The organism is Streptomyces sp. NPDC001513 (genome assembly GCF_042894695.1).
In the GTDB taxonomy this organism is placed as follows: domain Bacteria; phylum Actinomycetota; class Actinomycetes; order Streptomycetales; family Streptomycetaceae; genus Streptomyces.
In genome coordinates, this window is sequence record NZ_JBIAVU010000006.1 from 165,164 (window position 1) to 221,750 (window position 56,587).

Genomic DNA, 56,587 nt, shown 5'->3' on the forward strand with positions numbered 1-56,587 from the left:
GCCGTTGCCGCCCTCCCGAGGACGCGGGCGGTCGGGATCTCGGCCGCGGGACCCCACTGGTTGTTGACGGGGTTGTAGAAGTCCACCGAGAGCGGGTTGTCGTTGGTCCCGCTGATGGCGTACACGCAGAGGTGCCGCGGGTTCGGGTCCCCGGGGCAGGGTGCGGACGCGCCGGCGTGATTGCTGCGCGGGGTCGGCAGGTTCGCCACGGTGGCCCAGCGGTTGGTGGCCGGGTTGTACGCCTCGGCGGTGCCGGTCGTGCCGGTGTTGCCGCCGTAGACGTACACGCACGTACCGCGCAGGCCTTCGGGGCAGGGGGCCGTGGCCGCCGCCGCGTTGACGTGGTCCTCCAGCAGGGGCGTCAGGGACAGCCAGGCGTTGGTCTCCGTGCTGTACGCCTCGGCGACCCTGGCGGCCCCGGCGGCCGTGCCGGCACCCCCGAGGACGTAGACGCAGTCGCCTCGTACCCCGTTGGGGCAGGGAGCCGTCGTCGCCGCGGCGTCGTAGCGGGGGGTCTTCAGCACCGGCAGCGTGGCCCACGTGCCGCTGGAGGGGCTGTACGCCTGGAACTTCTCCGGAGCCTGGTTGCCTCCGGCGGCGTAGACGCAGGTGCCGCGCAGCCCCTCCGGGCAGTCCGCCGCCGCGCTCGCCAGCCCGTAAGTCGGGGTCGGCAGCGGCGGGACGGTCACCCACACGCCCTGGGCCGTCGCGGTCGTCGCCGACAGGGCCAGCAGGGGGGCCGCGGCCGCGACGGCGAGCCGTCGCCAGCCTCGAAGCGGGGCGCGGCCGGGCGGGGAATCGTCGTGGTCACTTCGTGCAGTGCGCCTCATGGGCACCTCTCGGGGCATGCCTCGGCACGGTCTGCCGCGGCGGGAAGCGGGTCATCTGCGAAGTTACATAGGGTCATATGACGTCGCGCGCCGTGACGGCCATATGCCTCAACGCCTGCCTCAATGCCCGCCGCGGGCCCCCGCCCGCCCGGCCTAACCCCGGGTCACCGGCCGGTAGGTGCACACGTGGACGCCCGCCGGGCTGATGGTGGTGGAGGCCAGTTCGAGGGTGCGCAGCCCGCCGTCGGCCGGGAAGATCGACTTACCGCCGCCGAGGAGCACCGGCATGATCATGAGCCGGAGCTCGTCGACCAGGCCCTCGCCCAGCAGGGTGCGTACGAGGGTGGGGCTGCCCATGACCACCAGGTCGCCGCCGTCGGCCGCCCGCAGCTCGCGGATGCGGGCCACGGCCTCGTCGCCGGCGATGCGCGTGGTGTTGTTCCAGGTCAGCTCGTCCTCGCCCAGGCTCGCGGACACCACGTACTTCGGGATGGCGTTCATCTGGTCGGCGAACGGGTCGCCGGCGCGGTCGGGCCACGCCGCGGCCATCGTCTGCCAGGTGCGACGGCCGAAGAGCAGGGCCTCGGCCTTCGCCATCGCCTCGGCGAAGGCCCCGCCCACCACCTCCGCGTCGAAGAACGGGTGCGACCAGCCGCCGTGGGCGAAGCCGCCGTCGTCGTCCTCGCCCTGGCCGCCGGGGGCCTGCACGACGCCGTCGAGGCTCATGAATTCGGTGATGACGATGCGCATGGGGTCTTCCTCTTCCTTGAGCCTGTCGAGGCGTACGCGGTGGGTGCGTACGGAAGGGAGACTGCCGCGCTCCCCGGAATTCATCGCGCCCCACGCGCTCGTGGCTGAAAACAGATGACAGTGGCTGGTTCTTCGGCGGTGGCCGCCGAGGCCGCCGACACCCGCACCGCGGACGGCGCGCTGGGCGGCGGCCAGACCCGGACCGTCAGGATTGAGGCGGGCCCCGATCGGAAATCACTTCCGATCGGGGCAATACGGTCAGGGAGTTGGGGTATCCGGCCGTTCGGCCACGAGACCCCGGTGAAGCCGAGACGAATGGTGCGTCACATCTGTCGGTGGCACGGCGAGTCGGGTTCGAATACCTGATAGACAGTGGATATTCACGGCTGGACCAGCCGTATACCTTTGACGGCTCCTGGGGGGATCGCCGCACTGTGAAGCCGCTTCACCGTCACCTCGTCAACACCTCGCGCAAGGTCCTGTGCACGGCCGCGCTCGCGGCCAGCCTGACCACCGCCGCGGTCGTGACCAATCCGTCGACCGCCGACGCGGGCGAGTCCGAGCCGACTCCGGACAGCCCGCAGGCCACCGACCGCGGTGACGCCCGGCTGGACCTGCCCGACATCGTCGCAGACCCGCCGCCCGCCGGTGCGGGCGTGCAGGAGGGGGCCAGCGGGATACCCGCGACCGCCCTCGACGCCTATCACCGCGCCGAACTCTCGGTCGCGGCCGCACTTCCCGGCTGCAAGCTGCCCTGGCAGCTGCTCGCCGGCATCGGACGGGTCGAGTCCGTCCACGCGTCCGGCTACGGACTCAAGGCCGACGGCTACACCGAGAAGCCGATCCGCGGACCCCGTCTCGACGGCAACGGCTTCGCCGAGATCCGGGACACCGACAAGGGCGAGTGGGACGCGGACGCGGTGTACGACCGCGCCGTCGGCCCGATGCAGTTCATCCCGTCCACCTGGGCCACGTGGGGCGCCGACGGCAACGGCGACGCCAAGCGCGACCCGAACAACATCTACGACGCCGCGCTGGGCGCCGGGCTCTACCTGTGCGCGGGCGACCGGGACCTGTCGAACCAGGCCAAGCTCGACGCGGCGATCCTCAGCTACAACAACTCCCGCGAGTACGTGAACACCGTGCTCGGCTACATGCGGCAGTACCAGGACGGCGGCGCCGCCGAGGTCCCGAACCCGCCGGCCGGGAACTACCCGCCCGTGCAGCCGGGCACCCTGCCGACCCCGCAGACCCCGATCACGCCGACCCCGACGCCCAAGCCGACGCCGACCCCGACGCCGACTCCCACCCCGACGCCCACGCCGACCCCGACTCCGACCCCGGAGAAGCCGGCCGCGCACCTGCAGGACCTGACGGTGCTCGACGGGCCCGGGATGACGGCCGAAGCCGGCGCGGCCTTCACGGTGACCCCGAAGATCAAGCTCCTCCTGAGCGACGGCAAGCCCGCCGCCGACCGCGAGGTCATCTTCGCGGTCGAGGAGGACACCACCGGCGGCACGCTCTTCGGGGCGAAGGAGTCCCTGGTGGTCAAGACGGGCGCCGACGGCATCGCCGCCGCGCCCGGCCTGAAGGCGGGCACCAAGGCGGGCACCTTCAAGCTGCGCGCCTCCGCCTACGACACGACGACCAGGCTCACGCAGAGCTTCGAGGGCCGCGTCACGGTGACGGTGACGGTCGCCGACAAGCTGTCGCGCCCGGAGGGCTCGAAGCCGCTGGAGGCGGTCGCCGGTACGAGCCTCAAGGGCGTGGAGGTCCTCGCCACGGCCGCGGGCAAGGCCGTCGCCGGTACGGAGACGGTCGCCGACCTCGTTGTGAAGGACGCGGACGGCAAGTGGGTCCCGGTGGACCCGGCGACCGCGAAGGCCCCGTACTTCAAGGACGAGGACGGCAAGAAGGTCTTCGGCCGCGTGCTCCCCAAGACGGGCGCCGACGGCAAGATCGTCCTGCCGGAGCTCTTCACCACGGACGTGGCCCCGGGCCCGTACTCCCTGCGCCTGACCACCAAGGACAACGTGACCCTGATCCTGGACATCATGATCACCGCCCCCACCCCGCCCGCGTAACTCCAGGGCCCGTACGGCAAGTGGCCCCCGGCACCGTCAAGGTGCCGGGGGCCACTGCCGTATCCGCCCCCCACCCCGGGAGGGAAAAGGCAGGAGCCCTGCCGCTCTGCTCGCGCAGAGGTGACAGGGCTCCTTGGGTACTGCATTTCCAACCCGCGACAGGTTGGCCCAGGCGACTAGGCCGGGGTGACGTTCTCCGCCTGCGGGCCCTTCGGACCCTGCGTGACGTCGAAGTTCACCATCTGGTTCTCCTCGAGGGAGCGGAAGCCAGAGGCATTGATCGCGGAGTAGTGGACGAAGACATCCGGGCCGCCGCCGTCCTGGGCGATGAAGCCGAAGCCCTTTTCAGCGTTGAACCACTTCACGGTTCCGGTAGCCATGAGCCCTCCTATGGGCCAAAGGGTCGCCCTGCTCCAGAACCTGCTAAGAAGTCTGAAAACTACAAAAGCCTGCGGGTCACATTCTCCGCAGGCCTCGTACTGCAAGGGAAACCAAACTGCAACTTGCGTCGAGCCTAGCACGCACCCTGCGGCGGAGACCAGAGGGAAAGATCACGTCACCCGGACGTTTGAGACCCGCCCGAAGGCTGACGCCGATGCGGGGGCTAGTCTCGCGATGTGGACGTCTACCGCAGCCGGCCCCGCGTCGGCCACATTCAGTTCCTGAACTGCCTTCCCCTCTACTGGGGCCTGGCCAGAACCGGCACGCTGCTGGACCTGGAGCTGACCAAGGACTCCCCCGAGAAACTCAGTGAGCGCCTCGTCCAGGGCGACCTGGACATGGGTCCGATCACCCTCGTGGAGTTCCTCCGCAACGCCGATCAGCTCGTCGCCTTCCCCGACATCGCGGTCGGCTGCGACGGCCCCGTGATGTCCTGCGTGATCGTCTCGCAGGTGCCCCTGGAGCAGCTCGACGGAGCCCGCGTCGCCCTCGGCTCGACCTCTCGTACGTCCGTACGACTCGCTCAGCTGCTGCTTTCCGAGCAGTACGGGGTACGGCCCGACTACTACACCTGCCCGCCCGACCTGAGCGTGATGATGCAGGAAGCGGACGCGGCCGTACTGATCGGAGACGCCGCGCTGCGCGCCTCCCTCCACGACGCGCCCCGGCTCGGGCTGACCGTGCACGACCTGGGGCACATGTGGAAGGAGTGGACCGGACTGCCGTTCGTCTTCGCCGTCTGGGCCGCCCGCAAGGACTACCTCGCCCGCGAGCCCGGCGTCGTGCGCGAGGTCCACGAGGCCTTTCTCGCCTCCCGGGACGTCTCCCTGGAAGAGGTCGCCAAGGTCGCCGAGCAGGCGGCCCGCTGGGAGGCCTTCGACGCGGACCTGCTGGAGCGGTACTTCACGACGCTCGACTTCCGTTTCGGCCCCGATCAGCTGGCCGGCGTAAGGGAATTCGCACGCCGTACGGGATCCACGACGGGGTATGCCGCGGATGTGGCCGTGGAGCTGCTGAGCTCGGTGGTCCAGGAGTGCTGAGCGGGTTTACCGAGCGGTAGCCCATCGGGCCGGGCGACCGAATGCGAAGTTTCTCGGGAATTCACGCCTTTTTGCATTTCCGCTCGCGTCAGGGAAATGCAAAAGGGTGACAGGGCACTTCCCCCGCGCCGGCAGCCCATAGGCTGCTGCTCGGCCGGGTGGCACAAGGCGCCCGCGATCACGGGGAATTGGGGGACGCGATGCAGCCGCTCGAAGCCGGTGAGCCGCGGACCATCGGCGCGTACCGGCTGCTCGGCCGGCTCGGCGCGGGTGGCATGGGCCGGGTCTACCTGGGGCGCAGTGCGGGCGGCCGGACCGTCGCCGTCAAGATCGTGCACCCGCACTTCGCCGCCGACGAGGAGTTCCGGGCCCGGTTCCGCCGCGAGGTGGAGGCGGCCCGGCGGGTGGGCGGCGAGTGGACCGCGCCGGTGCTGGACGCGGACCCGGAGGCACCGGTGCCGTGGGTGGCCACCGGATACGTGGCCGGTCCCTCCCTGGACCGGGCGCTGGCCGCGCACGGGCCGCTCCCCGAGTCCTCGGTACGGGCCATCGGCGCGGGCCTGGCCCGCGCCCTGGTGGCCGTGCACGGTCTGGGCCTCGTCCACCGGGACGTGAAGCCCTCGAACGTGATGCTCACCCTCGACGGGCCGCGGCTGATCGACTTCGGGATCGCGCGCGCCACGGACGGCACGGCCTCGCTCACCTCCACCGGCGTCTCCGTCGGCTCGCCCGGCTACATGTCGCCCGAGCAGATCCTCGGCAAGGGCATCACCGGGGCGGCCGACGTGTTCTCGCTCGGCGCGGTCCTGGCCTTCGCCGCGACCGGACGGCCGCCCTTCACCGGGGACAACTCCGCCACCCTCCTCTACAAGGTGGTGCACGAGCCGCCCGAGCTCGGCGCGGTGCCGGCCGGGGAGCTGCGCGAGCTGATCGCGGCCTGCCTGGCCAAGGCGGCGGCCGAGCGGCCGTCCCCGGACGCGGTCGCGGCGGCCCTCGGCGGTGCGCTCGGCGCCCCCGGCTGGCTCCCCGCGCTGCTGGTGGAGGAGGCCAGCCGGGCCGCGGTGGCCCTGCTGGACCTCGACGCCGATCCCTCCGCGGGCGGGCCCGGGCCGGTGGCCGGTTTCGGGGCGCCCGACCCGTCGTACGGGAGCGGCGTCACGGCGGACGCCCCCTCGGGGCCGGTGCCGTTCACGGCCGCCTCGTACGGGGGCCCGGCGGGCGCCGGCTTCGGCGCGCCCGGCCCGTACCAGTCCTACGGGAGCCAGGGTTCGGCGCCCGGGGTGTTCGGGGCCCCGCCCGAGACCGGGACCGCGGGCTCGGGCGCCGGCGGCGCCGGCCCGTACGGCGCGTCCGGTCCCACCGCCGGCGGGGGGCTGCCCGGGCAGCGGACCGCCGCGGAGGGGGCGGGGGGCCGGCAGGTCAGCGTCAGGGCGGCCGGCCGCCGCTTCAGCTGCACCCTCGTCCTGTCGGCCGCGGCCGTCCTGGCCCTGCTCACCGGCGGGCTCTACGGCATGGACCTGCTGCCCGGGCAGGGGGAGAAGACCCGGGACGTGGCCAGTGAACCGCGGCCCTCCACCTCGGCTCCGGCCGCGTCCGGCGCCACCCCGGACGCCACGCCCAGCGGGAGCGCGTCGGCGCCCAAGGGGACCCGCACCGACGTCCCGAAGGAGCTGATCGGCACCTGGAAGGGCACCGTCACCACCGCCCGGCTCGGGGCCTCCACCGAGTTCGAGATCACCATCAAGGGCGGGAAGACCGGCGAGGTCGTCGCCCGGGACAAGTCGGTCCTGGCGGTCCTCGGCACCGACTGCAGCGGTGACTGGAAGCTGTCCTCCGCCACCGACCGCTCGCTCGTCCTGGACACCTCGGGCAACCGCAACCCGGCTCCGGGGATCTGCTCCAACGGCTCCGCCGACGAGCGCTTCACCCTCAACTCCAACGGGACGCTGCACTACAAGTCCGGCGACAGCCCCGCGGGGAACCCCGAGGGAGACCTGACCCGAAGCCCGTGACGGGGCGCGGGAACCCCTGGCGTAGGCTGGATCGGTCCGGACCTTGACACAGACACACCGCCGAAAGGTGACTCACCGGTGACCGACCAGGCCGTTCTCCAGTCTGTCCTCGACCGCGCCGCCGCAGGGGGCCGGATCACCAAGGAAGAGGCGCTCGACCTCTACCGCCACGCGCCGCTGCACGCGCTCGGCCAGGCGGCCGACGCGGTGCGCCGCCGCCGCTACGCCGGTACCGAGCACATCGCGACGTACATCATCGAGCGGAACATCAACTACACGAACGTGTGTGTCACGGCGTGCAAGTTCTGTGCCTTCTACGCGGCCCCCAAGGACGCCAAGAAGGGCTGGTCCCGCGACCTCGACGACATCCTGCGCCGCTGCGCGGAGACCGTGGAGCTCGGCGGCACGCAGATCATGTTCCAGGGCGGGCACCACCCGGACTACGGCGTCGAGTACTACGAGCACCACTTTGCAGCCATTAAGCAGGCGTTCCCGCAGCTGGTCATCCACTCCCTCGGCGCGTCCGAGGTCGAGCACATGGCCCGCATCTCGGGCGTCTCGGCGGAGGAGGCCATCCGGCGCATCCACGCGGCCGGCCTCGACTCCTTCGCGGGCGCCGGCGCCGAACTGCTGCCGGAGCGGCCGCGCACGGCGATCGCCCCGCTCAAGGAGTCCGGCGAGCGCTGGCTGGAGATCATGGAGATCGCCCACAAGCTGGGCGTGGAGTCCACCTCCACCATGCTGATGGGCACCGGCGAGACCAACGCCGAGCGCATCGAGCACATCGCGATGATCCGGGACACCCAGGACCGTACGGGCGGCTTCCGCGCCTTCATCCCGTACACCTACCAGCCCGAGAACAACCGCCTCAAGGGCCGCACCCAGGCGACGATCTTCGAGTACCTGCGCATGATCGCGATCGCGCGCCTCTTCCTCGACAACATCGCCCACATCCAGGGCTCCTGGCTGACCGTCGGCAAGGAGGCGGGCCAGCTCTCGCTGCACTACGGCGCCGACGACCTCGGCTCGATCATGCTGGAGGAGAACGTCGTCTCCTCGGCCGGTGCCAAGCACCGCTCCAACCGCCAGGAGATCATCGACCTGATCCGCAAGGCGGGCCGCACCCCGGCGCAGCGCGCGACGACCTACGAGCACCTGCTGGTGCACGACGACCCGGCGAACGACCCGGTCGACGACCGCGTCGTCTCGCACATCTCCTCCACCGCCATCGAGGGCGGCACGGCGCACCCCGAACTGAAGCTCATCTCCACGAACTGACGCGTCCGACACGATGCTGACGCTCCACACCGCCGAACTCCTCGTATCCGGGCCGGGCCGCGCACCGCTGCTCGCCGGTGCGGTCGTCGTCGACGGCGACCGGATCGCCCGCGTGGGACCGTACGAGGACCTCGCCGCGGCCTTTCCGCACGCCCGCACCCGCCGCTGGCCCGGGGTGCTCACCCCGGGGCTGCGGGTGCTCGGGGCGGACGAGCTGCTGGAGCGGACGTACTACCCGGACGACCCGTACGAGGTCCCCGAGCTCGGCGCCGACCCGATCAGCGGTGAGGCCGCGGTGGAGGCCCTGAAGATGACCGAGGCGCGCTGGGGCAACAGTGCCCGGCGCGGCACGCAGAAGCTCCTCGCGCGCGGGGTGGTCGCGGTGTGCGGCCGCTTCACGATCGCGTCGGTGCGCACGGCGGTGAGCCGCTCGGGGCTCATGATCCTGCCGCCGGCCGCCTACGAGGAGCCGCCCGGCCTGGATCCCCTCGCCGGCCGGGACACGGCCGGGGAGGCCTTCCACGGACAGCTGGAGCCGGGCGTCGTGGCCCGCTTCGCGGTCTTCGCCGTGGCGGACGAGGCCGAGCTGCTCGCGCAGGGCGCGACCACCTGCGTGGCCACCGTCATCGGCGGGCGACTGCTGCACCGCCGCCGCTGAGGCGTTCGTCCTCGGTGCGCCGGGTGTCCTCGCGGGCGAGGGCCGCGAGCAGGCAGGCCTGGAGGCGGCTGATGCCGCCGAGCTTGGCTCTTATGTTGACCACGTGGAACTTGACCGTGCTGACGGACAGTTGCAGCTCGACGGCGAGTTCCTTGTTGGAGGCGCCGGTGGCCAGGCACAGGAACACGGCCGACTCCTGCTCGGTCAACAGGGCCTCGGCAGACTGCGCGTCGGCGGGCAGGACCTCGTCCGGCGTCTGCGGCCCGGCCGGTTCCCCGTACGCCTCGTAGGAGGGGAACCACGTGGGGACGCTGAAGCTGACGACGCGCACATGATCTCCTAGCCCCGGCCGACCCGCCCTGTGATCGGCTCTCTCCCCCTATAGGACGGAGGGACCGGACAGGTAGGTTCCATTCGAGTCGTACGGCCAGGCGTTGGACTTACAGCCGAGGAGTCCCTTGATCTGCTGCATCATCGCCGGAGCGGGCTGGCCGGGGCCCGGGCACGACTCGTGCCCGCGGCCGAGGTCGTGCCCGACCTCGTGATTGATGATCAGCGCCCGGTACTCCTCGGGTGAGCCGTTGAACTGCGGCGAACCCTCCTGCCAGCGCTTGAGGTTGACCACGACGGTGTGACCCGTGCTGCAGTTGGTCTCGCCTATGAGCTCGGGCGTTTCCACTTGGCACAGGCTGTCGGTGGTCTTGGGCGTCGCGATCTTGACGGTGAAGTCGACGGGCTGGCCCGCCGCGACGAGCTGGAAGCCGTACCGCGGGTCCTTCGTCCAGCCGCGCGGGTCCCCGAGGATCGCCTCGACCGAGCGGGCGGCCGCCTCCGGGTCGACCCCGCTGCCCTCCTCGACCTCGATCCGCCAGCGGCGCGCGGGCCCCTTGCCCTGCGCCTTGCCGGCGGCGGAGGAGGACTTGAAGACCCCCGGCCGGGCGGCCGACGGGGAGGGCTGCGGCGAGGGCGAGTCCTGGGGCTTCACCGTCGGCGACGCGGAGGGCTGGGGGGAGGGGGACTTCTGGCCGCCCTGCGGGACCGCGTTCCCGGAGCCGTCGGCGGACTCCGCGTCCGTCGGGTCCGGCGAGGCCGAGGTCCGGCCCGCGGCGGTGTTCGCGCCGTCGTCCCCGGGAAGCAGCGTGTACGCGGTCGCCGAGACCACGACCAGTGCCGCCGAGCCGAGGAGGAGCGTGCGCCGCAGCCGCTTGCGCCGCTCGGCCCGGCGCTTGGCGCGCGGGCCGCTGCGGCTGGAGCGACCGGTGGAATGGCCTGCCGGCATCGTGAAGCTTTCTGTTCGCGGCGGCCACTGCCGGGCCGGCCACGATTCGGGTGCCGGTCCGGTGGGTGACCCTCACCGGGCCGCACCCTGTCAGTCAACGTGTGCGCGGGTGCGCGGCGTAACTGTCCTTCGGAACAGTTTCCGATATCCACCCGGCGGCGGTCACGGCGGGTAGCCGTGGAGCCCCCGCGTCCGGCGGGGGTCCGGCCTGAGAGGATGGGGCCGTACCCGCCGATCCGCATCGCACACCGAGGGGCGAACGCCAGTGACAAGGGCTTCCCTGGACAAGCAGCCGCACGAAGTCGCCTCCATGTTCGACAGGGTCGCGGCGAACTACGACCTGACCAACGACGTCCTCTCCCTCGGCCAGGACCGGGTGTGGCGCAAGGAGGTCGCCAAGGCGGTCGGCGCGCGCCCCGGACAGAAGGTCCTCGACCTGGCCGCCGGTACGGCGACCTCCTCGCTGCCCTTCGCGGCGACCGGCGCGTACGTCGTCCCGTGCGACTTCTCCCTGGGCATGCTCAGGGAGGGCAAGAAGCGGAACTCCTGGCTCCCGCTGACCGCCGGCGACGCGACGAAGCTGCCGTTCAAGGACGACGTCTTCGACACCGTGACGATCTCCTTCGGCCTGCGCAACGTCCAGGACACCGACGCGGCGCTGCGCGAGCTGTACCGGGTGACCAAGCCCGGCGGCCAGGTCGTCATCTGCGAGTTCTCGCAGCCCACCTGGGCGCCCTTCCGGACGGTCTACACCGAGTACCTGATGCGCGCGCTGCCGCCGGTGGCCCGCGCCGTGTCGTCCAACCCCGACGCGTACGTGTACCTCGCCGAGTCCATCCGCGAATGGCCCGACCAGCCGGCGCTCGCCGGGCTGCTGCAGAAGGCCGGCTGGTCCAAGGTCGCCTGGCGCAACCTGACGGGCGGCATCGTGGCCCTCCACCGGGGCACCAAGGCCTGAGGGTGGACACCGCACCCTTCGACTACGGTGCGCTGCTGGAGCGGATCGTGGCGGACATCGCCCCGCTGCTGGGCAGCGGCACCCCGGCCGAGTACATCCCGGCGCTCGCCTCCGTCGACCCGGGGCAGTTCGGGATGGCGGTCGCCGACCTCGACGGCAACGTCTTCGGGGTGGGCGACTGGCAGGTCCCCTTCTCCGCGCAGTCCATCACCAAGGTCTTCGCGCTCGCCCTCGCCCTGGCCGAGGGCGGCGACAGCCTGTGGGAGCGGGTCGGCCGGGAGCCCTCGGGCAACCCGTTCAACTCGCTCGTACAACTGGAGTACGAAAGCGGCATTCCGCGCAATCCATTCATCAACGCGGGCGCCCTCGTGGTCACCGACGTGCTCCAGACCCTGACGGGCGACGCGAGCAGCGAACTGCTGGAATTCCTCCGGCAGGAGAGCCAGAACCCGGACATAGGCTTCGACGCCGAGGTCGCGGCCTCCGAGCAGTCGCATGGCGACCGCAACGCCGCCGTCGCCCACTTCATGGCCTCGTACGGCAACATCGTCAACCCGGTGCCGGCGCTGCTGGAGCACTACTTCTGGCAGTGCTCCATCGAGATGAGCTGTGCCGACCTGGCCCGCGCCGGACGCTTCCTGGCCCGGCACGGGCTGCGCGCGGACGGCTCGCGGCTGCTGACGCGCAGCGAGGCGAAGCAGGTCAACGCGGTGATGCTGACCTGTGGGACGTACGACGCGGCAGGCGAGTTCGCGTACCGCGTCGGCCTGCCGGGGAAGAGCGGGGTCGGCGGGGGGATCGTGGCGGTGGTCCCGGGCCGGTGCGTCCTGGCCGTCTGGAGCCCCGGCCTCGACGCCCGCGGCAACTCGGTCGCCGGCGTAGCCGCGCTCGACCGCTTCACCACCCTGACGGGCCTCTCCGTCTTCTGACGCGGGCCCCCGCGGCGCCGCTGCCGGGGGCTCCGCCCCCGGACCCCCGCTCCTCAAAGATCCAGCCTCGCCGGCGTTTGAGGCGCGGGGTCTGGGGCGGAGCCCCAGGGCCGGGCGGAGCCCCAGGGCCGGGCGGAGCCCGGTTACTCGCCCCGCAGCGGGAGCTCGTAGCGGCGGGCCGGGTTGCCACCCGGAGTGGTGAACTCCTCGGCCAGCTCCATCCCGAGCCGCTCCGCCACCGCCACGGACCGCGCGTTGCGGGCGTCGATCATCGCCACCACGTGCGGAACCCCGGCCTCCCGGACCCGTTCCAGCGTGGCCAGCGCAGCGGCATACGCGTAGCCCTGCCCCCACGCGGAGCGCCCCAGCCGCCAGCCGATCTCGATCTCGCCGACCGGCCCCCACGACTTCTCCGCCGGCCACGGCTGCGCGCCGGTGAAGCCGATCACCGCGCCCTCCCCGTCCAGCAGGGTCCACAGGCAGTAGCCGAGCCGTGCGTCGTGCATGCGCTGGCGCGCGGTGATCTCCTCGTACGCCGACAGTTCCGCGGGACCGCCCAGGAACTCCATGACGTCGGGGTCGGCGAAGACCGCGTGCCAGGCGTGCGCGTCCTCGTCCGTGGGCACGCGGAGCTGTACGGCCGGAAGCGGCCGGGTCGGCGAGGTGGTCATCGGAGGCACCCTTCGGATCGCGATCTCTCTCGCTGCATAGACTGCACATGTCCGGTGCCGTTGGGCACCCTTTATCGAGCCTTCGGGAGACCCCGCAGTGACCGAGCTCCTCTCCGAACACTCCGCGGACGTGATCGTCGTCGGGGCCGGGCCCGCCGGTTCGACCACCGCCTACTACCTCGCCAAGGCCGGATTGGACGTCCTGCTGCTGGAGAAGACGGCGTTCCCGCGCGAGAAGGTCTGCGGTGACGGCCTCACCCCGCGCGCCACCAAGCAGCTGGTGGCGATGGGCATCGACGTCTCCGAAGAGGCCGGCTGGCTGCGGAACAAGGGTCTGCGCATCATCGGCGGCGGCCAGCGGCTGCAGCTGGACTGGCCGGAACTCGCCTCCTACCCGGACTACGGACTCGTCCGCAAGCGCGACGACTTCGACGAGACCCTGGCCCGCCAGGCGCAGAAGGCCGGCGCCCGGCTGTACGAGCGCTGCAACGTCGGCGAGCCCGTACGCGACCCGCGCACCGGCCACATCACCGGCGTGCAGGCGAAGCTGGGCGACGAGAAGACCCCGGTCACCTTCCGCGCCCCGCTCGTCGTCGCGGCCGACGGCAACTCCTCCCGGCTGTCCCTCGCGATGGGCCTGCACCGGCGCGAGGACCGCCCGATGGGCGTCGCCGTCCGCACGTACTTCACCTCGCCGCGGCACGACGACGACTACCTGGAGTCCTGGCTGGAGCTGTGGGACCGGCGCGGCGCGCAGGACCGGCTGCTGCCCGGCTACGGCTGGATCTTCGGCATGGGCGACGGCACCTCCAACGTCGGCCTCGGCATCCTCAACTCCTCCTCCGCCTTCAAGGAGCTGGACTGGCGCGAGGTCCTCAAGGCCTGGTGCGCGTCCATGCCCGAGGACTGGGGCTACACCCCCGAGAACATGACGCAGCCGATCCGCGGCGCGGCCCTGCCGATGGCCTTCAACCGGCAGCCGCACTACACCAAGGGCCTGCTGCTGGTCGGCGACGCGGGCGGGCTCGTCAACCCGTTCAACGGCGAGGGCATCGCGTACGCCATGGAGTCGGGCCAGATCGCGGCCGACGTCATCGTGCAGGCGCACGCCCGGGCCACCCCGGCCCAGCGCGAACTGGCGCTGCACAACTACCCGAAGGTGCTCAAGGAGACCTACGGCGGCTACTACACGCTGGGCCGCGCCTTCGTGAAGCTGATCGGCAACCCGAAGGTGATGAAGATCGCCGCGCAGCGCGGCCTGACCCACCCGGTCCTGATGCGGTTCACGCTGAAGATGCTGGCCAACCTGACCGACCCGACGGGCGGCGACGCGATGGACCGCATCATCAACGGCCTCTCGAAGGTGGCCCCGAAGGCCTGAACCGGGCGGCGGACGGCGGCGCCCGCGCGGGCGCCGCTCGTTCAGTCCTCCGTGTGCGTGCGCGGGTCCGTGGTCGGGGCTTCGGCGATCGTCGCGTCGGGGCCGGTGTCGGTGTCCGGGCGGCCGTGCACCGCGCGGACGCACCTCGCCAGCAGCACCAGCCCGCACACCAGCAGCGCGGCCGAGGCGGCCCAGCCGAGCCCCAGCGTGAGCGGGTGCCCCGGCTTCTGCCAGGGGCGGGCGGTCGTCAGCAGCCAGCCCCCCACGGCGAGCAGGCCGAGCCCGAGCGCGGCCGGGACTGCGGTGGGGTCACCGGTGGGGTCGCCGGCGCCGTGGGACTCGTACGGCTTCGGGTTCACGGGGACCACCACCTCCGGGGGCGGGTCGCTCTGACGGTCAGGGCGCCGCCGCTATCTTCGCAGGGCCTCGGCCGGTTCGACACGGGCCGCCCGCCAGGCGGGATAGAGGCCGGCCAGCAGCCCGGTGACCAGGCCGACGAGCGGGGCCGCGGCGACGGTGACCGGGTGGATCACCGGGGTCCAGTCCCGTACGAGGGAGACGGCGACGACGGTCAGCTCGCCCAGCGAGGTGCCGACCAGCCCGCCGAGGGCCCCGAGGGCCGCGGACTCGGTGAGGAACTGCGCCGAGACGTGCCGGCCGCGGGCGCCCAGCGCACGCCGCAGCCCGATCTCACCGGTCCGCTCCAGCACCGCGACGAGCGTGGTGTTGGCGATCCCGACGGCCCCGATGACCAGACAGATCCCGGCGAGCAGCAGGAAGAGCGCGCTCAGGTCGGAGGTGACGCCGGAGCGCAGGGTGCGCGGGTCCGGCGGCGGAACGGCCTTGAGGTACTCGGGGTGGTCGGGCCGCAGCGCGAGCGGGGCCAGGTCGGCGACCTGCCGGGCGGCCCCGAGCTCGGTGGAGATCAGCATGCTCGCGGAGCCGGGCGCCGGCGGACCCCACAGCTGCTCCGCGGTGGTGCGCGGGACGAGGACCGACATCAGGTGCTCGGGCCGGCGTTCCAGGTCGGCGACGATGCCGCCCACGGTGAAGGGCTCCTGGCCGATGTAGAGGGCGGGCCGGGTGGCCAGCGTGGTGATCCCGAGGCGGGTGGCGAGCCCGCTGCCGATGACGACGACGCGCTCGTGGCCGCGCTCGGCGAACTCGTCGTAGAGCCGCCCCTGCTGGAGGGTCGGAACGAGGGCGGCGACGGCCCCGGGGGAGGCGGCGACGACGGCGGCGCCGGTGGTGGCCTCGCCGGCGCCGGACGGCAGCGGGCCGACGGAGGTCCGCGAGTCCAGCCGTACCGTCCACATCACCCCGGCGTGCTCGATGCCCGCGACCGCGCGCAGCCGCCGTTCGGCGTCGGCGGGGAAGCCGGGCCCCGCGAACTCGTCCTGCTGCCCGGCGACGTCCTCGATGCTCACCTCGGTGGCGGTCAGGACGTTGAACCGGCCGTCGATCTGCGAGGAGATGGTGGCGGTGAGGCCGAGCACGGCCACGAAGCTGCCGACGCCGAGGACGGTGCCGAGGGCGGTGAGCGCGGCCCGGCCGGGGCGGCGCAGCATGCCGGCGACGGCCTCGGACAGGGCGTCGCGTACGGACAGCCGGGTCGGTGCGACGGTGCTCACAGGTGCAGCCGCCCGTCGCGGATCGTGACGGTCCGGCGGCCGCGCCGGGCCACTTCGAGGTCGTGCGTGATGACGAGGACGGTCATCCCGGAGCGGTGGAGGTCGTCCAGCAGCCCGAGGACGGAGGCGGCGTTGGCGGAGTCGAGGTTGCCGGTCGGCTCGTCGCACAGCAGCAGCGAGGGCCGTCCGACGAGGGCGCGGGCGATGGCCACGCGCTGCCGCTCGCCGCCCGACAGCCGCCCGGGCACGGCGCCGGCCCGGTGCCCGAGACCGACCTGGTCCAAGGCCTCGCGGGCCCGTACGAGGCGCTGGGCGCGCGGAATTCCGGTGTAGAGCATGGCGAGGGTGACGTTCTCCAGGGCGGACCGGTGGGGCAGCAGGTGGAAGGACTGGAAGACGAAGCCGATGCGGCGGCCGCGCAGGGCGGTGCGCTCCCGGTCGGGGAGGGCCGCGGTGTCGATCCCGTCGAGGAGGTACCGGCCGCCGGTGGGGGAGTCGAGCAGTCCGGCGACGTTGAGGAAGGTGGACTTCCCGGAGCCGGAGGGGCCGACGACGGTGATGAACTCGCCTCGTCCGACGACCAGCTCGCAGGGGTGGAGGGCTTCGACGGGCGGTGGCCCGGGGTAGGTGAGGCCGACCCCGCGGAACTCGATCACGGGGGCGGCCGGGCCGGCGGGCGTCTCGGCCTCGGGCGTCTTGGCGTCGACCCGGGCCTCGGGCGCCCCGGTTTCGGGGGAGGCGGCGCGGGAGCGTCGGGGGAGGAGCCTCACTTGGCCGTCCCGCGGTTCTCGCGGGTGCCGCGGGGCGCGACCCCGATCACCACGCGGGTGCCGGCCACGAGGGAACCCGCCCGGGCCGGGGTGACGGCCACGAAGCCGTCGCCGCTGGTGCCGGTGCGCACCTCGATGCGCCGCTGGGCTCCCTCGGCGGACACGGCGGTGACGACCGTACGCCCGTCCGCGCCGGCCGACACGGCGGTGACCGGGACCACGAGGGCCTCGCCGTCGGTGGAGGCGGACTCGATGGTCAGCCGGACGTCCTGACCGGCGAAGCCGGCGGGCAGCGGCTGGTCGGCGCGGACCACCATCCGGTAGCCGGGATCGGCTCCGCCGCCGCTGCTCCCGCCGGCGCCGTCCCCGCCGCCCTTGGCGTTCTGGCCCTGGTCCTGCTGCTGGGGCCGGCCGGCGGGCTGCGCGGCGGACCGCTCGGCGGCGACCAGCGCCACCTTCCCGCGGACGTCGGTGCCGGAGACCTCGGAGGAGACCACCACCGCCATGCCGGGGCGCAGCAGCTGCTTCCTGTCCTCCTTGAGGTAGGCCTCTACGACGAGTTCCCCGGCGGAGAGCGTGAGCACCGGGCCCGAGACGGGGGAGCCGACGCGGGCGCCGACGGAGCTGACGCGGGCGGGGAAGGAGCCCAGGAACACGGTCTCGGCGGCGGGCAGCATCGGCCCGTCGGCGGCCTCGGCGGCCGCGAGCGCGGCCTGCGCCTCCGTGAGGGCCTGCCGGGCCCGCACCAACTCCCGCCCGGAGCCCGAGCCGCCGGAGCCGCCGGAGCCGGAGCCGGAGGTGCCGGAGCCGCCCGAGCCGGAGCCGCCGTTCGCTCCCGTGCCCGCCGTCGTCCCGCCCTTGCCGGATCCGGCGTCCGGGGGAGCGCCCGAGGGGCCCGGCCGGGCGGTGGCTCCGCTGCCCGAACCCGCGGAACCGGCGGAGCCCACCGCGTCCTCGACGGCCCACGTCGCCGACCGGACCGCCTCCCGCGCCGACTTGAGCGCCGCGCCGCCGTCGGCGACCGCGGGCAGCGGCTCGTACCCGATGGCCCGGTAGCGGGCGGCGAGCGCGGCCTTCGTACCGGCCCCGAAGACGCCCTTCGGGTCGGCGCCGGTGCCGTGCGAGAGCTCGCGCAGCGCCTGCTGCACCTGCGCGACGTCGTCCCCGGTGGCCCCCGGCTTGAGGTCCCGGTACATCGGCTGCGTGCCGTGCAGGGTGAACACCGGCCGCCCGGAGACCTCGGCGATCAGCTGCCCCGCGGTGACCGGATCCCCGGCCTTCGGCGGCAGCTTGGTCACCATCGCCGCCCCCGGCCCCGCGCCGTCACCGGAGCGGATCCCCTGCGGGGACACCTCGACGCTCTGGTCGGCGACGACGGAGCCGCGCATCACCAGGGTCCGCGCGAGCACCCGCCGTTCGACCTCCGCCGTCAGGGCCCCCTGCGCGGGCGGGCCGGTCTCCGCGGCCACCTGCGCGGGGGACTTCACGAGCGTGGTGGCCAGCAGCCCCCCGACGGCCATCAGCGCGGCCCCGCCGACGACCCCGAGCACCACGCGCCGCCCCCGCGCGAGCCCGCTGCGGTCGTCCTCCGGGACCTCGCCGTGCTCGGTGTGCTCGGTCTGCTTGGTGCGCTCGGTGTGCTCCACGACGTGATCGAGCTCGCTCATCTCTCCGTCCGGCACTTCTTCAACGCGTCCACGTGGTCGCGCTTGAGCGCGGACCACTGCTCGGGAGTGCCCTTGGTCTGATCGATCTCACCGGTGACCGGATCGGGGTCCGGGTACCAGGACACGCCCTCGGCCCGCAGGCACGCGGACTCCTTCAGCGCGGCGGCGATCTGCTCCGGCGCGGCCGGCTGAGGCTTTGCCCGGGGCGGCAGCATCGGCTCGCAGGCCTTGTGCGCCTCCTCGTTCCAGGGCTTCGACTTGTCCTCGCGGGGCGCGCCGTAATCGGTGTGGACGATGGCCACGCCCTGCTTCTTCAAGCAGTCGTAGTAGGCGATTTCCTCGGCGGTGGGCGGCGGACTGTCGCTCGCCTCGGGTTCGTTGTCCCCGCCGCCGCACCCCGTGAGTGAAATGCATATCAGGAGCAGTGGAGCGAAATAGCGTGCGTGCACGACGGGAGTTCCCTTGCGGCGGTAGAAGTGGGATCTGCGCGCCCGTGCGAGAAGTGCGAGGAGTGCGCGCCGGGCGATAGTAGAGAGCGGAAAGTGCGCGCACAAGTTCCTGGACAGTAACCGGACATGACTGTCCATCAGGTGAGAAGGATCTGGTTTTCGGACGCCGTGACCTGTTGAATCCCGGCCGGACGGAGAGTCGCGATCATGGTCGTGGCTCCGCGTCGCCATTTCACTCGCAGAGGAGCAGATCATGAGCAAGGCATTCCGCGCGCTGACCACGGGCGGCGTCGCCGCCGTATCGGTGTGCGCGATTCTCCTTGGTGCGGCCGGACAGGCCGCGGCCTTGGGCAAGAACGGAAATCTGGAGGTCGACGAGTTCGGTCTTTTCTACTACCAGAATCAGACCGGTTGTGTCTTTGATCTGTTCGGCGAGGACCTGAACTTCAACGACAACTACTTCAAGACCGGGTGCACGGGCGCCGGGGCCCTCGTGAACGACAACACCGAGTCGTACAAGAACCGCGATGTCTACGCCTGGAAGGTCGCCACCGACGCGAACATCGACGGCAATGTCGGCGAGATCCCTTCGAACTACTCGGGCAACGCCTCGGCCAACTTCAAGAACAAGATCAGCTCGGCCACCTTCACCCTCCACCCCTGATCCGGACGAAGGAGTTCCACGCTATGCGCACCGCCCGGCGCCTCCGACTCCTCGCCCCGGCCGTCCTGCTGGCCACGGTGCTCGCCGGATGCTCCGGCGCCGGCGGTGCGGAGGGCGGCGAACCGCAGCTCGGCCCCGTCGAGTCCAATCCGGCGACGGCCGCGCTCTCCTTCCCGATGGACGCGTACACGGACACCGAGGCCGAGCGGATCCGCATGGGCCAGGTCCAGCAGATGCTGGTCTCCCGGTGCATGGCCCGGTACGGGTTCACGTACGAGGGGGTGAAGGCGGCCGCGCCGTCCGGCGGCGGGGCGGCCGAGGACCGGCACCGGTACCTCTTCGGTCTGGCCGATCCGGTGTACGCGGCGGCCCACGGGTACGACAAGTCCGCGGGGGAGGGGACGCAGGGCAAGCCCCCGGCGCCGCAGCTGAGCGACAGCGCCTACGTCGTGATGAACGGCGAACAGCCGGGAGCCCAGGGCGGCGGGATCCCCGACGCCAACACCGAGGAGGAGGCCGCGCAGCTCGACAGCGGCCTGACGGCGGGCGGCCAGAAGGTGCCGGCCGGCGGATGTGCGCGGGAGGGGTACCGGAAGCTGTACGCGCCGACGAAGGACAGCGTGGACCTGCTCTTCACGTTCGGGCTGGCCTCGGAGGCGCACGAGCGGTCCCGGCAGGACTCCCGGGTCGTCGGCATGCTGAAGAACTGGGCGGCATGCATGGACAAATCGGGATACGGCGGGGTTGCCACGCCGTACGAAGTCATCGAGAAGCTCGGCCTGCAGGACGACAAGGGCGGCGCGAAGGCCGTCACGGCCGCCCAGGCCGATGTCGCGTGCAAGCGCGAGGTGAACCTCGTCGGCATCTGGGCCGCGGTCGAGAAGGCCTACCAGGAGCGGCTCGTCGAGGAGCACGCCGAGACGCTGGCGCTCTACGAGAAGCAGCGCGACGCCCGCTTCAAGCTGGCGGCGAGCCTCGTCTGATGCGGGCCGAAGGGCCGGTACTCCACCCCCGAGCGGGGGAGTACCGGCCCTTTCGTGCCGTGGTGACGATCCGGAGGATCAGAGGACGCGGACGGCGCCCGTCGGCTTGTCGTAGCTCAGGTTGCGCTCGACGATGCCCGTGCTGGGGTTCTGCGCGCCGACGAACTTGCCGCCGCCGACGTAGATGGCGACGTGGTACGCGCTGCCCTTGGAGCCCCAGTACAGGATGTCGCCCGGCTGAAGGGCGTTCAGGGACACCGAGGTGCCGGCCGAGGACTGCGCCTGGGACATGCGCGGCAGGGAGATGCCGGCCTGGCGGTAGGCGGCCTGGACGAGGCCGGAGCAGTCGAACGAGGACGGGCCGGTGCCGCCCATGACGTACGCCTTGCCGACCTGCGCGCGGGCGAAGTTGACGATCGCGGCGGCGGAGCCGGTGGCCGGGGCGGTGACCGTACCGGTGCCCTGGGAGGCGCCGGAGCCGGAACCGGAGCCGGAGGCCGAGGTGGAGTTGAGGGAAGCGCGGGCGGAGGAGCGGGTGGCGCGCTCGGCCGCGGCCTTGCGGTCCGCCTCCTCCTTCTCCTTCTTCTCCTCGTCGGCCTTCTTCTGCGCCTCTTCCTTGGCCTGCTTCGCCTCGGCGGCGGCGCCGGTGCGGGCGTTCTCCTCCTGGGCGGTCAGTTCGCCCTCGACGGCGGCCAGACGGGTGTTCTCGGCTGCCGTGGTGACGGCGGAGGAGACCTCGGCGGCCAGATCCAGGTTGAGGACCGGCATTTCGAGCGTCGTCTCGGCCACGGGCTCGGACGGGGACGCGCTCGCGGTGCCGGCCATGGCCAGGGTGCTGAGGACGCCACCGGCAACTCCGGCGCGGACCGCGAGCTTCGAGGCGCTACGACGGGGCTTCCGGTGGCTGGGTATGTGAGCGGTGTGGGACATGAGGACAACCGCTATCAGGGCGTCCGGGGTCCGTTCAAGAAACGTGGGTTGCGCCACAGTTGCCCGCGAACGGCGCTAACCGGGCGCGTCTGACTTCTTATTGACGCCGTAACGGGCGAAACGGACAGGCCTTCCCGAGCCTGTGATCATGGGGTTTCTGAATTAAGTCCGAAATGATCCACGACCTACCATCCCGCCGCACAGATGGCCAAGCCCTCTTTCGGAAGCGCAGATTCAGAGTGGCGCAGGTCACAGGAGCGTCACGCGATGCGGACGCTGTGCCCCGTCCGTGACCTTCCTGTGAAGAGGCCGAGAGGTTCGTGAACGGATGCACGCACTCGGACGCCCCTCGCCCCCCTCGTCTGCCCCGCGTCCACCTCCGTACACACCCCCTCCCTCGACCGGGCGACGCCGATCCCTTTACCGCCACCACGCGTGTGGTGCAAATTTGCCTGCACGGGCCATGTTTGATAATGCCGCACGCCCTCTACCTGCGGTAACGGGGCTGGATGTCACCTTTGGTGATCATGTGGATGCTTCCTGTATGAAGATCACCACTCCGTGGACTTCATGATCGTTCGTCAGGTGGTGGAGATCACAAACTCGGTGTTGTAACCCGTGTCGCAGATCACAGACGAGCGGGCATAAGATGCGCACCAGTCCGGCTTGTGAACTGCCTCACATGCAAGCGCTCGATGGAAGCGTGATCTTCGCGAGGCGGGGCACGCGGTGCCGGCGGCGGTCCAACGGTCAAGGACGACTGGAAGGAGCGAGGAGCGTGAATGCGTACGCACCCATCCTCGTGCTCGGCGCCCTCGGCGCAGGGTTTGCGATCTTCTCCGTGGTCATGGCCACGCTGATCGGCCCAAAACGGTACAACCGGGCGAAGCTCGAAGCGTACGAGTGCGGCATCGAGCCGACACCGATGCCGGCCGGCGGCGGCCGCTTCCCCATCAAGTACTACCTGACGGCGATGCTCTTCATCGTCTTCGACATCGAGGTTGTCTTCCTCTACCCCTGGGCCGTCACCTTCGACTCCCTGGGGATCTTCGGGCTCGTCGAGATGCTGCTCTTCGTGCTCACCGTCTTCGTCGCCTACGCCTACGTGTGGCGCCGCGGCGGCCTGGAATGGGACTGAGGGGCTGAATTTCCCATGGGACTTGAAGAGAAGCTGCCGAGCGGCTTCCTGCTGACCACCGTCGAACAGGCCGCGGGCTGGGTGCGCAAGTCGTCCGTCTTCCCGGCGACCTTCGGCCTGGCCTGCTGCGCCATCGAGATGATGACCACCGGAGCGGGCCGGTACGACCTGGCCCGCTTCGGCATGGAGGTCTTCCGCGGCTCCCCGCGCCAGGCCGACCTGATGATCGTGGCCGGCCGGGTCAGCCAGAAGATGGCGCCGGTGCTGCGGCAGGTGTACGACCAGATGCCCGCTCCCAAATGGGTCATCTCCATGGGGGTCTGCGCCTCTTCGGGCGGCATGTTCAACAACTACGCGATCGTCCAGGGCGTCGACCACATCGTCCCGGTGGACATCTACCTGCCCGGCTGCCCGCCGCGCCCCGAGATGCTGATGGACGCGATCCTCAAGCTCCACCAGAAGATCCAGGGCGGAAAGCTCGGCGTGAACCGGGAAGAGGCGGCACGTGAGGCGGAGGAGGCGGCCCTCAAGGCCCTCCCCACCATCGAGATGAAGGGGCTGCTCCGGTGAGCGAGACCCAAGAGCCGGAGAACGGCACCACGGGCGACAACGGCGGCGACGGCGGCGACGGCAGCAACGTCCCTGCGCCGCGCGACCAGGGACCCGAGGTCATCGGCGTCCGCAAGGGCATGTTCGGCGCCAGGAACGGCGGCGACACCAGCGGCTACGGCGGCCTGGTGCGCACCGTCGCCCTGCCCGGCGCGAGCAGCCGCCCGTACGGCTCCTACTTCGACGAGGTGGCCGACGAACTCGAAGGCGCCCTGGAGGAGCAGGACCTGGTCCCCGAGAACGCCATCGAGAAGACGGTGGTCGACCGCGGCGAGCTCACCTTCCACATCGCCCGCGAGCACCTCGTACGGGTCGCGCGCACCCTGCGCGACGACCCGGCCCTGCGCTTCGAGCTCTGCACCGGCGTCTCCGGCGTGCACTTCCCCGATGACAAAGGCCGCGAGCTGCACGCCGTCTACCACCTGCGCTCGCTCACCCACGGCCGGATCGTGCGGCTGGAGGTGTCCGTCCCGGACAGCGACCCGCACGTCCCGTCGCTCGTCCCGGTCTACCCGACCAACGACTGGCACGAGCGCGAGACGTACGACTTCTTCGGCCTGATCTTCGACGGGCACCCGGCCCTCACCCGGATCATGATGCCGGACGACTGGCAGGGCTTCCCGCAGCGCAAGGACTACCCGCTCGGCGGCATCCCCGTCGAGTACAAGGGCGCCCAGATCCCGGCTCCCGACCAGCGGAGGTCGTACAGCTGATGTCCACGTCAAACCACGCCTCCGCTCGCGAGACGACCGAGGGCACCGTCTACACCGTCACTGGCGGCGACTGGGACGAGATCGTCCAGTCCGCGGCCCGGGCCGACGACGAGCGGATCGTCGTCAACATGGGCCCCCAGCACCCGTCCACCCACGGGGTGCTCCGCCTGATCCTGGAGATCGACGGCGAGACGGTCACCGAGGCCCGCTGCGGCATCGGCTACCTGCACACCGGCATCGAGAAGAACCTCGAATACCGGAACTGGACGCAGGGCACCACCTTCGTGACGCGCATGGACTATCTGACGCCGTTCTTCAACGAGACGGCGTACTGCCTCGGCGTCGAGAAGCTGCTCGGCATCACCGACCAGATCCCGGACCGCGCCACCGTCATCCGCGTCCTGCTGATGGAGCTCAACCGGATCTCCTCCCACCTGGTGTGCATCGCCACCGGCGGCATGGAGCTGGGCGCGACCACGATCATGATCTACGGCTTCCGCGACCGCGAGCTGATCCTCGACATCTTCGAGCTGATCACCGGACTGCGCATGAACCACGCGTTCGTCCGCCCCGGCGGCCTCGCGCAGGACCTGCCCCCGGGCGCCGTCGACCAGCTGCGCGAGTTCATCAAGACGATGAAGAAGAACCTGCCGGAATACGACAAGCTCGCCACCGGCAACCCCATCTTCAAGGCCCGCATGCAGGACGTCGGCTACCTCGACCTCACCGGCTGCATGGCGCTCGGCGCCACCGGCCCGATCCTGCGCTCCGCCGGCCTGCCGCACGACCTGCGCAAGTCCGAGCCGTACTGCGGGTACGAGAACTACGAGTTCGACGTGCCGACCACCGAGAGCTGCGACTCCTACGGGCGGTTCCTGATCCGCCTGGAGGAGATGCGCCAGTCGCTGCGGATCGTCGAGCAGTGCCTGGAGCGCCTGGAGCCGGGCCCGGTGATGGTCGCCGACAAGAAGATCGCCTGGCCGGCGCAGCTGGCCATGGGCCCTGACGGCCTCGGCAACTCGCTCGACCACATCAGGAACATCATGGGCACCTCCATGGAGGCCCTCATCCACCACTTCAAGCTGGTGACCGAAGGCTTCCGGGTACCGGCCGGGCAGGCGTACGCGGCCGTCGAATCGCCCAAGGGCGAGCTCGGCGTGCACCTCGTCTCCGACGGCGGCACCCGCCCCTACCGGGTCCACTTCCGCGACCCGTCCTTCACCAACCTGCAGGCCATGGCCGCGATGTGCGAGGGCGGCCAGGTCGCCGACGTCATCGTCGCCGTCGCCTCCATCGACCCCGTGATGGGAGGCGTCGACCGATGACCGCCAGTCCTCAGAACCAAGGGGTCTCGCTGGGCATGCCCCAGCTGCCGGCCCCCGACTTTCCGGCGGAGGTACGCGCGCGCCTCGAAGCGGACGCGAAGGAGGTCATCGCCCGCTACCCCGACAGCCGCTCGGCCCTGCTGCCGCTGCTGCACCTGTGCCAGGCGCAGGAGGGCCACGTCTCGCGCACCGGAGTCCGCTTCTGCGCCGAGGTGCTGGGCCTGACCACCGCCGAGGTCACGGCCGTCGCGACCTTCTACACGATGTACCGGCGCAAGCCCTCCGGCGACTACCAGGTCGGCGTGTGCACGAACACCCTGTGCGCGGTGATGGGCGGCGACGCCATCTTCGAGGAACTCAAGGAGCACCTCGGGGTCGGCAACAACGAGACCACCCCCGACGGCAAGGTCACCCTCGAACACATCGAGTGCAACGCGGCCTGCGACTTCGCCCCCGTGGTGATGGTCAACTGGGAGTTCTTCGACAACCAGACCCCCGCGTCCGCCAAGGCCCTGGTGGACGACCTGCTGGCCGGCCGCGAGGTCTCGCCGACCCGGGGCGCGCCGCTGTGCACGTACAAGGAGACCGCCCGGATCCTGGCCGGGTTCCCGGACGAGCGCCAGGGCGCGGTGGAGGCGACCGGCGGCGCCGGTCCCGCCTCCCTGATCGGACTGCGCATCGCCCGCGGCGAGTCCCCGCACGCCTCGATCGTGCACCCGCGGTCCGGGGCGCACGGCGAGACCCGTGGCGACACCACCACCGAGGGAGGGGAGGGATGACCGTGTCCTCCGAACTGAGCAATGGGGGCAGCACCTCCCGGCCGGAGGCCGGCGGAGGCACCAGCCCGGAGAAGCTCCTCGCGCCCGTGCTGTCGGCGTTCTGGGACGAGCCGCAGTCGTGGACGCTGGAGACCTACCGGCGCCACGAGGGCTACGAAGGCCTGCGCAAGGCGCTCGCGATGACCCCGGACGACCTCATCGCGTACGTCAAGGACTCGGGCCTGCGCGGACGCGGCGGCGCCGGCTTCCCCACCGGGATGAAGTGGCAGTTCATCCCGCAGGGCGACGGGAAGCCGCACTACCTCGTCGTGAACGCGGACGAGTCGGAGCCGGGAACCTGCAAGGACATCCCCCTCCTCTTCGCCAACCCGCACTCCCTCATCGAGGGAATGATCATCGCGTGCTACGCGATCCGCTCGCAGCACGCCTTCATCTACCTGCGCGGCGAGGTGGTGCCGGTCCTGCGGCGCCTGCACGAGGCGGTGCGCGAGGCGTACGAGGCCGGTTACCTCGGGAAGGACATTCTGGGGAGCGGGCTCGACCTCGACATCACGGTGCACGCGGGCGCGGGCGCGTACATCTGCGGCGAGGAGACGGCGCTGCTCGACTCCCTCGAAGGCCGGCGCGGTCAGCCCCGGCTGCGTCCCCCCTTCCCTGCCGTCGAGGGGCTCTACGCCTGCCCCACTGTGGTGAACAACGTCGAGTCCATCGCGTCGGTTCCCGCGATCCTGAACAAGGGCAAGGACTGGTTCAAGTCGATGGGGACCGAGAAGTCCCCCGGCTTCACGCTGTATTCGCTGTCCGGGCACGTCGTCGGCCCCGGCCAGTACGAGGCCCCGCTCGGCATCACCCTGCGCCAGCTGCTCGACATGAGCGGCGGCATGCGCCCCGGCCACCGGCTGAAGTTCTGGACCCCGGGCGGCTCCTCCACCCCGATGTTCACCGACGAGCACCTCGACGTCCCGCTCGACTACGAGGGCGTGGGCGCGGCCGGCTCGATGCTCGGCACCAAGGCGCTCCAGTGCTTCGACGAGACCACCTGCGTGGTGCGGGCCGTGACCCGGTGGACGGAGTTCTACGCCCACGAGTCCTGCGGCAAGTGCACCCCGTGCCGCGAGGGCACGTACTGGCTGGTCCAGCTGCTGCGCGACATCGAGGCCGGCAAGGGCGTCATGTCCGACCTCGACAAGCTGAACGACATCGCCGACAACATCAACGGCAAGTCCTTCTGCGCGCTCGGCGACGGCGCGGCCAGCCCGATCTTCTCCTCGCTCAAGTACTTCCGCGAGGAGTACGAGCAGCACATCACGGGCAAGGGCTGCCCCTTCGACCCCAGGAAGTCGACCCTCTGGGCCGACACGGAGGTGAACGCATGACCGTCACCACTACGGCCGCCTCCGGAGGAGACGCGGCCGTTCCGCCCGCGGACCTGGTGTCGCTGACCATCGACGGTGCCGAACTGTCCGTGCCCAAGGGCACCCTCGTCATCCGGGCCGCCGAACAGCTCGGCATCGAGATCCCCCGGTTCTGCGACCACCCCCTCCTCTCCCCGGCCGGCGCCTGCCGCCAGTGCATCGTCGAGGTCGAGGGCCAGCGCAAGCCGATGGCCTCCTGCACCATCACCTGCACCGACGGCATGGTCGTCAAGACGCAGCTGACCTCCGAGGTCGCCGACAAGGCCCAGCGCGGGGTGATGGAGCTGCTGCTCATCAACCACCCGCTGGACTGCCCGGTGTGCGACAAGGGCGGCGAGTGCCCGCTGCAGAACCAGGCGATGTCGCACGGCAACGCCGAATCGCGGTTCGAGGGCAGGAAGCGCACCTACGAGAAGCCCGTCCCGATCTCCACGCAGGTGCTGCTGGACCGCGAGCGGTGCGTGCTGTGCGCCCGCTGCACCCGCTTCTCCAACGAGATCGCCGGCGACCCGATGATCGAGCTGCTGGAACGCGGCGCGCTCCAGCAGGTCGGCACCGGCGAGGGCGACCCCTTCGAGTCGTACTTCTCCGGCAACACCATCCAGATCTGCCCGGTCGGCGCCCTCACCTCGGCCGCGTACCGGTTCCGCTCCCGCCCGTTCGACCTCGTCTCCTCCCCGAGCGTGTGCGAGCACTGCGCGGGCGGCTGCGCGACCCGTACCGACCACCGCCGCGGCAAGGTGCTGCGCCGCCTCGCCGCCGAGGACCCCGAGGTCAACGAGGAGTGGATCTGCGACAAGGGCCGCTTCGGGTTCCGCTACGCGCAGCGCCCGGACCGCCTCACCACCCCGCTGGTGCGCAGCGCCGCCGGGGTGCTGGAGCCGGCGAGCTGGCCCGAGGCCCTGGAGGCCGCGGCCAACGGGCTCGCCGCCGCGCGCGGCCGGGCCGGGGTGCTCACCGGCGGCCGGCTCACCGTCGAGGACGCCTACGCGTACGCCAAGTTCGCCCGGGTGGTGCTCGACACCAACGACATCGACTTCCGGGCCCGCGTGCACAGTGCGGAGGAGGCCGAGTTCCTGGCCGCCACCGTCGCCGGCACCGGCAAGGACCTCGACAGCAAGGGCGTCACGTACGCCTCGCTGGAGGCGGCGCCCGCGGTGCTGCTCGTCGGCATCGAGACGGAGGAGGAGGCCCCCGGCGTCTTCCTGCGGCTGCGCAAGGCCCACCGCAAGCACAAGCAGCGGACCTTCGCCCTCGCCCCGTTCGCCACCCGCGGCCTGGAGAAGGCCGGCGGCACCCTGCTGGCCGCCGCCCCCGGCACCGAGCCCGAGTGGCTGGACGCGCTCGCCGCCCGGACCGGCCTGGAGGCCGGCGGGTCCGTCGCCGCCGACGCGCTGCGCGAACCCGGCGCCGTCATCGTGGTCGGGGAGCGGCTCGCCGGGGTGCCCGGCGCGCTGACCGCCGCCGTACGGGCCGCCACCGCGACCGGTGCGAAGCTGGTGTGGATCCCGCGCCGGGCCGGAGAGCGGGCCGCCGTCGAGGCGGGCGCGCTGCCGTCCCTGCTGCCGGGCGGCCGCCCGGCCACCGACCCGCGGGCCCGCGACGAGGTCGCCACCGCCTGGGGCCTGGACGAACTCCCGCACCGCTACGGCCGCGACACCGGCCAGATCGTCGAGTCCGCGGCCTCCCGCGAGCTCTCGGCCCTGCTGGTCGCGGGCGTCGAGGTGACCGACCTGCCGGATCCGGTCCGCGCGCGGATCGCCCTCCAGGAGGCCTTCGTGGTCTCCCTGGAACTGCGGCCCAGCGAGGTCACCGCCCACGCGGACGTGGTCCTCCCGGTCGCCGCGGTGGCCGAGAAGGCCGGCGCGTTCATCAACTGGGAGGGCAGGGTCCGCCCGTTCGAGGCGGCGCTCAAGCCCGACCAGATGACCCGCCGGCTCGCCCCGGCCGACGCCCGCGTCCTCCACATGCTGGCCGACGCCGCCGACCGGCCGATCGCGCTGCCCGACGTACACGCCGTACGCCGGGAGCTCGACGCGCTCGGCCCGTGGGCCGGGGAGCGCGCCACAGAACAGGCCGCGGACACCGCGCCGCTGCCCCGCCCGGGCATCGGCGAGGCGGTCCTCGCGGGCCACCGGCTCCTCCTCGACCTGGGCCGGCTCCAGGAGGGCGACGAGGCCCTGGCCGGCACCCGGCACGAGGCGAGCGCCCGGCTGTCGGCCGCCACGGCCGCCGAGACGGGCGTCAAGGACGGCGACGTCCTCGCGGTCACCGGCCCGGCCGGCTCCGTGGAACTCCCGCTCCGGATCACCGAGATGCCCGACCGCGTGGTCTGGCTCCCGCTGAACTCCACCGGCTCCGGCGTCCTCGCCGACGCCGGCGCCCGCCCGGGCAGCCTCGTGCGCATCGGCCCGGCGACCCCGGCCGGCGCCGGCGACACCACTGCGGAGGTGGACGCGTGAACGCGGTACACGGTGACTTCGTACAACTGGCCGCCGAGGACCTGTCCCTGTTCGGCCGGGACGTCTGGTGGCTCGTCGTCCTCAAGGCGGTGTTCTGCTTCGCCTTCCTGATGGTGACCGTGCTCTTCTCCATCGTGTGGGAGCGCAAGGTCGTCGCCTGGATGCAGCTGCGCATCGGCCCCAACCGGCACGGCCCCTGGGGCATGCTCCAGTCGCTCGCCGACGGCGTGAAGCTCATGCTCAAGGAAGACCTCATCGTCAAGCGCGCCGACAAGGTGGTCTACGTCCTGGCCCCGATCATCGCGGCGATCCCGGCCTTCATGGCCATCGCGGTGATCCCCTTCGGGCCCGCGGACGACCAGATCTCCATCTTCGGCCAGCGCACCAGCATGCAGCTGACCGACCTGCCCATCGCGATGCTCTACATCCTCGCGGTGGCCTCGGTCGGCATCTACGGCATCGTGCTGGCGGGCTGGTCCTCCGGCTCCACGTACCCGCTCCTCGGCGGACTGCGCTCCTGCGCGCAGATGATCTCCTACGAGATCGCGATGGGCGCGGCCTTCGCCTCGGTCTTCCTCTACTCCGGATCGATGTCGACCTCGGCGATCGTCGAGGCGCAGGAGGACCGCTGGTTCATCGTCCTGCTGCCGGTGTCCTTCATCATCTACGTCATCACGATGGTCGGCGAGACGAACCGCGCCCCCTTCGACATGCCGGAGTCCGAGGGCGACCTCGTCGGCGGCTTCAACACCGAGTACTCGTCGATCAAGTTCGCGCTGTTCATGCTGGCCGAGTACGTCAACATGGTCACCGTCTCGGCGGTCTCGGTCACCCTCTTCCTGGGCGGCTGGCGGGCCCCGTACCCGATCAGCACCTTCTGGGAGGGCGCGAACCACGGCTGGTGGCCGATGCTCTGGTTCGTCATCAAGGTGCAGCTGCTGCTGTTCTTCTTCATCTGGCTGCGCGGCACGCTGCCGCGCGTGCGCTACGACCAGCTGATGAAGCTCGGCTGGAAGGTGCTCATCCCGGTCTCCGTGGTCTGGCTGATGCTGGTCGCGACCGTCCGGGCACTGCGCAACGAGGCGTACGACTTCAGCGAGATCGTCCTCTACGTCGGCGGCGGAGTCGTCGCGATCCTGCTGCTCTCCTTCGTCGCGGACATCTTCCGCGACAAGCGCGAGAAGGCGCAGGCCGCCGACGCCGTCGACGACGCCGTGCCCTTCGACCCGCTGGCGGGCGGATTCCCCGTACCGCCCAAGCCCGGCCAGCACCTGGCACCCGTACCCCGCAGGAGGCCTCGCGGAGAGCGGGAGCTGATTGTCAGTGGCGGGACGAATACTGAAAGTGACCGAGAGGAGGCTTGAGAGATGTCCGACGACGACAAGTGGCAGAACCCGGTGGCGGGCTTCGGCGTGACCTTCAAGGCCATGTTCAAGAAGCGCCTCACCGAGCAGTACCCGGAGCAGCAGAAGACGACCGCCCCGCGCTTCCACGGACGGCATCAGCTCAACCGGCACCCCGACGGTCTGGAGAAGTGCATCGGGTGCGAGCTGTGCGCCTGGGCCTGTCCCGCCGACGCCATCTACGTGGAGGGCGCGGACAACACCGAGGAGGAGCGCTACTCCCCGGGCGAGCGGTACGGCGCCGTCTACCAGATCAACTACGCCCGCTGCATCCTGTGCGGGCTGTGCGTCGAGGCGTGCCCGACCCGGGCCCTGACCATGACGAACGAGTTCGAACTGGCCGACGCCAGCCGCGAGTCGCTCATCTACACCAAGGAGCAGCTGCTCGCCGGCCTCACCGAGGGCATGGTCGAGGCGCCGCACGCGATGTATCCCGGCACGGAGGACACCGACTACTACCGCGGGCAGGTGACGGGGGCCGCCCCGGGCACGGTCCGGCAGGTCGCGGTCACCAAGGGCGAGAAGCCCGAGGGCGAGTCGGTGGACGCACCCGGGGCCAAGGGGGTGCAGGCATGAGCGCCCTCGCAGCGGCCACTGTGACCTCCACGGGCGAGGCCGTGCAGTTCTGGATCCTCGGCACGGTCGCCGTCATCGGCGCCCTGGCCACGATCCTGATGAAGAAGGCCGTGCACAGCGCTCTCAGCCTGGCCGGGACCATGATCATCCTGGCGGTCTTCTACCTCGCCAACGGGGCGTACTTCCTGGGCGTCGTCCAGGTCATCGTCTACACCGGCGCGATCATGATGCTCTTCCTCTTCGTGGTCATGCTCGTCGGCGTCACCGCCGCCGACTCCCTGAAGGAGACCATCAAGGGGCAGCGCTGGCTGGCCGCCCTGTGCGGGCTCGGCTTCGGCATCCTGCTGATCGCCGGCATCGCCAACGCCGGGCTCACCCACTTCAACGGGCTCGGCCGGATCAACTCCGCCGGACACGTCGAGGGCCTGGCGCAGCTGATCTTCACCAAGTACGTCTTCGCCTTCGAGATCACCGGCGCGCTGCTGATCACCGCGGCTGTCGGCGCGATGGTGCTCACCCACCGCGAGCGCACCGAACGGGCCGCCACCCAGCGCGAGCTGGCCGAGCAGCGCGTCCGCGAGGGCGTGCAGCTCCCGCCGCTGCCCGCGCCCGGCGTCTACGCCCGGCACAACGCGGTGGACGTGGCCGGCCTGCTGCCCGACGGCACCCCGTCCGAGCTGACGGTCAGCAAGACGCTGCGGGCCCGCGGCCAGATCCGTGACGTGTCGAGCGAGGCGCTGAACGACCTGAAGGCGCTGGAGCAGGCGTCGGCGGAGCGCCTCGGCCGCGAGGAGGCATCCAAGTGAATCCGGTCAACTACCTGTACCTGGCGGCCCTGCTGTTCACCATCGGCGCGACCGGCGTGCTGATCCGCAAGAACGCGATCGTGCTGTTCATGTGCGTCGAGCTGATGCTCAACGCCTGCAACCTCGCCTTCGTCGCCTTCTCGCGGATGCACGGCAACCTCGACGGCCAGATCATCGCGTTCTTCACGATGGTCGTCGCCGCCGCGGAGGTCGTGGTCGGCCTGGCGATCATCGTGTCGCTGTTCCGTACCCGCCACTCGGCCTCGGTCGACGACGCCAGCCTGATGAAGCTGTAAGGGGTCGCTGTGGAGAACCTGATTGCGCTGCTGATCGCGGCGCCCCTGCTCGGAGCGGTGGTGCTGCTGTGCGGCGGCCGGCGCCTCGACAAGGTCGGTCACTGGATCGGCACCCTGCTCGCGGCCGTCTCCTTCGGCATCGGCGCCGCCCTGTTCGCCGACATGCTGTCGCGCAGCGGCGACGACCGGACCCTGACCCAGAACCTGTACACCTGGATCCCCGTCGAGGGCTTCCAGGCGGACATGGCCTTCCAGCTGGACCAGCTGTCGATGACCTTCGTCCTGCTGATCTCCGGGGTGGGCACGCTCATCCACGTGTACTCGATCGGGTACATGGAGCACGACGAGCGCCGCCGCCGCTTCTTCGGCTACCTCAACCTGTTCGTCGCGGCCATGCTGCTGCTGGTCCTCGCCGACAACTACCTGCTGCTGTACTTCGGCTGGGAGGGCGTGGGCCTCGCCTCGTACCTCCTGATCGGCTTCTGGCAGCACAAGCCCAGCGCGGCCACCGCCGCGAAGAAGGCCTTCCTCGTCAACCGCGTCGGCGACATGGGCCTGTCGATCGCGATCATGCTGATGTTCACCACCTTCGGGACGTTCGCCTTCGAGCCGGTGTTCGGCGCGGTGGGCGAGACCTCCGAGGGCATGCTGACGGCGATCGGCCTGATGCTGCTGCTGGCCGCCTGCGGCAAGTCGGCGCAGGTCCCGCTGCAGTCCTGGCTCGGTGACGCGATGGAGGGCCCGACCCCGGTCTCGGCCCTGATCCACGCCGCGACCATGGTGACCGCGGGCGTGTACCTGATCGTCCGCTCGGGCGCCATCTTCAACGGGGCACCGGACGCGCAGCTCGTGGTCACCGTCGTGGGCGCGGTCACGCTGCTCTTCGGTGCGATCGTCGGTTGCGCGAAGGACGACATCAAGAAGGCCCTGGCGGGCTCGACGATGTCGCAGATCGGCTACATGATCCTCGCCGCCGGCCTCGGCCCGATCGGCTACGTCTTCGCGATCATGCACCTGGTGACGCACGGCTTCTTCAAGGCGGGCCTCTTCCTCGGCGCGGGTTCCGTGATGCACGGGATGAACGACGAGGTGGACATGCGCAAGTACGGGGGCCTGCGGATCTACATGCCGGTCACCTTCGCCACCTTCGGACTCGGGTACCTGGCCATCATCGGCTTCCCGGGACTGTCCGGCTTCTTCTCCAAGGACATGATCATCGAGGCGGCCTTCGCGAAGGGCGGCACCGAGGGCTGGATCCTCGGCGGCGTGACCCTGCTGGGCGCCGGCATCACCGCCTTCTACATGACCCGGGTCATGCTCCTCACCTTCTTCGGCAAGAAGCGCTGGCAGCCCGACGCGGCGGGCGAGCCGCCGCACCCGCACGAGTCCCCGAAGTCGATGACCATCCCGATGGTCATCCTGGCGTTCGGCTCGGTCTTCGCCGGTGGCTTCTTCGAGATCGGCGACCGCTTCCTGAACTGGCTGGAGCCCGTCACCGGTTACGAGCACGGCCACCCGCCGGTCAGCGCCACGACGGTCACCGCGGCCACCATGGTCGTCCTGGTCTTCGGCGTCGCCATCGCCTGGGGGATGTACGGCCGCAGGCCCGTCCCGGTCGTCGCGCCGCGCGGCTCGCTCCTCACCCGGGCGGCCCGCCGGGACCTGTACCAGGACGACTTCAACCACGTCGTGCTGGTGCGCGGCGGGGAGCACCTGACCCGCTCGCTCGTCTACGTCGACCACAGCCTGGTCGACGGTGTGGTCAACGGGACGGCCGCCTCGGTCGGCGGGCTCTCGGGCCGGCTCCGCAAGCTGCAGAACGGCTACGCCCGCAGCTACGCGGTCTCGATGTTCGGGGGCACGGTGGTCCTGATCGCCGCGACCCTGCTGATGAGGGCGGTGTGAAATGAGTTTCCCGCTTCTGACGGTGACGGCCGCGGTCCCCGCGGTCGGCGCGATCCTGACGGCGGCCGTCCCGGCCGCCCGCAGGACCGCCGCCAAGTGGCTCGCGCTGTTCTTCTCGCTGGCGACACTGGCCCTGGCCGTGCTCGTCGCGGTCCGCTTCGACCCGAGCGGTGACCGCTACCAGCTCACCGAATCCCGCCCCTGGATCGCCGACTTCGGCGTCCGCTACGAACTGGGCGTCGACGGGATCGGGGTGGTGCTCATCGGGCTCACCGCGCTCCTGATCCCCTTCGTGATCGCGGCCGGCTGGCACGACGCCGACCCCCTGGAGACCAAGAGCTCCCGGTGGCGGCCGACCCAGGGCTTCTTCGCCCTGATCCTGCTGGTCGAGGCGATGGTGATCATCTCCTTCGAGGCCACCGACGTCTTCCTCTTCTACATCTTCTTCGAAGCCATGCTCATCCCGATGTACTTCCTCATCGGCGGCTTCGGGGACCGGGCCCACTCGGGCTCCGACGAGAACGCGGCCGCGCAGCGCTCGTACGCGGCGGTCAAGTTCCTCCTCTACAACCTGGTCGGCGGCCTGATCATGCTGGCCGCCGTCATCGGGCTGTACGTGGTCGCCGGGAACTTCTCGCTCCAGGAGATCACCGCCGCCCGCGCGGCGGGCACGCTCGACATGGCGACCAACACCGAGCGGCTGCTCTTCCTCGGCTTCTTCTTCGCCTTCGCGGTGAAGGCCCCGCTGTGGCCGCTGCACACCTGGCTGCCGAACGCGATGGGCGAGTCCACCGCCCCGGTGGCCGTCCTGATCACCGCGGTCGTCGACAAGGTCGGCACCTTCGCGATGCTCCGCTTCTGCCTCGGGCTCTTCCCGGACGCCAGCAAGTGGGCCACGCCGGTGATCCTGGTCCTGGCCCTGATCAGCATCGTCTACGGCGCGCTGGTCGCGGTCGGCCAGCGGGACATCAAGCGCCTGGTCGCCTACGCCTCGATCTCGCACTTCGGCTTCATCATCCTGGGCATCTTCGCGATGACCTCCCAGGGCCAGTCCGGTGCCACCCTCTACATGGTCAACCACGGCCTGTCGACGGCGGCGCTCATGCTGGTGGCCGGCTTCCTGATCTCGCGGCGCGGCTCTCGGCTCATCGCCGACTACGGCGGCGTCCAGAAGGTGGCCCCGGTCCTCGCCGGCACCTTCCTCATCGGCGGCCTCGCCACCCTCTCGCTGCCGGGCCTCGCGCCCTTCGTCAGCGAGTTCCTGGTCCTGGTCGGCACGTTCGCCCGGTACCCGGTCGTCGGCATCATCGCCACCATCGGCATCGTGCTCGCCGCGCTCTACACGCTGGTGCTCTACCAGCGCACGATGACCGGCCCCGTGAAGGAGGAGGTCCGCACGATGCCGGACCTGCGCCTGCGGGAGGTACTGGTGGTCGCCCCGCTGATCGCCCTGCTGATCGGGCTGGGCGTCTACCCGAAGGTGCTCACCGACATCGTCAACCCGGCGGTGGAGCACACCATGTCGGACGTGAAGCAGACGGACCCGCAGCCCGAGGTCGACGTCGAAGCGAAGCACGCCAAGAATGGGGAGGCGGCGAAGTGAGCACACTGACTTCCGCCCACAGCCTGTGGACGGTGGCGGCCGAGGCGCCGGTCGACCGGATCCCGGCACCGACCATCGAGTACGCACAGCTCGCGCCCACGCTGATCGTGGTGGGCGCGGCGGTCCTCGGGATCCTCGTGGAGGCCTTCGTGCCCCGCAAGTCCCGTTACTACGTGCAGGTGTTCCTCGCCGTCGCGGCGCTGGCCTCGGCCTTCGCGGCGGTCGTCGGCCTCGCGGCCGGCGGGTACGGCTCGACCAAGGCCCACATCGCCGCGATGGGCGCCATCGCCGTCGACGGTCCGGCGCTGTTCCTGCAGGGCACCATCCTGCTGGCCTCGGTCGTCGCGATCTTCACCTTCGCCGAGCGGCGCCTCGACCCGGCCGCGCACGGCAACCGGGTGGACTCCTTCGCCGCCCAGGCGGCGTCCGTACCGGGCAGCGACAGCGAGAAGGCCGCCGTCAAGGCGGGCTTCACCACCACCGAGGTCTTCCCGCTGGCGCTGTTCGCGATCGCCGGGATGCTGATCTTCCCCGCGGCCAACGACCTGCTGACGCTGTTCATCGCGCTGGAGGTCTTCTCCCTCCCGCTGTACCTGCTCTGCGCCGTCGCCCGCCGCCAGCGGCTGATGTCGCAGGAGGCCGCGGTGAAGTACTTCCTGCTGGGCGCCTTCTCCTCCGCCTTCCTCCTCTTCGGCATCGCGCTGCTCTACGGGTACGCGGGCTCGGTCTCGTACGCGGTGATCGCCGACGTGGTCGACGGCACGGTCACGAAGATCGACCCGGCGCTGGCCTCCACCATGGGCAATGACGCGCTGCTGCTGATCGGCGGCGCGCTGATCCTGATGGGCCTGCTCTTCAAGGTCGGCGCGGTCCCGTTCCACATGTGGACCCCGGACGTCTACCAGGGCGCCCCGACACCGGTCACCGGCTTCATGGCCGCCGCCACGAAGGTCGCCGCCTTCGGCGCCCTGCTGCGGTTGCTGTACGTGGTCCTCCCGGGCCTGCGGTGGGACTGGCGGCCGGTGATGTGGGCGATCGCCATCGTCACGATGCTGGCGGGCGCGGTGATCGCCGTGACCCAGACCGACGTCAAGCGGCTCCTCGCCTACTCCTCGATCGCGCACGCGGGCTTCATCCTGGCCGGTGTGATCGCGACCTCGGCGCAGGGCGTCCAGTCCGTCCTCTTCTACCTGGGGGCGTACTCCTTCGTGACGATCGGCGCCTTCGCGGTGGTCACGCTGGTGCGCGACGCGGGCGGCGAGGCGACGCACCTGTCCAAGTGGGCGGGGCTGGGCCGGCGTTCGCCGCTGACGGCGGCCGTCTTCGCGGTGTTCCTGCTGGCCTTCGCCGGCATCCCGCTGACGTCGGGCTTCACGGGCAAGTTCGCCGTGTTCCGGGCGGCGGCGGAGGGCGGCGCGGGGGCGCTGGTCGTGGTCGGTGTCCTCTCGTCCGCGATCGCCGCGTTCTTCTACATCCGGGTGATCGTCCTGATGTTCTTCAGCGAGCCGAAGGCCGACGGCCCGACGGTGGCGGTCCCCTCGCCGCTGACGATGACCACCATCGCGGTGGGCGTCGCGGTCACCGTGGTCCTGGGCGTGGCCCCGCAGTACTTCCTGGACCTGGCGGGACAGGCGAGCACCTTCGTCCGCTGACCGGTCCACCGCACACGCCAGGGCCCGGCCCCCTTTGGGGGAGCCGGGCCCTTCGCCGTTGCACGGGGCTACTTTTTCGGACGGTGCCGGGGTGTGATCGCCGTGAGGTCGACATCGATCGTGAACGGTACAGAGACCTTGAGGCGGTCGTGGAAGATCCCCGCCGCGACGTAGGCGCCCGTGGCGGGATCCAATTCGTAGACGTAGACCACAGCACGTCCGTCCTTGTTCTCGACCCGCCAGAAGTGGACGATCCCGGCCCTGGCGTACTTCAACGGCTTGGTTTCGCGGTCACGTCCGACAGAGTCGGGGGAGACCACCTCGATGGCCAGCACCACTGCCTCGGCAGGGAACCGGGTCTGTTCCAGATCGTCTACGACGTCGGTGCGTACGACCACCACGTCCGGCTCGGGCCGATTCCGTTTGTCGATGTCGATCGTGAACTCGCGAAAGATCTCGAAGTCGGCGGGGGCCGCCGACCGCAACTGCCACTTGAACAAGTCGATCGCTCGCTCGTGGAAGATGCTCTGCGGACTCACGAAGATCAGGCTCCCGTCGATCAGCTCCGTGTGCGGAGGCAGATTCGGAAGCGTGTCCAGGTCGTCCGCTGTCCAGCCGCCGACGGGCGGGATGGGCCAGCGGGGTCCCGGCTCCGGCTCAGGCTGCGGCGCTGCGGGTTCGACGCTCATCAGTGCTCCCATGGGGCAGAGTCTCGCGAGTGCGTTCAGCGTATCGCCGGAGTTCTCGCGAAAAGCCGTCCTTATGGGTGAGTCATATGCGCATGGCACTTGACTGTGCATGCGGCAGCGGGCTAGTGGCCGTGCGCGTGGGCAGCGGGCTTGCCCGGGGTGGGGGCCTTCTTCGGGCAGGTCAGGGCCGGGTTCCAGTTGTGGAAGCGGCCGGCCGGGTTTTCCTTGTAGGCCCACATGTGCAGGTCGTAGTGCTTGGGCATGCCCGTCCAGTGGCCCGGCATCGGCCCGTCGAAGGGCAGCCCGAACATGCTCGGCCGGTCGTCGGCGGTCTTCAGGTCCTGGTCCCGGTCGGTGGACATCCACTCCACGGTTTCGAGCCTGCGGCGGCCGTTGCGGTCCTTCTCCCGGCTGTAGAGGAGCGCGGTCGGCCTCGCGGGGTCCTTTGAACCCCAGTTGGCCTGCTTGACGTAGTGGTAGTTCATGGCGCCCACCCCGAACGGGTTCGTCATGCACTCCTCGCCCTTCGGGACGTACCCGTCCTTGAGGGCCTGCTGTTCGTCCGCGTACTTGGCCGTCACCGCGATGGCCGTCGCCATGTCCTTCATGGCCTTCGCGTTGCGCGGGTCGGGGGCGGGCCCCTCGACCGCCTGGGCCGGAGCCACGGCGGCCAGGCCGAGCGACAGGGCGGCCGCACAGGTGAGGAAGGTCTTCAGACGGCGTACGGACATGGCGGCGGCTCCTGGCGGTGGGGGTACGGGGTACGGGTTCCGCTTCCCTTCGTCCGTCCACCATCCCGGCCGGTCCGGGCCGCCGCACGTGGCGCGCCTCCGAACGGGGCCCCCGCGCCCCTCAGGCCCGGCCGGCGTACGCGCGGACGTCCGCGTCCGGGTCCGTGACCGCCGTGGCGAGCGCCGCCCGGGCCGCCTCGGTGTCCCGGTGGGCCAGCAGGGCGAGGACCGCGGCCTTGCGCACGTCGGCGTTGGCGTCGGCCAGTGCCCCCGCCAGGGCCGGTACGGCCGCCCCGGACACGGCGGCCGACAGCGCGGCGGCCGCCCCCGCCCGGACCTGCCAGGCGGCATCCGCCAGGGCCGCCACCGCCCTCCCGGCGTACCCCGCGGGGCAGCCGGTCGAGGCCAGGGCCGCCAGGGCGGCGCCCCGCACCAGCGGATCCGGATCGCCCAGCAGCGGGTCCAGCGGGGCCGGGGCCGGGTCGTGCACCGAGGCCAGGCCCTTGGCCACCGCCACCCGGACCTCGCGGGCCGGATCCGCCGCGGCCGTGGCCAGCGCCGCGACCGCGTCCACCGAGACCAGCGCCCGCACCGCGTGGATGCGGACCTCCGGGTCGGCATCGGCCAGCGAGGCGGCGTACAGCGCGGCGTCGCCCAGCCGCAGAGCCCGCAGGGCTTCGAGCGCGGCCGAGCGCACCGCCGCGTCGGGCACGGCCAGCGCGGTGCGCAGCCCGGCCGCCAGCTCCGGCCCGCCCGGCAGCACCTCCACCAGCTCGCGCAGCGCGGCCGCGGCGGCCGCCCGTACGGCGGGAGCCGCGTCCGCGAGCCGCGCGGCCAAGGCCGGGCCGGCGCCCGCGGGGACGGTCTCGCCGAGCGCGGCGACGGCCGCGGCCCGGACCGCCGGATCTGGGTCGTCGAGATAGGGGCGCAGGAGGTCCAGGCCGGGTGACTCCTCGGCCAGGGCGAGCAGTTCCAGGATCCGGGGCGAGGCGCCCCCCGTTCGCCCGGCGGGCAGGCCCTCCGGTCCGGCGGGGCGGGCGGAGGCACCGGCGGCGCCCGCGGCCCCGGACCCGAGCGCCGCCGGTGCTTCCGCCCGGCCCGCCGTGGCCACCGGGACCAGCGCGACCTCGCCCAGGTGCCGCGAGGGCCCGCCGGCCGGGGTGAACCCGTCCACCGGCACCAGGTACGGCTCCACCGGCCGGGCCGTGAACTCCATCGCCCCCGAGGCCGACTTGCGCAGGTCCAGGTGGTGCAGCCAGCCGCTGTCGTCGCGCTCGGGGTGGTCGAGCCGCTCGTGGTAGAGGCCCCAGCGGGACTCCGTACGGGCCAGCGAGGAGCGGGCCGCCATCTCCGCGCAGTCGCGGATGAAGGACACCTCCGCGCACCGCATCAGCTCGTGCGCGGTGGTCGCGCCCATCTCCGCGATCTCGCCGGTCATCCGGTCGAAGGCCGCCACGGCGAGGGAGAGCTTCGCGCCCGTCTTCGGCGGGGCCACGTAGTCGTTCACGAACCGCCGCAGCTTGTACTCCACCTGGGGCTGCGGCGGGCCCTCCGGGTGGCGCAGCGGCCGGTAGATCAGTTCGTGGGCCGCCGCCACCTGCCCGGCCGGCAACTCGCCGTCGTACGCCGCGTACCGGGCCGCGTCCGCGCCCGCCAGATCGCCGAAGACGAACGCCCCGATCATGTAGTTGTGCGGTACGGACGCCAGGTCCCCGGCCGCGTACAGCCGCGGGACCGTGGTGCGGGCGTGGTCGTCGACGCGGACGCCCGAGGCCGAGTGGCCCCCGCACAGCCCGATCTCCGAGATGTGCATCTCGATGTCGTGCGTGCGGTAGTCGTGGCCGCGGCCCGCGTGGAAGGTGCCGCGCGTCGGCCGCTCGGTGGTGTGCAGGATCGATTCCAGCGAGGCCACCGACTCCTCCGGGAGGTGGCTGAGCTTCAGGTACACCGGCCCCCGGTCCGAGGCGAGTTCGGCCGCGAACTCCGCCATCATCTGCCCCGACCAGTAGTCGGAGTCCACGAAGCGCTCGCCGTGCCGGTTGACCTGGTAGCCGCCGAAGGGATTCGCGACGTACGCGCACGCAGGCCCGTTGTAGTCCTTGATCAGCGGGTTGATCTGGAAGCACTCGATCCCGGTCAGGGCGGCGCCCGCGTGGTAGGCCATGGCGTAGCCGTCGCCCGCGTTGGTCGGGTTCTCGTAGGTGCCGTACAGGTAGCCGGAGGCCGGCAGTCCGAGGCGCCCGCAGGGGCCGGTCGCCAGGATCACCGCCCCCGCGCGCACGGTCACGAAGGCGCCGGTACGGGTGTTGAAGCCGACCGCGCCGATCGCCCGGCCGTCCTCGGGGGAGGTGAGGACGCGCACCGGCATCACCCGGTTCTCGATCCGGATCCGCTCCCGCATCTCGCGGCGCCGCAGCTGCCGGTAGAGGACCTTCTTGACGTCCTTGCCCTCGGGCATGGGCAGCACGTACGAGCCCGAGCGGTGGACCTGGCGCACCGCGTACTCGCCGTGCTCGTCCTTCTCGAACTTCACCCCGTACGACTCCAGGCGCTGCACCATCGCGAAACCGCGGGTGGCGGTCTGGCGGACCGTGGACTGGTCGACGATGCCGTCGTTGGCGCGGGTGATCTCGGCGACGTAGTCGTCGGGCTCGGCGCGGCCGGGGACGACGGCGTTGTTGACGCCGTCCATGCCCATGGCGAGGGCGCCGGAGTGGCGTACGTGGGCCTTCTCCAGCAGCAGGACGCGGGCCCCGTGCTCGGCGGCGGTCAGCGCCGCCATCGTGCCGGCGGTGCCGCCGCCGATGACGAGGACGTCGCAGGAGAGTTCCTCGGCGTCGCCGATCGCGGGGATGTCCACGGTGCTGCCTTTCAGAGAGAGTCGATGATCTGCTGCCGCAGCGCGGCGTGGGCCGGCGCGCGCCCGCGGTCCCGGGGGTGCGGTACGGAGACCACCTCACCGGTGCCGAGCAGGGCGACGCGGTCCCCGAGGAACAGGGCCTCGTCCACGTCGTGGGTGACGAACACGACGCTCGCGCCGGTGCCGGCGAGGACGTCCACGAGGAGGTCCTGCATCTCGGCCCGGGTCTGGGCGTCGAGCGCCCCGAAGGGCTCGTCCATCAGGACGGCGCGCGGGCGCGCGGCGAGGGCGCGGGCCAGTTGCACGCGCTGGCGCTGCCCGCCGGAGAGCTGGTGCGGGAGCCGGTCGGCGTGGCCGCCGAGACCGACGCGCTCCAGCCACTCCTCGGCGGCCCGCCGCCGGGCCCGCCGGGCGGCACGGGACAGCTCGAACACGGGGGAGCGGCCATGCCGGCCGGGCACCCCGTCCTGCCCGTCCGGGCCGGAGCCGCGGGACGGCCGTCCCGCGCCCTTCTCCTCGGACGGCCCCCGCGAGCGCCCGATGGCGAGCGGGAGTTCGATGTTCGCCCGGACCGTGCGCCAAGGGAGCAGGGCGTCGTCCTGGAAGACCAGGGCGCGGTCGGCGTCCGGGCCGCGGACCGGGGCGCCGTCTTGTTCCACCACGCCGTCGAGCGGCGGCAGCAGCCCCGCGAGGGTGCGCAGCAGCGTGGACTTCCCGCATCCGGACGGGCCCACGACGGCCAGTACCTCGCCGGCCTCGACCGTCAGGTCGACCCCGTCGAGCACCACGTGCCCGCGGTGGCCGAGCCGCACGTCGCTCAGCGCGAGCCGGGCCCCTTGGGGTGGTGCGTCGACCGGGGTGGTCGAGACATCGGTCAGGCTCATGGCGAGGTCACCTCTCGTGTACGGGGCTTCGCGTGCTCCGCCCCGGCTTCGGAGGCGGGACGTGGGGCATCGGGGCCCGCCCCGGCGCGGAGCTGCGGCGGTCGGGGCCGCGGGAGGGGAGCCACGGCGGCCACGGCGTCGCGCGCGGGCAGCCACCGCGTGAGGCGGCGGCCCGCGCGTTCCACGGCCGTGGACGTCAGCCAGCCCAGCGCGCCGATGGTGACCATGCCGACGAAGACGCCCGGGTAGTCGACCACCGTGTAGTCCTGCCAGGTGCGGTAGCCGACCCCGTACTCGCCGGAGATCATCTCGGCCGAGATCACGCAGATCCACGACACGCCGATGCCGACCGACAGGCCCCCGAAGATGCCCGGCAGGGCGCCCGGCAGGACCACGGAGAACAGCACTCGCGCCCGCCCGCCGCCCATCGTCAGGACGGCCTCCTCCCACACCGGGGCCAGTGCCCGCACCGCGTGCCGCGTCGAGACCAGCACCGGGAAGAAGGCGGCCGCGCAGGTGATGAAGACGATCCCCTGCTCGTTGGAGGGGAACATCAGGATCGCCACCGGGACCAGCGCGATGGCCGGGATCGGACGCAGCACCTCCAGCAGCGGCCCCAGGACGTCGGCCGCGGTCCGCGACCGGGCGACGGCCGTGCCCACCACCACGCCCAGGACGGCGGCGAGCACGAAGCCCGTCACGATCCGGCGCAGGCTGGAGGCCAGGTCCTGCCAGTAGTCCGCGGTCCGGGCCCGCTCCGCGAACGTCGACGCGATCTCGCCCACCGTCGGGAACTGCTCGAAGCGCAGCCACAGGTTCACGTCGAGCGAGGTCAGCCCCTGCCACAGCAGGAGCGCCGCCCCGAGCGAGGCCGCCCGCAGCAGCCAGCGGCCGCCCGTCATGACGCCAGGGCCCCGGCCTCGGCGAAGCTCAGGATCCGCGCCCCGGACTCCCGGTGCTGGTCGACGTACGCCGTGGCGCCCGCCGGCGTGACGAAGGCGCGCAGCTCCGGCCCCTCGGCCACCCACACCGCCTTGTCCGCGAACCACAGCGTGCCGGTCACCGCGTCCGGCACGTACGCCGCCCGGACGTCCGCGCCGCGCGCGGCCTTCAGCAGCTCGCGCGGGGAGTCGAAGGACTGCGTGCGGGTCTGGCCCTTCAGCCACAGCTCGGACCGGGGGGCCGTCGCCTTCGGGTACTCCGGTGCGCCGGCCGCCGCCCGCTTCAGGGGCTCGGGGTCCACGAAGGCGTCCACGTCCACGTCACCGACGAGCTTGCCCGCCTGGAGGACCGGCACGTCCTGCTTCAGCGCGTCGATCAGCTCGGGGCGCAGGGCCGGGTCGAAGGTGGCGATGCCGTTCGCGCCGTTGTAGAGGTACACCACCTCAGCCGGCAGGCCCGTCTCCTTCGCCACCGACTCGGCGGCCGCCACCGGCTCCGCGCGCAGGTGGTCGGTGGCCTTGCGCTGCGCCTTCAGGAAGTCGTCCAGTACGCCCGGCCGCTCCTTCGCGAACTTCTCGCGCACGGTGACCCCGTGGAAGGTCGGCAGGTTCAGCTCGGCGCCGTCGTACAGGGCCTTCGCCCGGCCCTCGTACGCCAGCTGCCCCGGCCACGCCACGAACTGCGAGAGCGCGTCGGCGCTGCCCGCCTGGAGGGCCGAAGCTCCCACGCTGGGCTGCTGGTTGAGCTTCTGGATGCCGCTCTCCGGGTCGATCCCGGCGCGCTGCAGGGCCCGTACGAGCGTCCCGTCGGCGGCGGAGCCCACACTGGTCGACACCTTCTTGCCGCGCAGGTCGGCGAGGGATCCCAGCTTCGAATCCGGCGCGGTGACCACGGTGTTGAGGCCGCCGCGCAGGTTGTAGCCGGTCACGGAGACGAGGTGGGTGGGCTGCTTGAGTTCCTTGCCGCGCGCCGCGTTGATGAGGAGCGGGAAATCGCCCATCGAGCCGATGTCGATCTTCCCGGCGGTCATCTGCGCGGTGATCGGGGCGCCGGTGGCGTAGTCCTGCCACTCCACCTTGTACGTGACGCCGTCCTGCTTGCCGCGCGCGGCGAGTTCCTGCTCGAAGTAGCCGAGGGCGCGCAGCAGGGTGCCGGCGGTGACGGTGTTGATGGTCTTGGACTGGTAGCCGACGGTCACGGTGACCGTCCTGGAGCCGGACGCCCCGGAGGCGTCGCCCCCGCAGGCCGTGGCGAGCGGGGCGAGCAGCAGGACGAGCGCGGGCGCGAGGGCCTTCGTACGCATGGGGGTGGGGCCTTTCACCGGAGCAGATAGGGCATGTTGACGGTGACCGCGCCGGTGGGACAGCGGGCGGCGCACGGGCCGCAGTACCAGCACTCGTCCACGTGCATGTAGGCCTTGCCGTTGTCCTCGCGGATCGCGAGCGAGTCGAGCGGACACATGTCGACGCAGAGGGTGCAGCCGTCGATGCACAGGGACTCGTCGATGGTCACGGGCACGTCGCCGCGCTGGGGGACCAGAGGCATGGCTGTCTCCAGGGAAGGGGTGGGGCAGGGGTGGGGCAGGGGTTTCAGAGGGAGCGGCGCAGCAGGCCGCTCATGGTGATCCGGTCGCCGCGGAAGCGGATGAACTCCAGGTCCACGGGCCGGCCGTCGCGCAGGTGGGTGAGCCGTTCCAGCATGAGTACGGCGGCCCCGCGCGGGGCCTGCAGGACGGCGGCGGAGTGCGCGTCGGCGTTGACGGCCTCAAGGGTGATCTCGGCGTGGCCGAGCGGCTGCCCGGTCAGCTGTTCCAGGAGCCGGAAGACGTCCGTGTTCTCCAGGTCGCAGCCCAGCAGTTCGGCGCCGATGTCCATCGGTACGTAGGTGAGGTCGAGGGAGAGCGGCAGTCCGTTCAGGCGCCGCAGCCGTTCGATGTAGAGCACGTCGGCGTGCTCGGGCAGGCCGAGGCGTCCGGCGACGGGGGCGGGGGCGCGGACGGGGCCGACGTTGCGGACCTCGTTGGTGACCCGGCCGTGCTCGTGCAGGGTCTCGGCCAGGCCCTGCAGGCGGTCCAGGCCGTGCGGGTACTTCTCGCAGACGACGACCGTGCCGACGCCCGGCCGGCGCTCCACCAGCTGCTCGCCGCGCAGCAGGTCGAGGGCCTGGCGGACGGTGTTGCGGCCGGCGCCGTAGTCGGCGGCGAGGGTGCTCTCCAGGGGGAGGACCCCGCCGGGGTAGCCGCCCGCCAGGATCTGGTGGCGGAGCAGGTCTGCGAGCTGTCGCGCCTGGTCCGCGCGCAGCCGCCGGCGGCGCGCGGCGGCGACCGGGACGGTGTGCGTGGCGGTGCGTTCGGCTGGCATGGCAGGGAACGTACCGGGGGCCCGGGAACGGTGGTGTTGCCGCAGTGTTGCGCCACCTGATGACGCATTCACAAGGCTCTGAGCTGCGGTTTCGGCGGGGTGACGGAAAGATCCGCCACCCCGCCGACCGAGGGATGGACTAGCGCTGTCCCACGATGCGGCCGATGACCTCGCCGAGGCCGACGCGCGTCCCGTCGGGGCCCGGGGCCCAGGCGGTGAGGGTGACGGTGTCCCCGTCCTCCAGGAAGGTGCGCTTGCCGTCGGCGAGCTCGATCGCGTCGCGGCCGTTCCAGGTCAGCTCCAGCAGCGAGCCGCGCTGGCCGGTCTCGGGGCCGCTGACGGTGCCGGAGCCGTACACGTCGCCGGTGCGCAGGGAGGCGCCGTTGACGGTCATGTGGGCGAGCTGCTGCGCGGCGGTCCAGTACATCGACGCGAACGGCGGACGGGCCACCTCCTGCCCGTTGATGGAGACGGTGATGTGCAGGTCGAAGCCGCCGGGGCGGTCGAGCTCGGCGTCGTCCAGGTAGGGCAGGAGCGGGAAGTCCCGGGCCGGCGGGGCGACACGGGCCGCGTCCAGGGCCTCCAGCGGGGTCACCCAGGCGGAGACGGAGGTGGCGAAGGACTTGCCGAGGAAGGGGCCCAGCGGCACGTACTCCCAGGCCTGGATGTCGCGCGCGGACCAGTCGTTGAGCAGGAACAGCCCGAAGACGTGGTCCTCGAAGTCGGCCAGCGGCACCGGGCGGCCCAGCTCGGAGGGGGCGCCGACGACGAAGCCGACCTCCGCCTCGATGTCGAGCTTGACGGACGGGCCGAAGACGGGCGCCGGGTCGGTGGGCGCCTTGCGCTGCCCGGAGGGGCGTACGACGTCGGTCCCGGAGACCACGATCGTGCCGGAGCGGCCGTGGTAACCGATGGGCAGGTGCTTCCAGTTGGGCGTCAGCGCGTCGCCGTCCGGGCGGAACATCCTCCCGACGTTGGTGGCGTGGTGCTCGCTCGCGTAGAAGTCGACGTAGTCGGCGACCTCGTACGGCAGGTGCAGCGTGACCTCGTCGAGCGGCAGCAGGTGCGGCTCGACCGTGGCGCGGTGGCCGGGGTCGGTCACCCAGGCGGTGAGCGCGCGGCGCACGTCGCGCCAGGCGGTGCGCCCGGCGGCCAGCAGCGGGTTGAGGGAGGACTGCCCGAGCAGTCCGGCGTACGGGGAACCGAGCGCGGCGGCGGCCGCCCCCGCGTCGAGCACGTGCCCGCCGATCCGCACACCGATGCGGCGGCGGTCCTCCGCGGAGGTCGAGAAGACGCCGTACGGGAGGTTGTGCGGCCCGAACGGGTCGCCCTCGGGGAGATCGAGGGGGCTCTGCTGGGGCATGGGGTGCTGCCTCGCTTTCGACGCGGTCCGGGGGTGTCCCGGGAGCTGGTTGACACGTTACGTGGCTGAGGGGGCGCGTGGGAGGCCGGATTCGCGCTCTATTTGTAGGACTTGTCCAATGGGGTCCGTATCCTTGGCGCCGTGACTTCCGCGCCGCTTCCGGCCCTCCCTTATGCCTTGATCGCCACCGACCTGGACGGGACTCTGCTGCGCGCCGGTGACACCGTCTCGGCCCGTTCTCACACGGCCCTCGCGACGGCCCGCGCGGCCGGCGCCCGGCACATCATCGTCACCGGCCGCCCGGTCCCACAGGTCCGACACGTCCTCGACGACCTCGGGTACACGGGGCTTGCGGTGTGCGGGCAGGGCGCGCAGGTGTACGACGCGGCGCGCGGGCGCCTGCTGCACTCCGTCGCCATGGACCGTGAACTCGCCGAGGTCGCCCTCGGCAAGATCGAGGCGGAGATCGGCGAGGTCTACGCGGCGGTCAACCAGGAGGGACTGGACGCCGAGATGCTGATAGGGCCGGGCTACCGGATGTGGCACCCGCACCTGCCGACGGTCTCGGTGCCGCGGCGGTCGGACCTGTGGACCGCCCCGATCAACAAGGTGCTGCTCCAGCACCCGGAGCTGGACGACGACGAGCTGACGCGGGTGGCGCGGGCGGTGGTCGGGGACCTGGTGAACGTCACGATGGCGGGGGAGCACACGGTGGAACTCCAGCCGCCGGGCATCGACAAGGCCAGTGGGCTCGCGCGGGCGGCGGAAGTCCTGGGGACCTCCCCGGCCGGGACGATCGCCTTCGGGGACATGCCGAACGACGTCCCGATGTTCGCGTGGGCCGCGCACGGGGTGGCCATGGCCAACTCCCACCCCGAGCTGGTGGCGGTGGCCGACGAGATCACCTTGTCCAACGACGAGGACGGCATCGCGGTGGTCCTGGAACGCCTCTACGGCTGACCGCCGTCTCCGGGGGCTCCGCCCCCGCACCCCCGCTCCTCAAACGCCGGAGGGGCTGGATTTGGCTGAGGCCGGCACTATTCAGCCCCTCCGGCGTTTGAGGAGCGGGGTCTGGGGCGGAGCCCCAGCAGCGGTGCCGCGCCGGGCAGGCGGCGGAAGCACCCCTGGACCGCTCAGCCCGCCGCGCGCGGCAGCCGGCGCTCCCACGTCCGGTGGAAGACCACCTCGCCCCCCTCCCGGCACACCACCTCGTTCGACGTCACGAAGCCGCCCTCGTCGCACGAGATCTCCGACCGGGTCTCCACCCGCACGTCCCAGCCCAGTTCGGGCCGGTGGAGCCGGATCCGCCACTGGGACCGGGCCCGCGCGGACAGCGCGTCCGCGTCCTGGATCTCGTACACCTCCTCCGCGTCCTCGCCGAACTCCAGGCCGTCCGGGTACACCCGCGTGCCCCCGTACCGCGGGTCCACCTCCAGCCGCCACGTCCCGCGCGCGACGTCCCGTACGACCAGCCGTTCCGGGCGCGGTTCGTCCAGCGTGGCCGGGAAGGCGACCCCCAGCGGCGGCGCCTGCTCCGGCGGCCCGAAGACGATCCCCCCGTCCCCGGCCGGCGAGGCCGCCCGCACCGGCAGGGTCAGCGCGCTGCCCGCCGGGTCCAGGGTCCAGCCGGCCTCCGAGCCGGCCCGCGGCCAGATCCACGGCCAGTACGCGGAGGACACGGCGAGCCGGATCCGGTGCCCGGGCGGGAAGGCGTGGCCGATGCCGTTCAGCTCGAAGGTGACGTCCTCGTAGGAGCCCACCGGCCACGGCACGGCCCGGTCCCGGCCCTGGCGGGCCGACAGGTTCAGCGCGCCCCGCGTGACCAGCGTCGAGGTCCCGTCCGGGGCGACGTCGCACAGCCGGGCCACGACCTGCCCGTACGGCACGTCGAGCCGCAGCCGCAGGGTCACCGAGGGCCGGCCCAGGATCTCCACCGGCTCCCCGCCCCCCACCGGGAACTCGAAGCAGGCCGACTTCGCGTCCTCCTCCCGCTGGTCCGGCGGCAGGTCGGCGTCGTTGCCGAAGGGGAAGAAGCGGCCGGCGTCCATCCCGGTGTGCTGCGGGGAGGCGACGTCCACCGGCGCGCCCTGGAACACGTACGGGACGGGGATCACGGACGCCGACGGCCAGGCCTTCTCGCCGACCCAGCGGCCCGGGAGCTCCTCGTACACCGTCGCCGGCGGGTGCGAGTCGCTGATCCAGGCGCGCAGCAGCGGCTCGTCCATCACCCCGTTGTCGGTGCCCCGCAGCCAGTGGTCCCACCAGCGCAGGGTCTCCTGGAGGAAGCCGATCGCCGGTCCCGGGGGCAGCCCGCGGTCCGGGTACTGGTGCGACCAGGGCCCGATGAGACCCCGTACCCGCCCGGACGGCAGGTGTTCGACCAGCCGCAGCACGGTGTCCCGGTACGGGTCGTGCCAGCCGCCCACCGCGAGCACCGCCGCGCCGATCGCCCCGTAGTCCTCGCAGACGCTGCCGTGGCGCCAGTAGGCGTCGCGGGTCTGGTGCGAGAGCCAGGTGTGGATGAGCGGTTCGACCGCCTCCAGCCGGTCCAGCCACTGCTGCCGCCAGCCGTCGCCGACGAACAGCGGGTCCGGCGGCCGGGAGGCGAAGGCCAGCATGGTCGCCGCCCAGGCGTGCATGTCGACGGCCAGGACCGAGCCGCCCATGTAGTGGACGTCGTTGTCGAACCGGTCGTCCGTCGAGCAGACGGTGACGACCGCCTTCAGCGCCTCGGGGGCGAGGGCGGCGATCTGGAGGGAGTTGAAGCCGCCCCAGGAGATCCCGAACATCCCCACCGCGCCCGTGCACCACGGCTGCGCCGCCAGCCACTCCACCACCGCGACCCCGTCGGCCAGCTCCCGGGCGTCGTACTCGTCGCCGGGACGGCCTCCGCTGCAGCCGTGGCCGCGCACGTCCACCCGTACCGAGGCGTAGCCGTGGCCCGCGTACCACGGGTGGCGCTGCCAGTCGCGCGGCGCGGTCCAGTCGGTGAGCCGGTACGGGAGGTACTCCAGCAGTGCCGGAACCGGCTCGTCCGTCACCGGCCGCCAGACGCGCGCGTACAGCTCCACGCCGTCGGCCATCGGGATCCGGACATCCTCGTGGGTGGTCTCGTACGGGAAAGCGGTACGGATGATCATGCGTGAACCACCTCAATGAACCTCAGCGGACCTCAGCGGACTTCAGTGGACGGGGTGCATCGTGCGCCGCAGCCACGGGGCCAGCGCGATCACGGCGAGGCCCACCGCCACCGCGACGGCGCCGTTGAGGCCGAAGTACACGGGGTTCGACACCTGGCCGTAGACCTTGACCACCTGGGCCTGGATGCCGTTGGCGAGCGCGAGGGAGAGGAACCACAGCGCCATCGTCTGGCTGCGATAGGCCCTCGGGGCGAGCTTCGAGGTGGCCGACATGCCCGAGGTCTCCAGCAGGACGTCGCCGAGGCCGAGCAGCAGGTACGAGCCGATGATCCACCAGGCGGCCATCTCGTAGGCGTCCCCCTCGTGCCCCGAGGTCGGGATCACCATCAGCAGGAAGGACAGGCCGCCCAGGATCACCCCGATCGCGATCTTGTTGGAGGCGTGCGGCTGGCGGTGGCCCATCCGGGCCCACAGCGCGGCGACGACCGGGGCGAGGGCCACCTCGAAGGCGCCGAGCGCGGAGGCGTACCAGCTCGCCGGGAACTCGAATCCCAGGATCGTGGTGCGGGCGTTGGTCGAGGCCAGCAGCATCATCGTCGAGTAGGCCTGGAAGAGGATGAAGTTGAAGGCGACCGAGGCCAGGAAGAGGACCACGTACGGGCGCAGCCGCCCGCGCTCCTCGCTCGTCACCCGCGGGCTGCGGAACATCACCGCGAAGTAGACGACGGGCGCGATCACCGAGACCAGGGTGAGCAGGTCCACGAAGCGGTCCATCGTCAGCCGGCCGGCGGCCGCCAGAAGGGTGGCGAGCGCGGCGAAGGCGAGGCAGCCGCCGACGATCCGCCACACGGCCCTGCGCATCGCGGCGGGCGCCAGGGCGTACTCGGCGGAGTGCTTGCGTCCGGCCAGGTGGCGGCGGCCGTGCACGTACTGGACCAGGCCCGCGGTCATGCCGAGGGCGGCGGCGGAGAAGCCCCAGTGCCAGCCCTCGTGCTCGCCGAGCCAGCCGGTGATCAGCGGTCCGGCGAAGGCGCCGATGTTGATGGCCATGTAGTAGAGGGCGAAGCCGGCGTCGCGCCGGTCGTCGTCCGTCCGGTACAGCTTGCCGACCATGGTGGCCACGTTCGGCTTGAGCAGGCCGGTGCCCGCGCTGATCAGGCCGAGGCCGACCCAGGTCATGGCGGCGGTCGGCACGGCCATCGCGTAGTGGCCGCACGCGATCAGGATGCCGCCCCACAGGACGGCCCGGTACGAACCGAGGATGCGGTCGGCGAGCCATCCGCCGGCGACGGAGACGAGGTAGACCATGGTCCCGTACGCCGCCGAGACGGAGGCCGCGGTGCCGGGGGCCATGCCCAGGCCGCCGTCCGCCACCGCGTCCGCGAAGTAGAGGACGAGGATCGCCTGCATGCCGAGGAAGGAGAAGCGCTCCCACACCTCCAGGCCGGAGAGCGTGGCGAGGCCGCGCGGGTGGCCGAGGAAAGCGTGGTCGTCGCGGAGCGGCGGCTGGTCGTCCGCCGGATCCGCGGGCTCGCCCCTGTCGGTCGCAGTTCTGGACAAAACGTATGCTCCGGTTGTTTCGGCTCCTCCAGAACATACCGGTGTGCATCGGACAGTGCTCGGGTGGTGGCCGGGAAGGCGCTCTCGGTGATCGAAAACAGACCCGATACGCTGGCTTGAGTGATGGCAGCGACACATTGACAATCCATGTGATCGTCAGCGTGATCGTCAGCAGACAGGAGTACCCCTCGTGACCGTCGTCGGGCCGTTCGGACTGACCGTGCGGGACCAGGCTCTTGAGACCGATGTCCAGGCCGGACTGGCCGCCGTCGAGGCGGGTCTGCTGGAGGCCACCAAGAGCGAAGTCCCCTTCATCACCGAGGCCGCACAGCACCTGGTCCGGGCCGGCGGCAAGCGGTTCCGGCCGCTGCTGGTGATGCTCGCGTCCCGCTTCGGGGATCCCTACGCGCCCGGAATCGTTCCGTCCGCCGTGGTGGTCGAGCTCACCCACCTGGCGACCCTCTACCACGACGACGTCATGGACGAGGCGGACGTGCGCCGCGGCGTGGAGAGCGCCAACGCCCGCTGGGGCAACTCGGTCGCCGTACTGACCGGTGACTTCCTCTTCGCCCGCGCCTCGCACATCCTGGCCGACCTCGGCCCCGAGGCCGTACGCATCCAGGCCGAGGCCTTCGAGCGGCTGGTGACGGGGCAGATCCTGGAGACGGCCGGTCCGCGCGACGGCCGCGACCCCGTCGCCCACTACCTCGACGTCATCGCCGGCAAGACCGGCTCGCTGATCGCCGTCTCCGGCCGCTTCGGCGCGCTCATGGCCGGCGCCGACGAGTCGGTCGTCGACATCCTCACCCAGTACGGCGAGCGGCTCGGCACCGCCTTCCAGCTCGCCGACGACGTCCTCGACATCGCCTCCGACGCGCACGAGTCCGGCAAGACCCCGGGCACCGACCTGCGCGAGGGCATTCCCACACTGCCCGTGCTGCGGCTGCGCGAGATGGCCGAGCGGGACGGGCGCCCCGAGGACCTGGAGCTCGTAGGCCTCCTGGACGGCGACCTGACCGACGACGCCCGCCACGCCGAGGTGCTGACCCGGCTGCGCGCGCACCCCGCCCTGGAACAGGCCCGCCGCGACACCGTCCGGTACGCGGGGGAGGCGCGGGCCACGCTCGCCCCGCTGCCCGAGTGCTTCGCGAAGTCGGCGCTCGAAGAGCTCTGCGACGCCGTGGTGCACCGCGCCGGCTAGGCGCGTGAGGGGTGTCCCGCACCCCCGCAGGATCGGAACGGGCCCTTCCGCCCCGGCGACCCCTACGGGTCCGGGCAGGAGGGCCCTTCCCGTGTCATCCCACGGTCGTACGCGCAGTTGCGTCCGGGGACTGACGCCCCGCCGCCGGTGATTTGGTCAGATGGAGTCATCAACCCCACCAGATCGGGTGAGCGCGGCGACACGGCGGTCGCCGCCGTCGACACAAGAGGGCAGGGCACTGACATGGCAGCGAACACGAAGACTTCTCGCAAGGTCGCCCGGTACGCCGTACCGGTGGCGGTGGCGGGTGTGGCCGCGGCGACCGTGGCGATGGTCCCGGCCTTCGCCAACGCCGGCGGGCCCGACCTGCCGAAGGTGACGGCGCAGCAGCTCATCGAGAAGGTCGCCGCCTCCGACGTACAGCAGCTGTCGGGCACGGCCAAGATCAGCACCGACCTGGGCCTCCCGAAGATCGCGACCGGGCTGCTCGGCGGCGGTGGGGTCGCCGGCGGCTCCGCCAACCCGGAGGACAAGGTCGCGCAACTGGCCAGCGGCACGCACACCTTCCGCGTCGCGGCCGACGGCCCGGACCGCCAGAAGCTCACGTTCCTGGACGGCAAGGACGAGTACAGCCTCATCCACAACGGCGACGACGTGTGGGGCTACGACTCCAAGTCGAACGAGGTCTTCCACGAGAAGAACCCGCAGTCGGGCAAGGACGCCGGCAAGGACGCGGGCAAGGACCACAAGACGGCCGACCGGCTGGGCACCTCCCCCCAGAAGATCGCCGAGGAGCTCCTGAAGGCCGCCGGCCCGACCACCGACGTCAGCGTGGGCGACACCGCGCAGGTGGCCGGCCGGGACGCCTACCAGCTGGTGCTCAAGCCCAAGCAGAGCGGCTCCACCGTCGGCTCGGTCCAGATCGCGGTGGACGCCAAGACCGGTGTGCCGCTGCGCGTGCAGCTGCTCTCCTCCCAGGGCGGCAAGCCGATCGTGGACGCCGGCTTCACCAAGGTGGACTTCGCCAAGCCGGCGGCCGACACCTTCGCCTTCACCCCGCCCAAGGGCGCCAAGCTGACCGAGGGCGTGGACGAGGCGGGCAAGGGCGACAAGGGCGAGGGGTTCAAGGCGCTGGAGTCCTTCCCGGGCCTGGACGGCCTGCTGGGCGGTCCGAACGGCCAGGGCGACGTGAAGGTGCTCGGCGAGGGCTGGGCGACCGTCGCGCGGATCGACTCGGGCTCCGGCAAGGGCCTGAAGGACCTGGAGAACGACAAGAACGCCCCGAAGGAGGCCAAGCAGTTCCTCGACTCCCTCGGGGACAAGGTCACCGGGAAGTTCGGCGAGGGCCGGGTCCTGTCGACCCGCCTGGTCAACGCCCTGGTCACGGACGACGGCAAGGTCTACGTCGGCGCGGTCACCAAGGACGCGCTGGTGAAGACGGCCGACGCCAACAAGTAGTCACTCGGGCGGCACCGCGCACGAGAACGCCGCGAGGGTGGGCCGGGACTGTGTCCCTGCCCACCCTTGCGGCATTCCTGCTGTCCGTACAGCGCGGCCGCTGTACGGTGTTGGACATGTCGAGACACGTCACCATCCGCCTGGACGAAGAGTTCCACGAACGCCTGAAGGCGCGCGCGGCGGCGCTGGGGACGACGGTCACCGCGCTGATCACCGAGGTCACGGAACGCGAACTCGACGAGGACCGGAAGAAGTTCCTGTCCGGCATAGAGGAGTTCGCCGACCACTGGAGCTACTTCCAGGAGCGGTTCGGCCATTGAAGATCACCATGGAGTGGGCCTGGACCGCTCTGGCCCACCATCTCCCGTCCGACCCCGCGGTGTGGGACCCCTCCGGGGTGGCCGCCGCGGTCGCCCGGCACCAGAACGACCTCGTCCTCGTGCCCGAACAGCCCGCCCCGGACACCGCGTGGCGGGCCGCGGCGTTTTTGCACACCCTCGCGGTGTGCCCGGCGCTGGAATCCCCGATGAACGAGTTCTACGCGGCCGCCGCGACCCGCTCGTACCTGCGCGTGGCCGGAGCCCGGCAGCTGCCCTCGCCGGAGGAGCTCGGCGACCTCGTGGAGGCGGCGAAGCTGGGGCGCGCGGACATCGCGGCCGTCGCCGAGGAACTGCGCGCCCGGATCCAGGAACCGCTGCCCGCCTCGCTGCGGGGCCGCGCCGAGGAGACGTAGGCCCGGTCCGGGACGGCGACGAGCCCCGGCACGATCGGGTCGGATCGTGCCGAGGCTCTTGGAGCGGGGCCCGGCGCGTGTGCGGCGGGGCCGGCGGTGCGCCTAGAAGGTGATCTTCCAGCTGTTGACGTAGCCGACGTCCTGCGCGGCCGCGTCCTTGACCCGGAGGTTCCAGACCCCGTTCGCGACCTCGCTGGAGGCGTTGACGGTGTACGACTGCACGAGGTTGTCGGCGCTGCCGCCGGTGCGGTTGTGCAGGTTGTAGACCGTGCCGTCCGGGGCGACCAGGTCGACGACCAGGTCACCGCGGTACGTGTGGACGATGTTCACGTCCACCTTGGTGGTGGCCGGGGCATTGCCCGCGACGCCCGAGACCGTGATCGGCGAGTTGACCGCGGCGGCGGGGGAGTCGGGGATGTTCACGTCCGTCGTGCTCTCGAAGGACTGGCCCGGCGGGACCGGGGTGCCCGCCCCGAGGTTCCAGATCGCGTACGCGATGGCGTCGGCGTTGCGGTCCAGGGCCGTGTCGTTGATGTTCGACAGGCTGTCGCAGGACGAGTGGTAGCAGCGGTCGAACGC

Annotated in this window: 53 protein-coding genes (2 of these 53 cut by a window edge); 29 read left to right on the plus strand and 24 right to left on the minus strand. The window is 71.6% G+C overall.

Annotated elements, in window-relative coordinates:
- Both ACFYZ4_RS15370 and ACFYZ4_RS15375 read right to left on the minus strand, forming a co-directional pair.
- Nucleotides 1-830, minus strand: the 5' portion of a protein-coding gene (locus ACFYZ4_RS15370; protein WP_390784112.1) for a Kelch repeat-containing protein. It extends 589 nt beyond the left edge of the window; the window shows 830 of its 1,419 coding nt (coding positions 1-830); its start codon is at nt 828-830; its stop codon lies beyond the left edge, outside the window.
- A gap of 153 nt (nt 831-983) precedes the next feature.
- Entirely contained in the window at nt 984-1,580 is a 597-nt protein-coding gene (locus tag ACFYZ4_RS15375) for a dihydrofolate reductase family protein (protein ID WP_390784113.1), read from the minus strand.
- A gap of 434 nt (nt 1,581-2,014) precedes the next feature.
- Between ACFYZ4_RS15375 and ACFYZ4_RS15380 the strand changes: the two genes are divergently transcribed.
- Nucleotides 2,015-3,664: a lytic transglycosylase domain-containing protein gene (locus ACFYZ4_RS15380; protein ID WP_351303169.1), complete on the plus strand. Its 1,650-nt coding sequence runs from the start codon at nt 2,015-2,017 to the stop codon at nt 3,662-3,664.
- A 176-nt stretch (nt 3,665-3,840) separates the two neighbouring features.
- Here the strand turns inward: ACFYZ4_RS15380 and ACFYZ4_RS15385 are convergent, their stop codons facing one another.
- The gene (locus ACFYZ4_RS15385; protein ID WP_030162033.1) at nt 3,841-4,044 is read right to left on the minus strand and encodes a cold-shock protein; all 204 of its coding nucleotides are present in this window, start codon (nt 4,042-4,044) and stop codon (nt 3,841-3,843) included.
- Between the two features lie 237 nt (nt 4,045-4,281).
- Between ACFYZ4_RS15385 and ACFYZ4_RS15390 the strand changes: the two genes are divergently transcribed.
- The 4 genes from ACFYZ4_RS15390 to ACFYZ4_RS15405 all read left to right on the plus strand — a co-directional run bounded on the left by ACFYZ4_RS15390 (nt 4,282) and on the right by ACFYZ4_RS15405 (nt 9,093).
- Complete coding sequence (locus tag ACFYZ4_RS15390) at nt 4,282-5,145, plus strand: menaquinone biosynthesis protein (protein WP_351303759.1); 864 nt, start codon at nt 4,282-4,284, stop codon at nt 5,143-5,145.
- Nucleotides 5,146-5,345: 200 nt separating this feature from the next.
- A complete protein-coding gene (locus ACFYZ4_RS15395) occupies nt 5,346-7,157 on the plus strand; it encodes a protein kinase (protein WP_390784114.1) in 1,812 nt (603 codons plus the stop codon).
- 78 nt (nt 7,158-7,235) lie between these two features.
- On the plus strand, nt 7,236-8,435 hold the full coding sequence (gene mqnC / locus ACFYZ4_RS15400; protein WP_384341519.1) for a cyclic dehypoxanthinyl futalosine synthase: 1,200 nt from the start codon (nt 7,236-7,238) through the stop codon (nt 8,433-8,435).
- A gap of 13 nt (nt 8,436-8,448) precedes the next feature.
- Nucleotides 8,449-9,093 carry a hypothetical protein gene (locus ACFYZ4_RS15405; protein WP_390784115.1) on the plus strand — a complete coding sequence of 215 codons (645 nt, stop codon included), beginning with the start codon at nt 8,449-8,451 and terminating at the stop codon, nt 9,091-9,093.
- Here ACFYZ4_RS15405 and ACFYZ4_RS15410 read toward each other — a convergent pair.
- Together ACFYZ4_RS15410 and ACFYZ4_RS15415 are read right to left on the minus strand one after the other, a co-directional pair.
- Nucleotides 9,059-9,424: a response regulator transcription factor gene (locus tag ACFYZ4_RS15410; RefSeq protein ID WP_384341517.1), complete on the minus strand. Its 366-nt coding sequence runs from the start codon at nt 9,422-9,424 to the stop codon at nt 9,059-9,061. The genes ACFYZ4_RS15405 and ACFYZ4_RS15410 overlap by 35 nt on opposite strands.
- Nucleotides 9,425-9,472: 48 nt before the next feature.
- Nucleotides 9,473-10,372 carry a DUF3152 domain-containing protein gene (locus tag ACFYZ4_RS15415; RefSeq protein WP_390784116.1) on the minus strand — a complete coding sequence of 300 codons (900 nt, stop codon included), beginning with the start codon at nt 10,370-10,372 and terminating at the stop codon, nt 9,473-9,475.
- 265 nt (nt 10,373-10,637) lie between these two features.
- Between ACFYZ4_RS15415 and ACFYZ4_RS15420 the strand changes: the two genes are divergently transcribed.
- Entirely contained in the window at nt 10,638-11,330 is a 693-nt protein-coding gene (locus ACFYZ4_RS15420; protein ID WP_384341516.1) for a demethylmenaquinone methyltransferase, read from the plus strand.
- Nucleotides 11,331-11,362: 32 nt separating this feature from the next.
- Nucleotides 11,363-12,259 (plus strand): glutaminase, encoded by an 897-nt coding sequence (locus ACFYZ4_RS15425; RefSeq protein ID WP_390784226.1) that lies wholly within the window; start codon nt 11,363-11,365, stop codon nt 12,257-12,259.
- Between the two features lie 143 nt (nt 12,260-12,402).
- Here the strand turns inward: ACFYZ4_RS15425 and ACFYZ4_RS15430 are convergent, their stop codons facing one another.
- A complete protein-coding gene (locus tag ACFYZ4_RS15430) occupies nt 12,403-12,930 on the minus strand; it encodes a GNAT family N-acetyltransferase (protein ID WP_390784117.1) in 528 nt (175 codons plus the stop codon).
- A 97-nt stretch (nt 12,931-13,027) separates the two neighbouring features.
- Here ACFYZ4_RS15430 and ACFYZ4_RS15435 point away from each other — a divergent pair, with 97 nt between their 5' ends.
- Nucleotides 13,028-14,311, plus strand: a complete 1,284-nt coding sequence (locus ACFYZ4_RS15435) for a geranylgeranyl reductase family protein (protein WP_351290702.1) — start codon at nt 13,028-13,030, stop codon at nt 14,309-14,311.
- A 41-nt stretch (nt 14,312-14,352) separates the two neighbouring features.
- Here the strand turns inward: ACFYZ4_RS15435 and ACFYZ4_RS15440 are convergent, their stop codons facing one another.
- The 5 genes from ACFYZ4_RS15440 to ACFYZ4_RS15460 all read right to left on the minus strand — a co-directional run bounded on the left by ACFYZ4_RS15440 (nt 14,353) and on the right by ACFYZ4_RS15460 (nt 18,828).
- The gene (locus tag ACFYZ4_RS15440) at nt 14,353-14,670 is read right to left on the minus strand and encodes a hypothetical protein (RefSeq protein WP_390784118.1); all 318 of its coding nucleotides are present in this window, start codon (nt 14,668-14,670) and stop codon (nt 14,353-14,355) included.
- Nucleotides 14,671-14,721: 51 nt separating this feature from the next.
- A complete protein-coding gene (locus tag ACFYZ4_RS15445) occupies nt 14,722-15,942 on the minus strand; it encodes an ABC transporter permease (RefSeq protein WP_390784119.1) in 1,221 nt (406 codons plus the stop codon).
- Nucleotides 15,939-16,598, minus strand: coding sequence for an ABC transporter ATP-binding protein (locus ACFYZ4_RS15450; protein WP_351588471.1), 660 nt, complete (start codon nt 16,596-16,598; stop codon nt 15,939-15,941). Before ACFYZ4_RS15450 ends, ACFYZ4_RS15445 begins: the two co-directional genes overlap by 4 nt.
- A 110-nt stretch (nt 16,599-16,708) precedes the next feature.
- A complete protein-coding gene (locus ACFYZ4_RS15455) occupies nt 16,709-18,379 on the minus strand; it encodes a peptidoglycan-binding protein (RefSeq protein ID WP_390784120.1) in 1,671 nt (556 codons plus the stop codon).
- On the minus strand, nt 18,376-18,828 hold the full coding sequence (locus ACFYZ4_RS15460) for a hypothetical protein (protein ID WP_351290694.1): 453 nt from the start codon (nt 18,826-18,828) through the stop codon (nt 18,376-18,378). The genes ACFYZ4_RS15455 and ACFYZ4_RS15460 overlap by 4 nt, the downstream gene beginning before the upstream one ends.
- Before the next feature lie 253 nt (nt 18,829-19,081).
- On the opposite strand from ACFYZ4_RS15460, the gene ACFYZ4_RS15465 reads away from it, so the two are divergent.
- Nucleotides 19,082-19,492 carry a hypothetical protein gene (locus tag ACFYZ4_RS15465; protein ID WP_390784121.1) on the plus strand — a complete coding sequence of 137 codons (411 nt, stop codon included), beginning with the start codon at nt 19,082-19,084 and terminating at the stop codon, nt 19,490-19,492.
- A 23-nt stretch (nt 19,493-19,515) separates the two neighbouring features.
- The gene (locus ACFYZ4_RS15470; protein ID WP_390784122.1) at nt 19,516-20,475 is read left to right on the plus strand and encodes a hypothetical protein; all 960 of its coding nucleotides are present in this window, start codon (nt 19,516-19,518) and stop codon (nt 20,473-20,475) included.
- A gap of 78 nt (nt 20,476-20,553) precedes the next feature.
- Here the strand turns inward: ACFYZ4_RS15470 and ACFYZ4_RS15475 are convergent, their stop codons facing one another.
- Nucleotides 20,554-21,405, minus strand: coding sequence for a C40 family peptidase (locus ACFYZ4_RS15475; protein WP_384341511.1), 852 nt, complete (start codon nt 21,403-21,405; stop codon nt 20,554-20,556).
- A 778-nt stretch (nt 21,406-22,183) separates the two neighbouring features.
- Between ACFYZ4_RS15475 and ACFYZ4_RS15480 the strand changes: the two genes are divergently transcribed.
- The 14 genes from ACFYZ4_RS15480 (at nt 22,184) to nuoN (ending at nt 38,087) form a co-directional block, all read left to right on the plus strand.
- Entirely contained in the window at nt 22,184-22,543 is a 360-nt protein-coding gene (locus ACFYZ4_RS15480) for an NADH-quinone oxidoreductase subunit A (protein ID WP_030010013.1), read from the plus strand.
- A 15-nt stretch (nt 22,544-22,558) separates the two neighbouring features.
- Nucleotides 22,559-23,113: an NADH-quinone oxidoreductase subunit B family protein gene (locus tag ACFYZ4_RS15485; protein WP_030162005.1), complete on the plus strand. Its 555-nt coding sequence runs from the start codon at nt 22,559-22,561 to the stop codon at nt 23,111-23,113.
- 101 nt (nt 23,114-23,214) lie between these two features.
- Nucleotides 23,215-23,865 carry an NADH-quinone oxidoreductase subunit C gene (locus ACFYZ4_RS15490; protein WP_390784227.1) on the plus strand — a complete coding sequence of 217 codons (651 nt, stop codon included), beginning with the start codon at nt 23,215-23,217 and terminating at the stop codon, nt 23,863-23,865.
- The gene (locus tag ACFYZ4_RS15495; RefSeq protein ID WP_351290684.1) at nt 23,865-25,190 is read left to right on the plus strand and encodes an NADH-quinone oxidoreductase subunit D; all 1,326 of its coding nucleotides are present in this window, start codon (nt 23,865-23,867) and stop codon (nt 25,188-25,190) included. Before ACFYZ4_RS15490 ends, ACFYZ4_RS15495 begins: the two co-directional genes overlap by 1 nt.
- The gene (nuoE, locus tag ACFYZ4_RS15500) at nt 25,187-25,969 is read left to right on the plus strand and encodes an NADH-quinone oxidoreductase subunit NuoE (protein WP_351290682.1); all 783 of its coding nucleotides are present in this window, start codon (nt 25,187-25,189) and stop codon (nt 25,967-25,969) included. The genes ACFYZ4_RS15495 and nuoE overlap by 4 nt, the downstream gene beginning before the upstream one ends.
- Nucleotides 25,966-27,345, plus strand: coding sequence for an NADH-quinone oxidoreductase subunit NuoF (gene nuoF / locus ACFYZ4_RS15505; protein ID WP_351290680.1), 1,380 nt, complete (start codon nt 25,966-25,968; stop codon nt 27,343-27,345). The genes nuoE and nuoF overlap by 4 nt, the downstream gene beginning before the upstream one ends.
- Nucleotides 27,342-29,846, plus strand: a complete 2,505-nt coding sequence (locus ACFYZ4_RS15510) for an NADH-quinone oxidoreductase subunit G (RefSeq protein ID WP_390784123.1) — start codon at nt 27,342-27,344, stop codon at nt 29,844-29,846. Before nuoF ends, ACFYZ4_RS15510 begins: the two co-directional genes overlap by 4 nt.
- A complete protein-coding gene (nuoH, locus tag ACFYZ4_RS15515) occupies nt 29,843-31,210 on the plus strand; it encodes an NADH-quinone oxidoreductase subunit NuoH (RefSeq protein ID WP_390784124.1) in 1,368 nt (455 codons plus the stop codon). The genes ACFYZ4_RS15510 and nuoH overlap by 4 nt, the downstream gene beginning before the upstream one ends.
- Nucleotides 31,211-31,213: 3 nt before the next feature.
- Nucleotides 31,214-31,825: an NADH-quinone oxidoreductase subunit NuoI gene (gene nuoI, locus ACFYZ4_RS15520; protein ID WP_390784125.1), complete on the plus strand. Its 612-nt coding sequence runs from the start codon at nt 31,214-31,216 to the stop codon at nt 31,823-31,825.
- Nucleotides 31,822-32,631 carry an NADH-quinone oxidoreductase subunit J gene (locus tag ACFYZ4_RS15525; RefSeq protein WP_390784126.1) on the plus strand — a complete coding sequence of 270 codons (810 nt, stop codon included), beginning with the start codon at nt 31,822-31,824 and terminating at the stop codon, nt 32,629-32,631. Before nuoI ends, ACFYZ4_RS15525 begins: the two co-directional genes overlap by 4 nt.
- Nucleotides 32,628-32,927 carry an NADH-quinone oxidoreductase subunit NuoK gene (gene nuoK / locus ACFYZ4_RS15530; protein ID WP_030653455.1) on the plus strand — a complete coding sequence of 100 codons (300 nt, stop codon included), beginning with the start codon at nt 32,628-32,630 and terminating at the stop codon, nt 32,925-32,927. Before ACFYZ4_RS15525 ends, nuoK begins: the two co-directional genes overlap by 4 nt.
- Before the next feature lie 9 nt (nt 32,928-32,936).
- A complete protein-coding gene (gene nuoL, locus ACFYZ4_RS15535; RefSeq protein ID WP_390784127.1) occupies nt 32,937-34,832 on the plus strand; it encodes an NADH-quinone oxidoreductase subunit L in 1,896 nt (631 codons plus the stop codon).
- A 1-nt stretch (nt 34,833) separates the two neighbouring features.
- Nucleotides 34,834-36,435: an NADH-quinone oxidoreductase subunit M gene (locus ACFYZ4_RS15540; RefSeq protein WP_351290667.1), complete on the plus strand. Its 1,602-nt coding sequence runs from the start codon at nt 34,834-34,836 to the stop codon at nt 36,433-36,435.
- Nucleotides 36,436-36,440: 5 nt separating this feature from the next.
- Nucleotides 36,441-38,087, plus strand: coding sequence for an NADH-quinone oxidoreductase subunit NuoN (gene nuoN, locus ACFYZ4_RS15545; protein WP_384341589.1), 1,647 nt, complete (start codon nt 36,441-36,443; stop codon nt 38,085-38,087).
- A gap of 68 nt (nt 38,088-38,155) precedes the next feature.
- Here nuoN and ACFYZ4_RS15550 read toward each other — a convergent pair whose 3' ends face one another.
- The 9 genes from ACFYZ4_RS15550 to fahA all read right to left on the minus strand — a co-directional run bounded on the left by ACFYZ4_RS15550 (nt 38,156) and on the right by fahA (nt 47,916).
- A complete protein-coding gene (locus tag ACFYZ4_RS15550; RefSeq protein ID WP_351290663.1) occupies nt 38,156-38,776 on the minus strand; it encodes a Uma2 family endonuclease in 621 nt (206 codons plus the stop codon).
- A gap of 122 nt (nt 38,777-38,898) precedes the next feature.
- Complete coding sequence (locus ACFYZ4_RS15555; protein ID WP_390784128.1) at nt 38,899-39,507, minus strand: hypothetical protein; 609 nt, start codon at nt 39,505-39,507, stop codon at nt 38,899-38,901.
- Between the two features lie 121 nt (nt 39,508-39,628).
- Nucleotides 39,629-42,367: a fumarate reductase/succinate dehydrogenase flavoprotein subunit gene (locus ACFYZ4_RS15560; protein WP_390784129.1), complete on the minus strand. Its 2,739-nt coding sequence runs from the start codon at nt 42,365-42,367 to the stop codon at nt 39,629-39,631.
- Nucleotides 42,368-42,378: 11 nt separating this feature from the next.
- A complete protein-coding gene (locus tag ACFYZ4_RS15565; protein WP_390784130.1) occupies nt 42,379-43,251 on the minus strand; it encodes an ABC transporter ATP-binding protein in 873 nt (290 codons plus the stop codon).
- Nucleotides 43,248-44,153, minus strand: coding sequence for an ABC transporter permease (locus ACFYZ4_RS15570; RefSeq protein WP_390784131.1), 906 nt, complete (start codon nt 44,151-44,153; stop codon nt 43,248-43,250). The genes ACFYZ4_RS15565 and ACFYZ4_RS15570 overlap by 4 nt, the downstream gene beginning before the upstream one ends.
- Entirely contained in the window at nt 44,150-45,496 is a 1,347-nt protein-coding gene (locus tag ACFYZ4_RS15575; RefSeq protein ID WP_390784132.1) for an ABC transporter substrate-binding protein, read from the minus strand. The genes ACFYZ4_RS15570 and ACFYZ4_RS15575 overlap by 4 nt, the downstream gene beginning before the upstream one ends.
- A gap of 14 nt (nt 45,497-45,510) precedes the next feature.
- A complete protein-coding gene (locus tag ACFYZ4_RS15580; RefSeq protein ID WP_030710222.1) occupies nt 45,511-45,738 on the minus strand; it encodes a ferredoxin family protein in 228 nt (75 codons plus the stop codon).
- A 44-nt stretch (nt 45,739-45,782) separates the two neighbouring features.
- Entirely contained in the window at nt 45,783-46,553 is a 771-nt protein-coding gene (locus tag ACFYZ4_RS15585; RefSeq protein ID WP_351290650.1) for a GntR family transcriptional regulator, read from the minus strand.
- A gap of 139 nt (nt 46,554-46,692) precedes the next feature.
- Nucleotides 46,693-47,916 (minus strand): fumarylacetoacetase, encoded by a 1,224-nt coding sequence (gene fahA / locus ACFYZ4_RS15590; protein ID WP_351588442.1) that lies wholly within the window; start codon nt 47,914-47,916, stop codon nt 46,693-46,695.
- A 141-nt stretch (nt 47,917-48,057) separates the two neighbouring features.
- Between fahA and ACFYZ4_RS15595 the strand changes: the two genes are divergently transcribed.
- Nucleotides 48,058-48,876, plus strand: a complete 819-nt coding sequence (locus ACFYZ4_RS15595; protein WP_351290646.1) for an HAD family hydrolase — start codon at nt 48,058-48,060, stop codon at nt 48,874-48,876.
- Between the two features lie 173 nt (nt 48,877-49,049).
- Here the strand turns inward: ACFYZ4_RS15595 and ACFYZ4_RS15600 are convergent, their stop codons facing one another.
- Complete coding sequence (locus ACFYZ4_RS15600; protein WP_351290644.1) at nt 49,050-51,056, minus strand: CocE/NonD family hydrolase; 2,007 nt, start codon at nt 51,054-51,056, stop codon at nt 49,050-49,052.
- Nucleotides 51,057-51,098: 42 nt separating this feature from the next.
- Complete coding sequence (locus ACFYZ4_RS15605) at nt 51,099-52,616, minus strand: peptide MFS transporter (protein WP_390784133.1); 1,518 nt, start codon at nt 52,614-52,616, stop codon at nt 51,099-51,101.
- A gap of 190 nt (nt 52,617-52,806) precedes the next feature.
- Here ACFYZ4_RS15605 and ACFYZ4_RS15610 point away from each other — a divergent pair, with 190 nt between their 5' ends.
- From ACFYZ4_RS15610 to ACFYZ4_RS15625, 4 genes are all read left to right on the plus strand, one after another.
- A complete protein-coding gene (locus ACFYZ4_RS15610) occupies nt 52,807-53,817 on the plus strand; it encodes a polyprenyl synthetase family protein (RefSeq protein ID WP_390784134.1) in 1,011 nt (336 codons plus the stop codon).
- A gap of 243 nt (nt 53,818-54,060) precedes the next feature.
- On the plus strand, nt 54,061-55,275 hold the full coding sequence (locus ACFYZ4_RS15615; protein ID WP_351290638.1) for a sigma-E factor regulatory protein RseB domain-containing protein: 1,215 nt from the start codon (nt 54,061-54,063) through the stop codon (nt 55,273-55,275).
- 116 nt (nt 55,276-55,391) lie between these two features.
- Complete coding sequence (locus ACFYZ4_RS15620; RefSeq protein ID WP_234323499.1) at nt 55,392-55,595, plus strand: hypothetical protein; 204 nt, start codon at nt 55,392-55,394, stop codon at nt 55,593-55,595.
- Complete coding sequence (locus ACFYZ4_RS15625) at nt 55,592-56,008, plus strand: hypothetical protein (RefSeq protein ID WP_351290636.1); 417 nt, start codon at nt 55,592-55,594, stop codon at nt 56,006-56,008. The genes ACFYZ4_RS15620 and ACFYZ4_RS15625 overlap by 4 nt, the downstream gene beginning before the upstream one ends.
- Nucleotides 56,009-56,110: 102 nt before the next feature.
- Here ACFYZ4_RS15625 and ACFYZ4_RS15630 read toward each other — a convergent pair whose 3' ends face one another.
- Nucleotides 56,111-56,587, minus strand: partial view of a M28 family metallopeptidase gene (locus tag ACFYZ4_RS15630; RefSeq protein WP_351290634.1) — the final stretch only. The gene runs 840 nt beyond the window's last position; 477 of the gene's 1,317 nt are visible here — the last part of the coding sequence; its start codon lies beyond the right edge, outside the window; its stop codon occupies nt 56,111-56,113.

Excerpts from the sequence above, each read along its gene's own strand:
- ACFYZ4_RS15475 (WP_384341511.1), bottom strand. The coding sequence starts at position 21,405 with ATGTCCCACACCGCTCACATACCCAGCCACCGGAAGCCCCGTCGTAGC.
- ACFYZ4_RS15570 (WP_390784131.1), bottom strand. The coding sequence starts at position 44,153 with ATGACGGGCGGCCGCTGGCTGCTGCGGGCGGCCTCGCTCGGGGCGGCG.
- ACFYZ4_RS15495 (WP_351290684.1), top strand. The coding sequence starts at position 23,865 with ATGTCCACGTCAAACCACGCCTCCGCTCGCGAGACGACCGAGGGCACC.
- ACFYZ4_RS15555 (WP_390784128.1), bottom strand. The coding sequence starts at position 39,507 with ATGTCCGTACGCCGTCTGAAGACCTTCCTCACCTGTGCGGCCGCCCTG.
- nuoI (WP_390784125.1), top strand. The coding sequence starts at position 31,214 with ATGTCCGACGACGACAAGTGGCAGAACCCGGTGGCGGGCTTCGGCGTG.
- ACFYZ4_RS15465 (WP_390784121.1), top strand. The coding sequence starts at position 19,082 with ATGAGCAAGGCATTCCGCGCGCTGACCACGGGCGGCGTCGCCGCCGTA.
- ACFYZ4_RS15430 (WP_390784117.1), bottom strand. The coding sequence starts at position 12,930 with ATGACCACCTCGCCGACCCGGCCGCTTCCGGCCGTACAGCTCCGCGTG.
- ACFYZ4_RS15575 (WP_390784132.1), bottom strand. The coding sequence starts at position 45,496 with ATGCGTACGAAGGCCCTCGCGCCCGCGCTCGTCCTGCTGCTCGCCCCG.
- ACFYZ4_RS15485 (WP_030162005.1), top strand. The coding sequence starts at position 22,559 with ATGGGACTTGAAGAGAAGCTGCCGAGCGGCTTCCTGCTGACCACCGTC.
- ACFYZ4_RS15470 (WP_390784122.1), top strand. The coding sequence starts at position 19,516 with ATGCGCACCGCCCGGCGCCTCCGACTCCTCGCCCCGGCCGTCCTGCTG.
- fahA (WP_351588442.1), bottom strand. The coding sequence starts at position 47,916 with ATGCCCCAGCAGAGCCCCCTCGATCTCCCCGAGGGCGACCCGTTCGGG.
- ACFYZ4_RS15395 (WP_390784114.1), top strand. The coding sequence starts at position 5,346 with ATGCAGCCGCTCGAAGCCGGTGAGCCGCGGACCATCGGCGCGTACCGG.
- ACFYZ4_RS15455 (WP_390784120.1), bottom strand. The coding sequence starts at position 18,379 with ATGAGCGAGCTCGATCACGTCGTGGAGCACACCGAGCGCACCAAGCAG.
- ACFYZ4_RS15580 (WP_030710222.1), bottom strand. The coding sequence starts at position 45,738 with ATGCCTCTGGTCCCCCAGCGCGGCGACGTGCCCGTGACCATCGACGAG.
- ACFYZ4_RS15375 (WP_390784113.1), bottom strand. The coding sequence starts at position 1,580 with ATGCGCATCGTCATCACCGAATTCATGAGCCTCGACGGCGTCGTGCAG.
- nuoF (WP_351290680.1), top strand. The coding sequence starts at position 25,966 with ATGACCGTGTCCTCCGAACTGAGCAATGGGGGCAGCACCTCCCGGCCG.
- ACFYZ4_RS15615 (WP_351290638.1), top strand. The coding sequence starts at position 54,061 with ATGGCAGCGAACACGAAGACTTCTCGCAAGGTCGCCCGGTACGCCGTA.
- nuoE (WP_351290682.1), top strand. The coding sequence starts at position 25,187 with ATGACCGCCAGTCCTCAGAACCAAGGGGTCTCGCTGGGCATGCCCCAG.
- ACFYZ4_RS15415 (WP_390784116.1), bottom strand. The coding sequence starts at position 10,372 with ATGCCGGCAGGCCATTCCACCGGTCGCTCCAGCCGCAGCGGCCCGCGC.
- ACFYZ4_RS15510 (WP_390784123.1), top strand. The coding sequence starts at position 27,342 with ATGACCGTCACCACTACGGCCGCCTCCGGAGGAGACGCGGCCGTTCCG.
- ACFYZ4_RS15565 (WP_390784130.1), bottom strand. The coding sequence starts at position 43,251 with ATGAGCCTGACCGATGTCTCGACCACCCCGGTCGACGCACCACCCCAA.
- ACFYZ4_RS15600 (WP_351290644.1), bottom strand. The coding sequence starts at position 51,056 with ATGATCATCCGTACCGCTTTCCCGTACGAGACCACCCACGAGGATGTC.
- ACFYZ4_RS15585 (WP_351290650.1), bottom strand. The coding sequence starts at position 46,553 with ATGCCAGCCGAACGCACCGCCACGCACACCGTCCCGGTCGCCGCCGCG.
- ACFYZ4_RS15620 (WP_234323499.1), top strand. The coding sequence starts at position 55,392 with ATGTCGAGACACGTCACCATCCGCCTGGACGAAGAGTTCCACGAACGC.
- ACFYZ4_RS15540 (WP_351290667.1), top strand. The coding sequence starts at position 34,834 with ATGAGTTTCCCGCTTCTGACGGTGACGGCCGCGGTCCCCGCGGTCGGC.
- ACFYZ4_RS15405 (WP_390784115.1), top strand. The coding sequence starts at position 8,449 with ATGCTGACGCTCCACACCGCCGAACTCCTCGTATCCGGGCCGGGCCGC.
- ACFYZ4_RS15525 (WP_390784126.1), top strand. The coding sequence starts at position 31,822 with ATGAGCGCCCTCGCAGCGGCCACTGTGACCTCCACGGGCGAGGCCGTG.
- ACFYZ4_RS15385 (WP_030162033.1), bottom strand. The coding sequence starts at position 4,044 with ATGGCTACCGGAACCGTGAAGTGGTTCAACGCTGAAAAGGGCTTCGGC.
- ACFYZ4_RS15550 (WP_351290663.1), bottom strand. The coding sequence starts at position 38,776 with ATGAGCGTCGAACCCGCAGCGCCGCAGCCTGAGCCGGAGCCGGGACCC.